The organism is Streptomyces sp. NPDC050388, from assembly GCF_040655635.1.
Lineage (GTDB): Bacteria > Actinomycetota > Actinomycetes > Streptomycetales > Streptomycetaceae > Streptomyces.
In genome coordinates this window covers 1-57,671 of sequence record NZ_JBFAKH010000020.1, presented here as the reverse complement: position 1 = coordinate 57,671, position 57,671 = coordinate 1, and the positions used below count along the sequence as shown (strand labels likewise).

44 protein-coding genes and 4 pseudogenes (1 of these 48 running past the window's edge) are annotated in these 57,671 nt (G+C 68.4%); 18 read left to right on the top strand and 30 right to left on the bottom strand.

Annotation, left to right across the window (positions count from 1 at the left end):
* The 6 genes from AB0I73_RS14135 to drmC all read left to right on the top strand — a co-directional run.
* A protein-coding gene (locus AB0I73_RS14135; protein ID WP_363037049.1) for a DUF317 domain-containing protein crosses the window boundary here: on the top strand, positions 1 to 444 show its final stretch. Its footprint begins 468 nt before the window's first position; 444 of the gene's 912 nt are visible here — the last part of the coding sequence; the start codon falls outside the window, past its left edge; the stop codon is at positions 442 to 444.
* Between the two features lie 234 nt (positions 445 to 678).
* On the top strand, positions 679 to 3,912 hold the full coding sequence (gene drmD, locus AB0I73_RS14130; RefSeq protein ID WP_363037047.1) for a DISARM system SNF2-like helicase DrmD: 3,234 nt from the start codon (positions 679 to 681) through the stop codon (positions 3,910 to 3,912).
* Entirely contained in the window at positions 3,909 to 7,937 is a 4,029-nt protein-coding gene (locus tag AB0I73_RS14125; RefSeq protein ID WP_363037045.1) for a DNA methyltransferase, read from the top strand. Before drmD ends, AB0I73_RS14125 begins: the two co-directional genes overlap by 4 nt.
* Positions 7,934 to 11,698, top strand: coding sequence for a DISARM system helicase DrmA (gene drmA / locus AB0I73_RS14120; RefSeq protein WP_363037043.1), 3,765 nt, complete (start codon positions 7,934 to 7,936; stop codon positions 11,696 to 11,698). The genes AB0I73_RS14125 and drmA overlap by 4 nt, the downstream gene beginning before the upstream one ends.
* Entirely contained in the window at positions 11,695 to 13,722 is a 2,028-nt protein-coding gene (locus AB0I73_RS14115) for a DUF1998 domain-containing protein (RefSeq protein ID WP_363037041.1), read from the top strand. The genes drmA and AB0I73_RS14115 overlap by 4 nt, the downstream gene beginning before the upstream one ends.
* A complete protein-coding gene (gene drmC, locus AB0I73_RS14110; RefSeq protein ID WP_363037039.1) occupies positions 13,715 to 14,449 on the top strand; it encodes a DISARM system phospholipase D-like protein DrmC in 735 nt (244 codons plus the stop codon). The genes AB0I73_RS14115 and drmC overlap by 8 nt, the downstream gene beginning before the upstream one ends.
* 372 nt (positions 14,450 to 14,821) lie before the next feature.
* Here drmC and AB0I73_RS14105 read toward each other — a convergent pair whose 3' ends face one another.
* From AB0I73_RS14105 to AB0I73_RS14075, 7 genes are all read right to left on the bottom strand, one after another.
* On the bottom strand, positions 14,822 to 16,774 hold the full coding sequence (locus tag AB0I73_RS14105; protein ID WP_363037037.1) for a DEAD/DEAH box helicase family protein: 1,953 nt from the start codon (positions 16,772 to 16,774) through the stop codon (positions 14,822 to 14,824).
* 243 nt (positions 16,775 to 17,017) lie between these two features.
* Positions 17,018 to 18,067, bottom strand: a complete 1,050-nt coding sequence (locus tag AB0I73_RS14100) for an IS110 family transposase (RefSeq protein ID WP_363037035.1) — start codon at positions 18,065 to 18,067, stop codon at positions 17,018 to 17,020.
* Between the two features lie 248 nt (positions 18,068 to 18,315).
* Entirely contained in the window at positions 18,316 to 19,284 is a 969-nt protein-coding gene (locus tag AB0I73_RS14095; RefSeq protein WP_363037033.1) for an S-4TM family putative pore-forming effector, read from the bottom strand.
* Entirely contained in the window at positions 19,281 to 20,147 is an 867-nt protein-coding gene (locus tag AB0I73_RS14090) for a CBASS oligonucleotide cyclase (RefSeq protein WP_363037031.1), read from the bottom strand. The genes AB0I73_RS14095 and AB0I73_RS14090 overlap by 4 nt, the downstream gene beginning before the upstream one ends.
* Before the next feature lie 24 nt (positions 20,148 to 20,171).
* Positions 20,172 to 20,675 carry a hypothetical protein gene (locus AB0I73_RS14085; RefSeq protein WP_363037029.1) on the bottom strand — a complete coding sequence of 168 codons (504 nt, stop codon included), beginning with the start codon at positions 20,673 to 20,675 and terminating at the stop codon, positions 20,172 to 20,174.
* Positions 20,672 to 21,118 (bottom strand): hypothetical protein, encoded by a 447-nt coding sequence (locus AB0I73_RS14080; RefSeq protein WP_363037027.1) that lies wholly within the window; start codon positions 21,116 to 21,118, stop codon positions 20,672 to 20,674. The genes AB0I73_RS14085 and AB0I73_RS14080 overlap by 4 nt, the downstream gene beginning before the upstream one ends.
* Positions 21,119 to 21,137: 19 nt before the next feature.
* Positions 21,138 to 22,010, bottom strand: a complete 873-nt coding sequence (locus tag AB0I73_RS14075; protein WP_363037025.1) for an AAA family ATPase — start codon at positions 22,008 to 22,010, stop codon at positions 21,138 to 21,140.
* A gap of 278 nt (positions 22,011 to 22,288) precedes the next feature.
* On the opposite strand from AB0I73_RS14075, the gene AB0I73_RS14070 reads away from it, so the two are divergent.
* The 3 genes from AB0I73_RS14070 (at position 22,289) to AB0I73_RS14060 (ending at position 27,690) form a co-directional block, all read left to right on the top strand.
* Positions 22,289 to 23,404, top strand: a complete 1,116-nt coding sequence (locus AB0I73_RS14070) for an XRE family transcriptional regulator (RefSeq protein ID WP_363037023.1) — start codon at positions 22,289 to 22,291, stop codon at positions 23,402 to 23,404.
* 691 nt (positions 23,405 to 24,095) lie between these two features.
* Complete coding sequence (locus AB0I73_RS14065) at positions 24,096 to 26,048, top strand: SMI1/KNR4 family protein (RefSeq protein ID WP_363037021.1); 1,953 nt, start codon at positions 24,096 to 24,098, stop codon at positions 26,046 to 26,048.
* Positions 26,049 to 26,298: 250 nt separating this feature from the next.
* Positions 26,299 to 27,690, top strand: coding sequence for an HNH endonuclease (locus tag AB0I73_RS14060; protein WP_363037019.1), 1,392 nt, complete (start codon positions 26,299 to 26,301; stop codon positions 27,688 to 27,690).
* Positions 27,691 to 27,738: 48 nt separating this feature from the next.
* Here AB0I73_RS14060 and AB0I73_RS14055 read toward each other — a convergent pair whose 3' ends face one another.
* From AB0I73_RS14055 to AB0I73_RS14035, 5 genes and pseudogenes are all read right to left on the bottom strand, one after another.
* Entirely contained in the window at positions 27,739 to 28,923 is a 1,185-nt protein-coding gene (locus tag AB0I73_RS14055; protein WP_363037017.1) for a Wadjet anti-phage system protein JetD domain-containing protein, read from the bottom strand.
* Between the two features lies 1 nt (position 28,924).
* Complete coding sequence (locus AB0I73_RS14050) at positions 28,925 to 32,341, bottom strand: ATP-binding protein (protein WP_363037015.1); 3,417 nt, start codon at positions 32,339 to 32,341, stop codon at positions 28,925 to 28,927.
* Entirely contained in the window at positions 32,338 to 32,964 is a 627-nt protein-coding gene (locus tag AB0I73_RS14045; protein WP_363037013.1) for a DUF4194 domain-containing protein, read from the bottom strand. Before AB0I73_RS14045 ends, AB0I73_RS14050 begins: the two co-directional genes overlap by 4 nt.
* Complete coding sequence (locus AB0I73_RS14040) at positions 32,961 to 34,442, bottom strand: DUF3375 domain-containing protein (RefSeq protein ID WP_363037012.1); 1,482 nt, start codon at positions 34,440 to 34,442, stop codon at positions 32,961 to 32,963. The genes AB0I73_RS14045 and AB0I73_RS14040 overlap by 4 nt, the downstream gene beginning before the upstream one ends.
* Before the next feature lie 680 nt (positions 34,443 to 35,122).
* Positions 35,123 to 35,482: pseudogene (locus tag AB0I73_RS14035) on the bottom strand (transposase); the annotation flags it as partial.
* A 309-nt stretch (positions 35,483 to 35,791) separates the two neighbouring features.
* On the opposite strand from AB0I73_RS14035, the pseudogene AB0I73_RS14030 reads away from it, so the two are divergent.
* From AB0I73_RS14030 to gndA (AB0I73_RS14010), 5 genes and pseudogenes are all read left to right on the top strand, one after another.
* Positions 35,792 to 35,884, top strand: a pseudogene (locus AB0I73_RS14030) (alpha-L-rhamnosidase N-terminal domain-containing protein); the annotation flags it as partial.
* A gap of 151 nt (positions 35,885 to 36,035) precedes the next feature.
* Positions 36,036 to 36,560 carry a family 78 glycoside hydrolase catalytic domain gene (locus AB0I73_RS14025; RefSeq protein ID WP_363037010.1) on the top strand — a complete coding sequence of 175 codons (525 nt, stop codon included), beginning with the start codon at positions 36,036 to 36,038 and terminating at the stop codon, positions 36,558 to 36,560.
* A 74-nt stretch (positions 36,561 to 36,634) separates the two neighbouring features.
* Complete coding sequence (locus tag AB0I73_RS14020) at positions 36,635 to 36,811, top strand: hypothetical protein (RefSeq protein ID WP_363037008.1); 177 nt, start codon at positions 36,635 to 36,637, stop codon at positions 36,809 to 36,811.
* Between the two features lie 694 nt (positions 36,812 to 37,505).
* On the top strand, positions 37,506 to 38,957 hold the full coding sequence (gene gndA / locus AB0I73_RS14015) for an NADP-dependent phosphogluconate dehydrogenase (protein ID WP_363037154.1): 1,452 nt from the start codon (positions 37,506 to 37,508) through the stop codon (positions 38,955 to 38,957).
* Positions 38,958 to 39,542: 585 nt separating this feature from the next.
* A pseudogene (gene gndA, locus AB0I73_RS14010) lies at positions 39,543 to 40,433 on the top strand (NADP-dependent phosphogluconate dehydrogenase); the annotation flags it as partial.
* Positions 40,434 to 40,968: 535 nt separating this feature from the next.
* Here the strand turns inward: gndA (AB0I73_RS14010) and AB0I73_RS14005 are convergent.
* The 3 genes and pseudogenes from AB0I73_RS14005 to panD form a co-directional block, all read right to left on the bottom strand.
* Positions 40,969 to 41,592 (bottom strand): annotated as a pseudogene (locus tag AB0I73_RS14005) (aspartate/glutamate racemase family protein); the annotation flags it as partial.
* 17 nt (positions 41,593 to 41,609) lie between these two features.
* On the bottom strand, positions 41,610 to 41,957 hold the full coding sequence (locus AB0I73_RS14000) for a GNAT family N-acetyltransferase (protein WP_363037006.1): 348 nt from the start codon (positions 41,955 to 41,957) through the stop codon (positions 41,610 to 41,612).
* A 44-nt stretch (positions 41,958 to 42,001) separates the two neighbouring features.
* A complete protein-coding gene (gene panD / locus AB0I73_RS13995) occupies positions 42,002 to 42,421 on the bottom strand; it encodes an aspartate 1-decarboxylase (RefSeq protein WP_363037004.1) in 420 nt (139 codons plus the stop codon).
* A gap of 655 nt (positions 42,422 to 43,076) precedes the next feature.
* Between panD and AB0I73_RS13990 the strand changes: the two genes are divergently transcribed.
* Positions 43,077 to 43,253 (top strand): hypothetical protein, encoded by a 177-nt coding sequence (locus AB0I73_RS13990; protein ID WP_363037002.1) that lies wholly within the window; start codon positions 43,077 to 43,079, stop codon positions 43,251 to 43,253.
* 111 nt (positions 43,254 to 43,364) lie between these two features.
* On the opposite strand, the gene AB0I73_RS13985 is transcribed toward AB0I73_RS13990, so the two are convergent.
* The 5 genes from AB0I73_RS13985 to AB0I73_RS13965 all read right to left on the bottom strand — a co-directional run bounded on the left by AB0I73_RS13985 (position 43,365) and on the right by AB0I73_RS13965 (position 45,752).
* Positions 43,365 to 43,577 carry a hypothetical protein gene (locus tag AB0I73_RS13985; RefSeq protein WP_363037000.1) on the bottom strand — a complete coding sequence of 71 codons (213 nt, stop codon included), beginning with the start codon at positions 43,575 to 43,577 and terminating at the stop codon, positions 43,365 to 43,367.
* The gene (locus AB0I73_RS13980; RefSeq protein WP_363036998.1) at positions 43,558 to 44,142 is read right to left on the bottom strand and encodes a DUF6461 domain-containing protein; all 585 of its coding nucleotides are present in this window, start codon (positions 44,140 to 44,142) and stop codon (positions 43,558 to 43,560) included. Before AB0I73_RS13980 ends, AB0I73_RS13985 begins: the two co-directional genes overlap by 20 nt.
* Before the next feature lie 395 nt (positions 44,143 to 44,537).
* Positions 44,538 to 44,921 (bottom strand): hypothetical protein, encoded by a 384-nt coding sequence (locus tag AB0I73_RS13975; protein ID WP_363036997.1) that lies wholly within the window; start codon positions 44,919 to 44,921, stop codon positions 44,538 to 44,540.
* Positions 44,922 to 44,988: 67 nt separating this feature from the next.
* Positions 44,989 to 45,378, bottom strand: a complete 390-nt coding sequence (locus AB0I73_RS13970) for a hypothetical protein (protein ID WP_363036995.1) — start codon at positions 45,376 to 45,378, stop codon at positions 44,989 to 44,991.
* On the bottom strand, positions 45,375 to 45,752 hold the full coding sequence (locus tag AB0I73_RS13965; RefSeq protein ID WP_363036993.1) for a hypothetical protein: 378 nt from the start codon (positions 45,750 to 45,752) through the stop codon (positions 45,375 to 45,377). The genes AB0I73_RS13970 and AB0I73_RS13965 overlap by 4 nt, the downstream gene beginning before the upstream one ends.
* Positions 45,753 to 45,793: 41 nt before the next feature.
* On the opposite strand from AB0I73_RS13965, the gene AB0I73_RS13960 reads away from it, so the two are divergent.
* A complete protein-coding gene (locus AB0I73_RS13960) occupies positions 45,794 to 46,069 on the top strand; it encodes a hypothetical protein (protein ID WP_363036991.1) in 276 nt (91 codons plus the stop codon).
* A gap of 91 nt (positions 46,070 to 46,160) precedes the next feature.
* Here AB0I73_RS13960 and AB0I73_RS13955 read toward each other — a convergent pair whose 3' ends face one another.
* Positions 46,161 to 46,328 carry a hypothetical protein gene (locus AB0I73_RS13955; protein ID WP_363036989.1) on the bottom strand — a complete coding sequence of 56 codons (168 nt, stop codon included), beginning with the start codon at positions 46,326 to 46,328 and terminating at the stop codon, positions 46,161 to 46,163.
* Between the two features lie 119 nt (positions 46,329 to 46,447).
* A complete protein-coding gene (gene lepB / locus AB0I73_RS13950; RefSeq protein ID WP_363036987.1) occupies positions 46,448 to 47,110 on the bottom strand; it encodes a signal peptidase I in 663 nt (220 codons plus the stop codon).
* Between the two features lie 181 nt (positions 47,111 to 47,291).
* Between lepB and AB0I73_RS13945 the strand changes: the two genes are divergently transcribed.
* Positions 47,292 to 48,272: an ankyrin repeat domain-containing protein gene (locus tag AB0I73_RS13945; RefSeq protein ID WP_363036985.1), complete on the top strand. Its 981-nt coding sequence runs from the start codon at positions 47,292 to 47,294 to the stop codon at positions 48,270 to 48,272.
* A 435-nt stretch (positions 48,273 to 48,707) separates the two neighbouring features.
* On the opposite strand, the gene AB0I73_RS13940 is transcribed toward AB0I73_RS13945, so the two are convergent.
* The 8 genes from AB0I73_RS13940 to AB0I73_RS13905 are packed head-to-tail and all read right to left on the bottom strand — an operon-like array spanning position 48,708 to position 56,706.
* Positions 48,708 to 49,349, bottom strand: coding sequence for a CoA transferase subunit B (locus tag AB0I73_RS13940; RefSeq protein ID WP_363036983.1), 642 nt, complete (start codon positions 49,347 to 49,349; stop codon positions 48,708 to 48,710).
* Positions 49,349 to 50,110 (bottom strand): CoA transferase subunit A, encoded by a 762-nt coding sequence (locus tag AB0I73_RS13935; RefSeq protein WP_363036981.1) that lies wholly within the window; start codon positions 50,108 to 50,110, stop codon positions 49,349 to 49,351. The genes AB0I73_RS13940 and AB0I73_RS13935 overlap by 1 nt, the downstream gene beginning before the upstream one ends.
* Before the next feature lie 2 nt (positions 50,111 to 50,112).
* Positions 50,113 to 51,315 carry a fumarylacetoacetase gene (gene fahA, locus AB0I73_RS13930; RefSeq protein WP_363036979.1) on the bottom strand — a complete coding sequence of 401 codons (1,203 nt, stop codon included), beginning with the start codon at positions 51,313 to 51,315 and terminating at the stop codon, positions 50,113 to 50,115.
* Positions 51,312 to 52,184: a hypothetical protein gene (locus tag AB0I73_RS13925; RefSeq protein WP_363036977.1), complete on the bottom strand. Its 873-nt coding sequence runs from the start codon at positions 52,182 to 52,184 to the stop codon at positions 51,312 to 51,314. The genes fahA and AB0I73_RS13925 overlap by 4 nt, the downstream gene beginning before the upstream one ends.
* A complete protein-coding gene (locus AB0I73_RS13920; protein ID WP_363036975.1) occupies positions 52,181 to 53,377 on the bottom strand; it encodes a homogentisate 1,2-dioxygenase in 1,197 nt (398 codons plus the stop codon). The genes AB0I73_RS13925 and AB0I73_RS13920 overlap by 4 nt, the downstream gene beginning before the upstream one ends.
* Positions 53,378 to 53,403: 26 nt before the next feature.
* On the bottom strand, positions 53,404 to 54,774 hold the full coding sequence (locus AB0I73_RS13915; protein WP_363036973.1) for an MFS transporter: 1,371 nt from the start codon (positions 54,772 to 54,774) through the stop codon (positions 53,404 to 53,406).
* Between the two features lie 58 nt (positions 54,775 to 54,832).
* Positions 54,833 to 55,066 (bottom strand): hypothetical protein, encoded by a 234-nt coding sequence (locus AB0I73_RS13910; RefSeq protein ID WP_363036971.1) that lies wholly within the window; start codon positions 55,064 to 55,066, stop codon positions 54,833 to 54,835.
* Complete coding sequence (locus tag AB0I73_RS13905) at positions 55,063 to 56,706, bottom strand: FAD-dependent monooxygenase (RefSeq protein ID WP_363036969.1); 1,644 nt, start codon at positions 56,704 to 56,706, stop codon at positions 55,063 to 55,065. The genes AB0I73_RS13910 and AB0I73_RS13905 overlap by 4 nt, the downstream gene beginning before the upstream one ends.
* Before the next feature lie 149 nt (positions 56,707 to 56,855).
* Here AB0I73_RS13905 and AB0I73_RS13900 point away from each other — a divergent pair, with 149 nt between their 5' ends.
* Entirely contained in the window at positions 56,856 to 57,536 is a 681-nt protein-coding gene (locus AB0I73_RS13900; RefSeq protein WP_363036967.1) for an IclR family transcriptional regulator, read from the top strand.
* Positions 57,537 to 57,671: the final 135 nt, after the last annotated feature.

Below are 57,671 nucleotides of genomic sequence, written 5' to 3'. Positions count from 1 at the left end.
ACGCCAGCACCCGTGCTCCAAACTCTGTTGGACAGCCTCGCCGACGGAGACGTCTGGGATACCGCCATCGGTAGCCCCGCCACCGAGAAGACTGTCACCCAGGCCACCCGCGCCCTCACCGACGCCGGCTGGCAGCACACCGTGGACGGACGCTGGATCCGCTGGGAGACCGCCCAGGGCGACGCGGGAGTCCAGTTCGACGCCTTCGCCGCCCAACAGACCGCCAGCGTCCTCTCCACCTGGACCCTGTGGGCCGGCCCCAGCATCAACCAGCCCACCTGGGCAATGAACGCCTCCGCCTGTACACCTGCCCCGTTGATCGCCAACCTCACCGGGGAACTCGCACACGGCATCGGCACACGCCAGCAGCGCCCGCAGCTCACCAGTACACCGCCCGCCGCCGCTCCAGTCCTCCCCAAAACACGGCCGAGCCCACGCCGCTGACTGGTGCTGACACGCCGGAGCCGCGCAGCTCACGATCACGCATGTGCCCCCTCGAACGGGCCCGTAAATCAGCTTGCGTACATGCGAGCGAGGCGCCGCCCCCGATCCGCACCGAAACCCTGGACATGATTCCGGATCCTTGAGTAGGCCGCATCGGAAGTCGGCGATACTGGTGCTTTGGTCATCCCTTGGCCGGGTTGCGAACGCCGTGCCGGGGACGGCCACAATCCGGCAATGACGGCGTTGGCGAAGGAGTCTGCCCAGGTGGCGACCGCTACGGAGCACCCGCAGGGATCAGCGAGCAGTACCGCGAGCGCGACAGCCCTTCCACCGATTCCGGAGCCTGGGCAGGTCGTCAAGGTGCGGGGCTCCACCTGGGCGGTGTCCGATGTCAGCAAGCAGGGTCTCCCCCGCAGCCCCGCCGACGAGGGTGTGCCGGGGCTCTCTCATGTGGTCAGCCTGCAGTCGCTGGACGAGGACCGGCTCGGGCAGGAGCTGACGGTGGTCTGGGAGCTGGAGGTCGGGCACACCGTCGCGCCGAATCAGGGACTACCGAAGACCGTACGGGCGGAGGCGTTCGACGATCCAAACACGCTCGCCGCGTTCGTGGACGCGGTCCGCTGGGGTGCGGTCACCTCGGCGGACGCGGACTCCTATCAGGCTCCCTTCCGGAGCGGCGCAAATGTGGAGGCGTACCAGCTGGTGCCGCTGAGCCGAGCCCTGCAGTCGTCGCGTACGAACCTGCTGCTCGCAGACGATGTCGGTCTGGGCAAGACCATCGAGGCCGGACTCGTCGTGCAGGAGCTGCTGCTGCGGCACCGTGCGCGATCCGTGGTGATCGTCTGCCCGCCGAGCCTGTCGTTGAAGTGGCAGGACGAGATGCGGGAGAAGTTCGGCCTCGACTTCGTCATCGTCAACAGTGAGCTGATGGCGAAAGTCCGGCGGAGCCACGGGCTAAACGCCAACCCGTTCCGGCTCTTCCCTCGCGTGATCGTGAGCATGGCATGGCTGCCGTCACTACGGGCGCAGCGTCTTCTGCGCGACGTGCTGGCCGATGTGCGCAACTCTGGGACGGCCAGGCGGTACGCGTTCGACGTATTGGTGGTCGACGAGGCGCACCATGTGGCGCCGGCCAGCCCGACGACGGCACCAGGGCAGCGCGGCTACGCAGTAGACAGTAAGCGGACCACGGCGACGATGAAGCTCGCGGAGGCATGCGAGCACCGGCTGTTCTTGAGCGCGACGCCGCACAACGGCTATTCGGAGTCGTTCACCGCCCTGTTGGAGATGATCGACGGCCGCCGGTTCACACGCGGCGCGAGCATCGACGAGCGCGCGCTCAAGGAGGTGATGGTGCGGTGGCTGAAGACCGATCTTCCGGACAAGGGGTTCAAGACCCGGAAGGTGGACACCCTCCCCTTCACACCGTCAGAGGAGGAGCAGCGGCAGTTCGCCCGGCTGGAGCGTCTGCTGACGGACAGCGCCCGGGCGAACGGCAAGGGATCGGGTGGCGACATAGTCGCGATGCTCTTGAAGAAGCGTTTCCTGTCCAGTCCGTGGTCGTTCGCCCGCACCCTTGAGCTCTACGAGGGTGCGGACGGCGGTGACCGGCAACTGCGGGTGGACGACGAAGACGAGTACTACACGGAGGTGCTGGGCAGCGGTCAGTCGGACGAAGAAGAGGGAGCGGCCGAACACCCCGAGTTCACCGCGCTGCGTCACTCCAAAGGCTCGGACCCCCTCGTCACAGCCACCCGCAGCGAGATCGCCTCGCTCATCGAGTGGGGGCGCCGGTATGAGCACAAGCCGGACTCCCGGCTCGAAGAACTGCTGACCTTCCTCGCCGCCGTCTGCCGGCCGGACGGCACCCACTGGACCAACGAACGCGTCGTGGTGTTCACGGAGTACGCGGCCACCCTCGAGTGGATCGAGCGCGTCCTGCGACAGCGCGGCTACAACGACGTACTGGAGGTCATCCAGGGCTCGACCCCGACTGAGGAGCGGGAGAAGATCCGTGCCCGGTTCACCGAAAGCCCGGACAAGCACCCGGTCCGCGTCCTGCTCGCCACCGACTCCGCGGGCGAGGGCATCGACCTGCAGACCCACTGCTACCGCCTGGTCAATTTCGACATCCCCTTCAACCCGTCCCGCCTGGAGCAGCGCATCGGCCGGATCGACCGGTACGGGCAGACGAAGCATCCGGAGATCTTCCACTTCGTGCCGGTCTCCGACTCCACGACGTACGAAGCGGACATGAAGTTCATGGGGATCATTGCGACCAAGGTCGGGCAGGCCACCGAGGACCTCGGCAAGGTCAACCAGGTCATCGACGCCGAGGTGCAGGAGCATTTCGCTCCCACCCGTATTGCGCGCAAGGCCCGGCTGACAGCGCCGGACGACGGCAACGAAGTGATCACCCGCGTGCTGGCCGGCGGGATGGAGCTGAACCGCCAGCTCACCCGGCTGTCGGAGACGTACCACGAGCGCAAGGCCGCCATGCACCTCACGCCCGCCAACGCCCGCCGGGTGGTGGACACCGCGCTCACCTTGACCTCACAGCCACCGCTCGTCGAGATCGGCGACGACCGCACCGAAGCGCAGGTCTTCGAGATCCCGAACCTCGACCGCTCCTGGCAGCCGGCCCTGCGCGGCCTGGACACCCGCCTGGAGCCGGGTGTCCCGCGTCCCATCTGCTTCGACGACCAAGCCGCTCAGAAGCGCACCGACCTGGTCCACATCCACCTCGGGCACGCCCTCATGCAGCGCGCCACCCGCACCCTGCGCTCCGCGCTGTTTAGCACGGACTCCCCGGTCCACCGGGTCACCGCCGTCGTCGCCCCCGGCCTTCCCGAGTCCTGTGTCGCCGCCGTCTCCCGGCTCGTCCTGGTCGGACGCGGCGGACTACGGCTCCACGAGGAGGTGTTCCTGACCGGCGTCCGGCTACGGGGGCAGGCCCTTGCCGAGTCCAAGGTCGAGCAGGTCCTTGACGAGACCCTCGACTCCGCAGATCTGCTCCTCGCTGATGAGAAGGTGCGTGCTCACCTCGCCGAGCAGTGGAACGACGACGGTGCCCGGTTGCGCACACGCCTGCTGACCGCAATGGAGCGCAAGAGCGCCAGCCGCCAGGAGAAGGTCACCGAGGCACTCACACAGCGCCGGGACTCCGACATCAAACGTGCCCATGAGATCTTCGGCGCCTTCCGGCTCAACCTGCGCGAGTCCCGTGACCGTCTGGAGCAGGCCATCCGCGCCGAGGAGGAGTTGCTGTTCACCGACGATCAGCAGAAACAGCGCCGCCGGGACTTGCACCACATGAACGAGCGCCTCGACAGCCTGGACGACGAGGAAGCGCGCGAGATCGCCTCGATCCAGGAGCGCTACAGCGACATCAGGCCCTATGTGTCCGCCGCTGCGGTCGTGTTCGCCCTCACCCCCGAAGACGCGAAGAACGGAATGGTCAAGGCATGAGCCGCCGCTACCCCCCGACCGCCGCCGACCTGCACCGCGCCTGGCTCGAACTCGTCGACGCGGACGGCCCGTTCCTCGCCGTCCCCGCCCTGGAGCGCGTCTACCCGCAGGGCATCCCTCAGCCCGACTCCCGCGCACTCGACGCCATCAAGGACGCCAAGCCTGCCTTCGAAAAGGCATGGGAGAACTGGGACGAGCACCCGGGCGACGACGCCGCCTTGGACCTGTACCGCGAGGCCCGCGACACCTGGGTCGACCTCGTCCTGCGCCAGGGTCTGCGCTGGGGCGCCTCCTACACCGTGCCCGCCCCGGCCGCCGCCGAGGTCCGCTCACCCGACTACGCCGTCACCGTGCGCGCCGACGGCGCCCTCGTCCACGGAGACACGACCGGGGCCCTCGTCCTGGTCACCGACCCCACGGACTCCCTGCGCGACCCGCTCACCGACGGCTGGTCGGCCAGCCCCATCGACCGCATGGAGGAGCTGCTGCGCGCCTCCGACGTCCCGATCGGCGTCGTCACCGACGGCCGCTGGTGGGCCATCGTCAGCGCCCGACCGCAGACCATGGTCGCCTCCGGCATCATCGACGCCCAGACCTGGATCGAAGAGCCTCAGACCCGCAACGCCTTCATCGAGCTCCTCCAGCGCCGCCGCCTGGTCGGCGGCAAACAGCAGGACCGGCTGACCGAACTCTTCGGCGAGTCCGTCACCGCCGCCGAGAAGATCACCGAAGCGCTCGGCACCCAGGTCCGCCGCGCCGTCGAACTCATCGTCCAGGCCCTTTCCGAAGGCGCCCTGGATGCACAGCGGCGGGGCGAGGCCGACCCGCTGCCGGCGGCGAGGGGCGAGGTCTACGAGGCCGCCGTCACCGTCATGATGCGCGTGGTCTTCCTCCTCTTCGCCGAAGAACGCGGACTGCTGCCGCAGAGCCGCCTCTTCGCGATGGGATACGGCATCAGCGACGAACTCGACCTCCTCGACGCCCGCGAGAAAGAGGAAGTCGAACTGGCCCTCGATGCCACGTTCCTGACCTGGCACCGGCTCCTGGCCACCTCTCAGGCCCTGTACCGGGGAGCGAGCTTCGAAGACCTGCGCTTGCCCGAGTACGGCGGCTCCCTCTTCGACCCGGCCCGCTTCCCCTTCCTCACCGCCTGTGACTCCCAGGACACCCTGGCCATCACAGTCAGCGACCGCGTCATGCTCGAAGTCCTGCGCGCTGTCCAGTTCGCCCAACTGCCTGGCGGAGCACGACGGATTTCCTTCCGCGACATCGACGTCGAACAGATCGGCTACATCTACGAGGGCCTGCTCGGCTACTCCTGCGAACCCGCCGAAGAGATCGTCGTCGGCCTCACCGGCAGCGCGGGATCCGAACCCGAGATCCCCCTCGCCACCCTGGAAGAACTCGCCCAGACCAAGCCGACCGAGGCCGCGCTGGCCGACGCGATCCTCGCCTGGATCAAGCAGCACCAGCCGGCCGCGAAGCCGTCCAGCAAGGCCGCCTTCACCAAGGCGCTGAAGGCGGGCGGCACCCTCGACGACACCGAGATCGCTCTGCGCGACGTCACCGATGACTCCGAACTGCGTGACCGGCTGCGTCCGTTCATCGGGATCATCCGCCGCGACCTGCGCAACCGACCGCTGGTGGTCGAGCCCGGCGGCGTGCTGCTGGTGGAGACCCCCTCGCGCGCCTCGGCCGGCGCGCACTACACCCCCCGCTCTCTGGCCGAGGAAGTCGTCCGGTACGCGCTGGAACCTCTCGTCTACTCGCCCGGACCGCACCAGACCGCGGACCAGGGCGCGTGGCGGCCCATCGACTCTGACCAGATCCTCGACCTGCGCATCGCCGACATCGCCTGCGGCTCGGGGGCATTTCTCGTAGCTGCGGCACGGTATCTCGCCAGCCGGCTTGTCGAGGCGTGGCGGCGCGAGAGGGTGGCGTACGGAAGGACCCCGCACGACCTGTACGTCCACGCGATAAGGACCGTCGTCGCAACCTGCCTGTACGGCGCCGACATCAATGGCATGGCCGTGGAGATGTGCAAACTGTCACTGTGGCTGGTGTCGCTGGACCCGAAGCTCCCGTTCTCATTCGTCGACGACAAGGTGCTCCACGGCAACGCCCTACTCGGGCTGACCGAAGCGGAGCAGCTGCGCCGCCTCCACATCGACCCTGCCGCGGCCGGTAACCAGTTCAGCATCTTCGCTCTGGACGTAGACGGCATCCTGGACCAGGCCAGCCGTCTGCGCCGTCAGCTCGCCACCGAGGTCGACGACAGGGATCCGCAGCGCTCGGCCGCCACGAAGCGCCGACAGTTCCGCCGGTACCAGGAGCTGACAACTCAGCTCACCGATGTCGCGGACGGGGTGATCGCGGCCGGACTGCGGTGGGGTGGCAAACCTGGCAAACAGTTGAAGGCAGCGTACGAGAATCTGCGCCTCGCGGTCGAGAAGGCGTACCCAGCCGATGGCGAGGATTCCGATCGCACGATGCTTGACGGCATCCAGGAGGCTGGGCTCACCCCGACGGTGACGACAGACTACGAGCGGTGGAAGCCGCTGCACTGGATCTTGGCAGTGCCGGACGTGATGGAGCGGGGTGGGTTTGACGCTGTCATTGGGAATCCGCCATTCCTGACTGGATCCGACATCTCGGGAGCCAATGGCGGAAACACCAAGGATTGGTTCGTTTACACGCTCGCTTGCGGGCAGCGAGGTAACGCCGATCTTGTCGCGTACTTCTTTCTCCGCGCCATGGAGATGATTACAGAAAGTGGATCACTCGGCCTTATCGCCACCAACAGTGTCGCTCAGGGCAAGAGTCGAGAAGTAGGTCTAGACAGGATGGTTGCTAACGGATTTACCATCACTCGCTCTATTCAGAGTCGGCCGTGGCCTGCAGTCGGCGCGAGTTTGGAGTATGCGGCAGTCTGGGGAACTCTCGATGAAGTCGCTGCAGATGCCTCCAGGGTGGCAGACGGCACCGAGGTCACGAGCATCACAACCTTGCTAGAGGCAGCAGGACGAGTGGAGGGCCCTCGCCTCAAGTTGGCGAGTAACTTGGGCATTGCATTCGAAGGGTGTAAGCCATCCGGTGCCGGATTCGTCATCACGGCAGAGGAGGCGAATGACTGGATTGCGCTCGACGAGCGAAATAAGGAGGTATTGTTTCCCTATTTTAACGGTGACGATCTTAATTCTCCTGCAGACGTTTCCACCTTCCGCTGGATCATCGATTTCAACGACCGCTCAGAGGAAGCGGCTAAGGCATTCGAGGCGCCCTATACTCACGCCCTTGGGTCAGTAAAGGTGCAGCGAGAAAAGGGTTCCACAGGGATGAGGGCAGCTCCTTGGTGGCTATTCGAGCGTTCTCGCCCGGCTATGAGGAAAGCAATTTCACGCTTTGATGAAGTGCTCGCAATGACGAAGCACTCGACCACGCTAATGCCTCGCCGAGTCCCTACTGTCAACCTATTCGGTAACGGTCTAGTCGTATTTGCGACGGATGATTTCGCGGATCAAGCCGTGCTGTCTTCAAGTCCGCATCAACTGTGGGCGATTAAATACGGGTCGGGATTGCGTAAAGACCCGCGCTATACAGCCTCTGATGTGTTTGAGACCTTCCCTCGGCCAGAGTCAACCGTCTTGCTGACTGAGATCGGTGAGACTCTAGAGACTGAGCGGCAGAGCATCATGTTGCGTCGCGATCTTGGTCTCACCAAGCTCTACAACCTAGTGAATGACCCCGGTATCAGCGATTCCGCTGACCCTGACGTGGCTCGTATTCGCGAGATTCATGTGAAGCTCGACCGGGCCGTCATGGCTGCCTACGGCTGGGACGACATTCCTTTGGAGCACGGCTTCCACACCTACCGTCAGATGCAACGCTGGACGGTGAGTCCTACCGCCCGGGTGGAGATCCTCGACCGCCTCCTCGAAGAGAACCATCGTCGCGCCGCTTCGCAGGGCGTTGTCACACTCATCGGCAACAATGAGGCCACCGAGGACGAGGAGGGCAACGAGTGAGCACCCCCCGGCGCGACGGCGCCCAGCCCGCAGCAACACCCGGCGTCCCCCAGCCCTCGGCCTACCGTCTCGCCCGCGAACCTAACGACCGTTCCTGGACCGCACGCGAGAACCTGGTCGACATCTTGGAGCGTGAGCTCCTCGGCCCGGCCAACGGTCCGGACGAGATCCTCGAAGGCGTCCCCGACTCGGCGTACCTGATCGGCCGGATCGCGCCCGTGCGGCTAACCGCCGGGCAGGACGACCCCGGCGAGGCAGGATCGGACGACGCCGCGACCGACGTGGGCGACGCCGTGGATGCCGCCGAGAGCCGGGGCGTACCGCTCACCGCCGTCGACGACAGCAGCGCCAGCTCGGATGAGGATGAGGTCGAGGATCAGCCGCAGAAGCGTGGGCTGATGATCCCGGCGTCAATGGGACTGCGCTGCCAGATCCCCGACGATCTGGACGAGTTCACGGTGACCGCCTCGTGGGGCACGTACGAGCCGGTGAAGGAGAAGCGCGGGGAGGGCACCGAAGACGGCGGGCACGAGGTCGCGGCGCCCGCTCCAGCTCTCCGTCGTTTTCAGCGCACCCCGCACGCCATCGCCAAGTCGATCAAAGTCGCCGATCTGAAGCCGTCCCGTACGACCGAGATCGTTCTCAAGGACAAGATCCTGCTCCGAGTGGATCGTTACGACGACCCCGAGCGTGGCTGCCGACTGATAGAGGTGGCGCTGTGCAACGACCGGGAGACGCCTCGCAAGATCCCGGTCGAGGCGTGGCTTTACCAGACCAAGTTGTCGGTGTCGGCCGGTGGCGCTGAAGTGTTCCTGCCGGTCAATGACGTACTTCTCGATACGCACGAGGAGTTGGACGACGAGCTGCGTCGCCTGCGGCTTCAGTACCGCAACCGTCTGGAGTTCGCCCACGGCCGGACCTGCTCGGTGGACTGGAAGGTAGCCGAGGGATCCCGCAGGGCCAGCGAGGTCTGGACGACGTGGCTGCCGGTGAGCGAGACGCCGCAGACGGCCGCCGAGGAGATCAGCTCAGCCCTTCTGGACATGCGCAAGCTCCAGGAGGCATCGACCGACGAGCTGCGGACGGGGCTTGAGCCAATCGTCGCGGGCTACACGGCCTGGCTGGACGGCGAGGAGCAGCGGGCCAAGACTCTCCCGGAGCATCTGCGGTCCGAGGGGCTGGACACGGTCTCCGATGCGCGCCGGGTGCAACACCAGCTTGAGGAGGGTCTGAAGCATCTTCTCGGGGACGAGGAGGCGTTGCGTTGCTTCCGGTTCATGAACCGGGTGATGGCTGATCAGCGTGTGCAGTCGCAGGTTGCGGAGCGGCGGGCGAGTCGGCCGGAGGAGAGCATCGACGAGGCTCGCGAGGTGATCCTCGCGGAGAAGGGGGCCTTGGCGCATTCGTGGCGTACCTTCCAGCTCGCCTTCATGCTCATGCAGTTGCCGTTGCTGTCCGATCCGGCGGCCGAGAAACGGTCGGGAAATCTAGCCAAGGCGCAGCTGCTGTTCTTCCCGACCGGTGGTGGTAAGACCGAGGCGTATCTGGGTCTTGCCGCGTACACGTTCGCGATTCGTCGCCGTCAGGGCGTCGTGGATGCCTTCGACGGTCCGCTGGACGGGCGGTCTGGGGTTGCCGTCCTGATGCGGTACACGCTGCGCCTGCTCACCGCCCAGCAGTTCCAGCGTGCCACCACCCTGGTGTGCGCGGCGGAGCTGGCGCGGCTCGATGATGTGGCGACGTGGGGGGACGAGCCGTTCCGGATCGGGCTGTGGGTCGGTACCGATGTGAGTCCGAAACGGTACGACGAGGCCGCCGAGCAGTTGCAGAAGGTCCATGGGGGCCGTGGCTATCGGCTGACGGTGCTGCAGATTCAGCGCTGCCCGTGGTGCGGGACGCGGGTCGAGGCGCGGGATGTGCGCACGGAGCCCGCGCTGCGCCGGGTGTACGTGTACTGCGGGGACGAGCTGGCCGACTGCCCGTTCGCCGACGGCCGCGAGGTCCCGGACGGGCTACCAGTGCTCACCGTCGATGAGGAGATCTACCGGCTCGCGCCGGCGTTCGTCATCGCCACCGTGGACAAGTTCGCCCGCCTGGCGCGGGAGGGCGAGGCCGCCTCGCTGTTCGGGTACGTCTCGCGGCGCTGTGAACGGCACGGCTTCGTGCATCCCGATTATCAGCAGTGCGACATCAAGGACGGCAGCAAGCATCCCAAGAAGGACGGCTGGCCGGCGGCCCCGGTTCACCCGGCCACGCGGCTGCGGCCCCCGGATCTGGTCATCCAGGACGAGTTGCACCTGATCACCGGAGCGCTCGGCACGACGGTGGGCCTGTTCGAGGTGGCCATCGATGTGATGACCGACTGGCGGACGAAGGACGGGCGTCCGGTGCGTCCGCTGCTTGTCGCCTCCACGGCCACCGCCCGTAACGCGTCGGAGCAGGTGCGTGCGCTGTACGGGCGCGACGTCACCATCTTCCCGCCACAGGTCCTGGACGCGGGGAGCACGTACTTCTCCAAGGAGATCCCGGTCTCCGAGAAGAACCCGGGGCGCCGGTACGTCGGGATCAGCACGACCGGGGTGCGCTTGACCACGGCGGAGATCCGGGTCGCTGAGGTCCTCCTGGCCGGCGGGCAGCTGCTTCTCGACCGCTCCGGCCGCGTGGCCGATCCGTACATGAGCCTGGTCGGCTACTTCAGCGCCACCCGTGAACTCGCTGGCATGGCACGGTACATGAGCGACGACATCCAGACCGCGCTCGCCAAGGGCCGCCCCTGGTCGAAGCTCCCCCGCCGCACCGGCACCGACTACGGTTCGTTGCACGTCGCCGAGCTGACCTCGCGCGTGGCCAGCGCGGACATCACCGCGACCCTGGACCAGATGGCGACGGCGTTCGATCCGGGCTTCGACTCCACCGCGGGCAAGCGCAACCGGCGCGCGCTGCGGGAGGCGAAGAAGCCGGAACCCTCGCGTGAAGTCAATCCGTACGACGTGGTCCTGGCCACCTCCATGCTCCAGGTGGGTGTGGACGTGGCTCGCCTTGGGCTGATGCTGGTGGTCGGGCAGCCGAAGAACACCGCGGAGTACATCCAGGCGTCCTCACGTGTGGGCCGTACAGCGGACCGGCCGGGTCTGGTGGTCGCGCTCGGGAACTGGGCGCGGCCGAGGGACCTCGCCCATTTCGAGCAGTTCCGTCACTACCACGAGACGTTCTACGCCCAGGTGGAGGCGCTGTCCGTGACCCCGTTCTCGGTGACCTCCCTGGAGCGCGGCCTGGACGGAGTGCTGGTCAGCGCCGCCCGCGTCCTGCAGGCCACCAAGGCCGGCCACGGCCACGGACTGTCGCCGGAGGACGGGGCGGCCCGTATCGAGGCCGAGCAGCACTTCGCCGGTGAACTCGTCGACGCCCTCGTACGTCGCGTCGCGCGGGCCGGCGACGAGGATGCCGCAGGCCGCGCCCGCCTGCGTCTGGAGAACCGGCTCGACCAATGGGGCAAGCGGCGTAAGCACCTCGTAGAGCTGCGCAAGTCCCTGGTGTACGAGAGGGTTCTGGACGACAGCCGGCACGACGCGCTGATGATGAGCGCGGAGAACGCCAAGGCGGGTATCGACACCCGGGACGCCGCGCCGTTCATCGTGGCGAACTCGATGCGCGAGGTGCAGCCGGAGATCAATCTCCTGGTGAGCCCGATCAAGGAACGACTGGTGTACCGCGCACCTGACCATGCCCCCCAGTGGAAGATGCCGGAGAACAATTCGTGAGTGACGAGACGCGCTTCGTCTACGACGTCGCCCACGCCGTCGACCCGCTGGGCGACCTGGAGCAGGAGGCGGAGAAAGCCACCAAGCACAACCGTGCCAAGGTTGGCTCGGCCCGCCCCTCCTCCCTGCTCTACACCTACGGTCCCGGCGCGATCATGGACTTGCCGCAGTTCACGATCATGCCCACCGGCCTGGACGACTGGGACCGCATCTGGCGGCGCCGCGACTCCGCGCCTCCGCAGATCCACGCCCCGCGCCTGCGTGACGTGGTCCGGATGATGCTGCGTTCGCCCGATGTCCAGCTGCGGCCGTATCCCTGGCAGCCGAAGAAGCACAGCCGGTCCGCCGAAGGCAACGACCTCGGAGTCCCGTCCCGGGTCTTCCCGCAGTGGCTGCGGTGCACGGGCTGCGACATGCTCGGACTGCTCACTCAGTTCGACTACCGCAACACGCACCCCTTCCGTACCGACCTGGCCGTCTTCGAGCACGCCAAGTGCACGGGCCGCGCGGGCGCCGGTCCACGCAAGCCGATGCGCCGCACCGCCATCCCGGCCCGGTATCTGCTGGCCTGCGTGGACGGACACCTGGACGAGTTCCCGTACGACCTGTGGGTGCACCGGGGGCAACCGTGCAGCAAGGCGGAGCTGCCCGTGCTGAAGATGGTCGACCGGACCGCCGGTAAGGGCGCCTCGGCGATCATCCACTGCGCGTCCTGCGACATGCGGCGGCCCATGAACGAGGCCCAGGGCGAGGCCGGCCGGGCGAAACTCCCACAGTGCCGCGGACGCCACCCTCACTTGGACGCCTTCGAGCCCAAGGGCTGCCGCAACGAGACCCGGCTGATGCTCGTCGGTGCCTCCAACCTGTGGTTCCCGGCCACCCAATCGATCATCGTGATGCCGGAATCCCAGGAGGAGGAGGCCAGCGACCTGGCCGACCGGGTCCGCACCGCCCTCGGCGACAAGCTCGCCAAGTACCGCGACAACCTCGACCTGATCAGGGACCTGCTGGACGACCGCGTCGACGTCACCGGCCTGTCCGACCACAACCTGGAGCAGGTCCTTCAAGCCGCCTCCGCACCCACCGACACCCCGGAGGAACAGGAGGAGAAGCTCCGCGACTGGGACCCGGTCGACCTCCTCGTCCCCGAATGGCGTTACCTGCTGCGGGACATCGTCGGCACCCGCGTCGAGGACCCCAAGAGCGGACTCACCCTCGCCACCCGCGATCGGGGCGACGCCCTGCAGCCGGAGATCACCCGTGTGCTCGCGGTCGAACGCCTCCGCAAGGTGAATGCCCTGGTCGGCTTCACCCGCATCGACGACATGGACCGCGTCGGCGACCTCCCCCGGCGCTTGGCCCCACTGACCCGTACGTCCCGGCCGGCCTGGACCGTAGCCACCGAGGACCGGGGCGAAGGCATCTTCCTCCAACTCGACGAGAACGCCGTCGCCGCATGGGAGAAGCGCGTGCTGGACACCGACCTGTGGAAGCTCCACCGCGAGGCGCACGACAGAAACTTCAGGCGCCGTTTCTCCGAGACCGCCGACCAGGTCGATCCCGAAACCCGCCTGAAGCCCCCGCGCTACTGGCTCGTCCACACCCTTGCCCACATCCTCATCCGCGAACTCGCCCTGACCTGCGGCTACTCGGCAGCCAGCCTCAGCGAACGCCTCTACGCCTGGCCTGCCGCCGAAGGCCGCGACCCCGCGGCCGGCCTCCTCATCTGCACCACCGCCTCCGACAGCGACGGCACCCTCGGCGGCCTGGTCCAGCTCAGCGAGCCAACGCGCCTCCAGCGGGTCGTCGCCAGTGCTCTGCGTAAGGCCGCGCGCTGCTCCTCCGACCCCATCTGCTCCAAGCGCACCCCGCAGGATCCCGAGGACTTCCTCCACGGCGCCGCCTGCCACTGCTGCGTCATGGCCTCGGAGACCTCCTGCGAGCGCGCCAACCGCTTCCTCGACCGCCGTTTTCTCCTCGACCTGCCCGGCAGCGACCTCGGTTTCTTCCAGATCCATGAGTGACGCGGACGCGCCACGGCAGCTCGGCCGGCTCCTGACCGGAACCGAGGCCAAGGACATAGCGGACCGCCTGGCCGACGGCGACACCTTGACCACCGCCCTCAAGGCCGTCGCGGTCGGCCAGCGGGCAGAGGTCCGGCGCCTGCTGGAGGCCGTCGGCGGCGGTCCCGGAGCGGCACCCCAACAGATCCTGGTTCTGCGGGCGATCGAGGGGGCACGAGCACTTCCGACTACCCTGTCACCGCTGTGGACCATGCCCGGACACCTCGCCCAGAGCGGACCGCTCACTACCTCCGTGACCCGCCTCGTGGACAGCGCCCGCCACGCAATCACTTGCTCGACCTTCAACTTCCAGCGCAGCTCGGCGCTCTGGACGTCACTACGGAAGGCCGCACAGCGCGAAGGCGTCGCCGTCCGCGTCTACATGGACACCCACGCCGCCGACGGCAACAGCGGCCAGCATCGGGCCCCAACGACCGCAGAAGTCGCCGCGCACCTGGCGCCGGCCGAGGTGTGGCGAACCAAGAAGTTCGACGGCGTGCACGTCCGCAACCATGCCAAGTTCCTCGCCGTCGACCGCCATCTGCTGCTTGTGACCAGCGCGAACTTCTCCTGGAGCGCCGAGAACAATAACGTCGAGTTCGGCGTTCTCATCGACAGCCCCAACCTCACCGAAGCCGTCGAACGCGAGCTGCGGGAGACGGAGAACTCTCTGTATGAGCGGCTGTGACTTGGTGCCCCGCCAGCCCAATCCCGGAAGAACAACTGACGTGAGCGCCCTTCGCTCCCCAAGACACCGGCCCTATTGCTGATCGACGTGGAGAACATGAACGGCGCGAACGCCCAGCCCACCACCGCGGTCCCACGGCTGGACCCCTGCTGCACCGCGCTGGCAGCACCGGCCGCGTGATCGCCGTCTGCGTCGCCCCCGTATCCACGACAGCGTCACGGACCCGCCACGGCAGCGCGGTGTCGACCTGTCGGCCCCGAGCCCGGGCGGTGGCCTTTCAGGAGAGCTTACTTCCAAGGCAGTTCTGTCGCCCGACCGGTGCTAATCTCCAGGCCGCGACAAGGGCCGCGTTGGCCTGCGGATTCGTAGGCATTACTCCCCCAGCCAGCCGAGCAGCGTGGTTCGCATCTTCTCCAGCTCTTCGACGGTCGCCTTCGCACGCTTCGGGTGACCCGCCCGCAGAAGATCGACGTTGATGTCCTTCGGAGGACGGCCGCGGCGAAACGAGACCTTCCGCGCAAGGCTCTCGACTTCCTGCCGGAGCAGTTTCTCTCGCCGGTAGTGCGGGATCTCCATCGCGTTAATGGGAACAGCAGTAGGCGGCTCTTGGGCGGCTGCCACCGTCTCGGCCTGTGCGGTCTGGGCGCGCAGCAGTGGCACCAGGTTGGCCGCAAATGTCCTGGGGATGCCGAGCTCTTGAGCCTTCAGTTGAGCGGCGGCCAGTTCCTCCGCTGATACTTCGTCGCCGCGGAGGATGGCGCGGTCGAACACGGACTCTGACGCCGAAAGGGGGGTGCGGAAGTCGAGCATGCCCTGGCCCGGACTCCCGCCACCTTCCTGCTGAGCCTTCTCGTCCTCCAGAGCCGCGATCTCCAACTGGTGGCGCAGCTCCTCCTCGATCTCACGTGCGTGTCGCATGAGTTCGGGAACGGCGGGGATCAGCAGCCGGGCGTTGATCTCTTCGTCCGGGCGGGTGCGGACGAAGCGACCGACGACCTGCCGGTAGAATAGCGGGGTCTGCGTCTTGGACGCGTAGACCCCTACCGCAAGTCGCGGAATGTCGACGCCTTCCGAGATCATCTTGACTGCGACGATCCATCGTCCGGTGCCCCTGCGGAACTGGTCGATCTGTGCTTTGGCGATACGGCTGCCCGGATCGCTCTTCGGGTCGGATACGACGACGGGCGGCCGAGTTCCGGTGATCTTCTCCAGTAGATCCGCGTAGCCCTTCGCGTGCCATTGCCGCTCGGCGACGACCAAGCCAGCAGCGTCGCGTACATCCTCCCGCAGCTCCCGGAGCATCTCGTCGGCCTGCGCGAGGATCGACGGCATCCAGGCGTACTTCGGTTCGTAGACGGTGTCGAGCGCAGCCGAGACGTCCTCTTCCGGCATGTTGGCGCCGAGTTTGGCGGTGAACTCGACGCTGACGTCCGACTTGCCGTTCTCTTCGAACGTTGTGCGCCTGAGCCGAGCAGGGTCCGTCCACCGCGCTTCGCCGTCGTAGGCGTGGAACTCGATGCGCCGGCAGACCCCGTCGGCGACTGCGGCGCCGTACTCGTAGGCGTAGTCAACAGCGACCGTCCCATTGTTGTCGTACCGCACGAAGGGGATGGGCGATGTCGCGTCGCGCCTCCAGGGTGTTCCGGTGAGGCAGAGCCGGTGCACAGCAGGCTCGACGGCGAGCTGGAGGGCATCACCCCACGATTTATTGTCACCGGCGTGGTGGATCTCGTCGAGGATGACGAAGGTCGGCCTCCGCATCGCATGCCGCATCAGGCTCCCGCCGGTACCGAGCAGCTGCTGGTACGTGACGACGGTGCCAACGTAGTCAGTCTTGTTGTAGCCGTCGCTGTCACCGGGCGGTACCGGGTAAAGCTTCAGCCCAGCCGCGGCGGCTTCGTCGGCCCACTGGGTCCGCAGGTTGTCCGAAGGGGCTACGACCGCCACTCGTTCGACAACGCCCTGCTGCATGAGCTCCTTGGCAAGGTGCAGGGAGAACTTTGTCTTCCCTGCGCCGGGCGTCGCCGAGACGAGGAAATTCTTGGAGTTGGCTGCGTAGAACGCGTCTACGGCGCGGCGCTGCCACTGGCGAAGCTGCATGGGCGGCTTGGAACCTTTCCCTAGATTGCACGGCGGGCAGAGGGCTTGTCCGTTGAGGACGTCGGTGGGTCCACCGGTCGAGTACGGGGTGACGTGATCCCCGTGCCATCCGGCTTCAAGAGGGACGCCGCATCTTGAGCAGTGGCCGTCCGCGGCCAGGTAGAGCGCCACGCGCTCGGACGAATTGAACCGGCGCCGAGGGGCGTCTGAGGGTACAGCAGGCATACAAGAACCGCCTCTTGGGCCAGTTGACCAGATACTCACATGATATTCACCAACTCAGACAGTCGTGGCGCAATACGGGGGAAGTTCCGACCTCGCCGGTCTTTACTGCCCAGTAGCGGACCATTCGACTAGTACTCCAGCTCCGGGGAATCGACACCGATCCGGCCGTCGTGCCTGTGAACCGCCCCAGGTCATCACCACAATCTGAGATCTCTACCGAACCCGGGGTGCCTCTGTGTCTTGTCAAGCCCCTTGCACGGGGAGTGACTTGGTCCTTCGCTCGTCGGCGATCATGACGCGCCAGACATGGTCCGCCAGTCGGCGTTTCAGGCACCGCTTCGCTTCCTTCGGCGTCTTACCCTCGGAGAGTTTCCGCTGGTAGTAGGCGTGTCCGGATGATTTCGGCATCCGTATCTGCACGACCGCGATGGTGTGGAGGACGGAGTTGAGCTGGCGGTCGCCGGAGCGGGAGAGCCGGTGGCGGGCCTTGTCCGCGCTGGCGATCTCCACCGGGGCAGCACCGGCGTAGTTCGCGAACGCCGCCGAGGTGGGGAAGCGGTGAACCCGTCGGGTGCGGCCGATCAGCCGAGCGGCCATGACCGGCCCGACACCCGGGGTGTCCATCAGTGTGCTGCTCGATGCCTCCACGAGGCTCTGCATCCGGGCGGCATTGTCCGCGAGCTGCTTGTCCAGTTTCCGGATCTCGGCGACCAGGTCCCAGGCGATGTCCTTGCGGACGGTCTCAACATCGCCGGCGGGACGGACCGACCGCAGCAGCCTGGCGGCCAGGTCCGCGGACAGCTGGGTCGGGGCGCCGCCGGGCAGCAGGTCACGCAGCAGCGCGTGGAGCTGGTTGACCGTGCGGACCCGGGCCTGGGCCAGGTTCACACGCCGTTCGTCCAGGAGAGCCAGCGCCGTGGTGTGGTCCTCGGGCTCGACGTCCCGTCCGTCTCCCTGCAGACAGGCGACGGTGGCTGCGGCCGCGGCGTCGATCTGGTCGTTCTTGCGCCGCCCACCGCGGGAGAGTTCGCGCACCCGGCTGGTCGCCGCGGCAGGGATATCGACGACGCTCTCGCCGCGGGCGATGAGCCACTGAGCAAGATGCCGGCCCAGTCCGTTGGCGTTCTCCACCGCCCACTTGCGCTGCGGCCATCGCTTGGCCCAGGCCAGCAGCCGCCGGTAATCCGTCAGGCTCGCCTCGATCCGCATCGACCCGGCCTGCAGGTTCGATTCCGGCTCGACGGCGGTGGCGGTGTGGGTGGACTTGTGTGGATCGACACCGAGCAATATCACGACAACGTTCCTCACCGTCGGACGACAGGGCAGCCGCGGCCGACACGCCGACTTCCGGAACCAGACGACCGGGACACGCCTCTGTTGAGTCAGCCCGCGGACGGACACCGGACCGGCGACATACCCCGGGAGAGCCGGCCACGAAGAGCGGCAGACGGTCCACGAGTCACCCGGCCCGGTGTCCTACGGCACGCTACGAGCGGCCAACCCGACCGCGTCCCGCTTCCCCCATATAAGTCGGCGGTTCACTATGTGGGTGAGGGTGGGTTTTGGGCGAGGCGGAGGCGGTGGCCTTCTGCTGTGTCGCCGAAGTCGCGTTCGTCGTCGTCACGGAAGCGTTTGTAGAACCACTCTGGTACTCGGGTGGTGTCCAGGCGGGTGCGGAGTATGCCGTCCTGCACGTCCCGTGCGACGTTCCGCAGGCGGTGCCATTCGTCCTCGGGGACGGGGCCGGGACGTCCTTTGTGTAGCTCGGTGTTGACGACCTTGGTGAGTCGGTCGCGTTCGTCGGCCACCTTGCGTTGGCCGGACCAGATCTCGTAAGCGATCTGGTAAGCCGCCAAGGACGGGACGAAGAAGCTGAGGAGCGTGTCGCCCAGAGTCGCGTCCGCGACCACCAGACCGGCCACAAGGCCGATGGTGGTCCACAGGATCGCGGTGGCGACGATGAGGTGGCTATAGCGGCGGCGGAGGCGGGCGTCCCAGGCGAGGTTCTGTTCCTGGGCGATGAACACGTCGTAGGGGTGGTGGACATCGTGGGTGGGGTCGTACCAGCCGTCGGTGATGCGCTTGTCCTTCGCGCCGCCGTGGGGGAGCTTGCGCGCGAGACGACGGACGTCGGGTTCAGGGATGGGATCGCCTGCAACGGTGGCGCGCCACGGCAAGTGGAACAGGGCGTTGTCGAACATCTCCTGGAGCAGGGCGCCTTGGCGTGCGGTGTTACCGGCGAGGCCCTTGAGGAGGAAAGCGGAGACGACGAACCAGAAGAATCCGATGATCGAGACGGCTGTCCGGCCGTGGCCGATCAATGTGATCAGGACACCGGCGGCGGCGAGCGCGACGGCGGCGGTGACGCGCACGGCTTCGAGAAGTTGGCCGCGTTGGTGGCTTGCCGACGCGGCGCGCTGGAGGAGCAGCATGTTGTCGTCGAGTTGCCGCTCGTGGATGGCCCGAGGCGGGATCCCGTGGACGCCGTCGGGGTCGGTGGAGAGGTTCATGGCTTGGTCATCCGGTTCCCGAACAGTTTCTTCCACTCGTCGTAGGCGGCGCGTTCCTGGTCCTCGTCCTCCAGGTCGACCGCCCGTTCTGCGATGGTGCGGGCCTGGTTGAGCGCGTTGGCCGCGGCGAGCTTCTGGGTCGCGTTCATGACGGCGTTGACGTCACCGCCCAGGCCGGCGGGGTCAGGCCATTCGTCGCCGATGCGTTCGGCGGCGGTGGCCAGGAACGACACGATTTCGTCCTGGTAGCTCCCGATCGGCGGTTTCACCAGTGACTGGGCCATGACCTCCAGCAGGAAGGAGGGCGACACGGGCTCGCCGAGTTCGCGGTTGATGCCCTTGACCATCTTGACGAAGGGTACGTACTTGCCGTCGCAGTCGGCGTTCTTGGCGATGCTCAGCTCGTGGTGGCGTTTGGGGTTGGTCGCGATCCAGTCGCCTGCCGAGGGGTCGGGGATGTAGTAACCGCCGTCGTCTCGCTTGAAGGCGGGGACCACGTCGATCGACATGACCTCGTCGTCGGGGCCGTAGGGGATGACGACGGCCATGCCGTCGCGGGCGGCGGCGCTCCACTTCTGACGGAGCAGGGTCTCCAGGGTGTTGATCACTTGGATGGGGGCCTGATCGCGGAAGCCGGCCTGGGAGCCGTCGGCGTCGAGGACCACGAAGATGTCGATGTCCTTGAGCTTCTTCGTCTTGGTGTCGCGCCGGTAGCTGCCGGTGAGGAAGTCGTCGGCGAGGTCCCAGTGCGACCGGACGAAGTCGCGGATGGCCTCGTGCCGTGCCTTCGCCAGGTTCTGCTCGGTCTGGGTGATCTCCAGGTTGTGCTTGAGCTTGGTGAAGGCGTCGTCGATGTATCCCATGGTGGTGTGTCCCTGCTCGTGGTCTCAGTTGTGGTAGTACCGCATGCCGGTCGAGGCGTGCGGGGCGGAGCCAAGGGTGCCGAAGGTGATGCCGCGCAGGCCGTCGGTGCTCGCCCGCTGGCCGGGGCCCCAACCCGGTTGCGGGGTGCGGGGCCCGTTGAAGGTGCAGAACAGCCGGTAGGTGGTGCCCGTGGGCACCCGGTCGAACTTGGCCCGGAACCGGGCGGCTCGTGCACGGGAGGCGGTGAACTCGGCGTTGCCGTCGCCGGAGGTGGTGTAGGACACCGGGAACTCGATCACCGGTGCCACGGCGCCCGAGGGCTGGTGGCACTCGAGGACGACCGTGTCGAGGGAGCTCTCCTCGATCCACGCCTTGATCGCGTTCTCGTTCTGCACCCAGTCGCGGTGCAGCCGGTCCATGTTGATCCCCAGGTCGGCGAGGATGTCGGTGATGGTGCCGAGGATGACGTCGGTCAGGTGTGTGGCGGTGTGGGTCCGGGTGTAGCTGTAGGTGTACGTGGAGGTCATCGCTGAGTCACCGCCCGTCGCAGGGCCTCACGGTCGATCAGCGGACCGGAGTGGGCAGCCTTCGTCTCCGGAGCGGGCGGGACAGCGTCGGACAACCGGGCGTGACCGTCGGCGGCTGCCTTCACCAACTCCTGGAGCGGGACCGGGGACGGCAAGTGGATCGTGAACTCGTCGGCGCCCGCCGCGCCGGGGACGGGGTTGAGGTTCTCCTCCAACCTCAGCGCCGCCGTGCCGGACACCGTCGTGATCTCGCAATGCACCTTGCCGGCCACCAGGGTGATCGGGTGCTGCTGCAGGTACCCTCCCGCGATCAGCGTCCGCCCGACCGCCTCGGCCACCGACATCGCCTGCACCGCCTCGTCGCGGGACAGCGCCGAGGACTGCGCCACGGTGTCCGCCACAAGGTCCGCGATCACCAACCAGGTTCCGCTGGCGCTGCGCACGGGAGAGGCCGCCACCTGCCTAGTGCGCCGCACGGGACACCTCCGGCTGGCCCGTCTCCGCGACGGCGTTGCGCACCGCGGCGGCCAGGTCTTCTTCGGTGAGGCGGCCGGGGTCCAGCACCGTGTCCAGCCGCTGAGCCAGGGCTTCGAAGACCACCTTGCGCGCACGGCGACCGTCCAACCCCTGAGCCCCCTCGGCGATGCGGTCCATTGCCGAGGAGCGCGCCAGCTCACCCAAGGCCGGGTACTTGCCGGCCAGCGTCAGCAGCGTGGAGGCCAGGATCTCCCGCAGCGCCTCCGGCTCGGGGAGCGGGACAAGGATGGCGGCGTCGGAGCGGGAGAGGAACGCTTCGTCCAGGGCGGTGGTGAAGTTGCTGGTCGCGACGAAGAACAGGTGCGGGTGCTCGGCGGCGTTGAAATCCAAGGCGGTGAGAACAGCGTCGGTGGCGCGGTGGACATCGGCCGGGTTGGCGGCCAACGACGCCGCCGAACGGGCGACCGCCATCGACTCGACCTCGTCGAGGATCACCACGGTCGGCACGCCATCCGACGCGAGACCCGGCACGTACTCGCCGAGCAGCTTGCTGACCCGCTGCTGCGACTGCCCATGCTCGGCGCTCATCAGCCCGTGCGGGTTGATCTCGATCCGCCGGACTGCGCCTCCGCCGACGTAGCGGGCGACCTGCGCCGGCAGACCCCGTGCCAGGGTGGTCTTGCCGGTGCCGGGAGGACCGTAGAGCGTGCACAAACCATGCAACGCCGTCACCGCGAACGGCACGTCAGGCCGCACCAGCAGCGACAACACAGCCTGGTTGCGCAGCCGCTCCTTGATCTCCTTCGGTACCACGATGGCGTCCCACAACGCGGCCTCCGCCGAGTCGGCGGTGATCACCTGGTCCGACAACACGCACTCTTGAACCTTCATCCCGTCAACTCCGTCTCCACGCACGGCAGATAGCCTCAGATTTGGACATCATCTTCTCGTTGGCGGGAACGGTACACGACAGGGCGGACGTTCGAATCAGAACACTCCGCTCGGGTGTGTCCTGCCGGAGGCTGTGTTATTGACCGCTCGGTAACCAAGGTGCGCCTAAGATGCGTGCGGAGCATCAAGATCGAAAATCGTCCGCTCTGACTCGGTGGACGTCGACTGGCGTGGAGGCGAGCGAAGTGAGCGACCCGCAACTGGACCCCGGCGACATCGCAGCCCTGTTCGATCGCGCCCGACTGCGGATGGCACGCGAACTCCGCGGGCTCACCCAGGTGCAGCTGGCCCGGGAAGTCGGCTCCGTCACCGCAGCCTCTATCAGCCAGTTCGAGAACGGACACACCAGGCCCGCCACAGCGACGCTTCGCCGGCTCGCAGTTGCGTTGCGGGTGCCCCTATCATTCTTCGCCGCTCCAGCCCGCCCCCCTGCTCGAGATCAGGTCAACGGTTTCTTCCGCAGCCTTCGATCCACCTCCCCCCGAGATCGCCAACAAGCACTCGCCTACGTGCACCTCGCGCGGGAACTCGCACTTGAGCTCGAAAAACACGTCGCGTTGCCCGACCTCAACCTGCCGCGCGTCCCAATCGACGGAGGACAGCCTCTTCAGTCCGCCGATATCGAACAAGCGGCAGCCCAGGTCCGCGAGCACTGGAACGTCCCACGCGGTCCAATTAAAGATGCTGTGCGACTGCTGGAGATGAACGGGATTATCGTCGTCCGCTTCCGAGTCAACATGGAAAAGGTCGACGCATTCTGTGTCGACTTCCCCGACAGGCCCGTCGTTACTCTCGGGGCCGACAAGGGCCTGCGTGACCGCTCCCGCTTCGACGCGGCTCACGAACTAGGCCACCTGGTCCTACATCGCGTCACTGGAAAAATTGGCGACAAGGCCACTGAGAGGCAAGCCCATGAGTTCGCCGCTGCGTTCCTCATGCCGGCCGACGACATCAAATCCGAACTTCCGGAACGGCTCGACTGGCCTGCATTTCTGCACTTGAAGGCAAAATGGCACGTCTCGCTAGCTGCCCTCCTGATGAGGGCAAAAACGCTCGGCATCATGAGCGAACACACCTTCGCACAGGGATGGAAATCCTTGTCCGTCCGAGGTTGGCGGAAAGTAGAGCCAGGCCCCTTGGGAAATCCGGAGACCCCGGTACTCCTGCAACGCGCACTAGAACTCATGGAAACAACTGGCATCTCCTTCGCCGATTTCATCAATCGTTCCGGACTACCGGAAGCCGACATTCGAACCCTGCTAAGCCGGGATATCAGCGAACGACCCCGCGTGGAGATCTGACCTACCTCAACCGGTCACCCCAGTACCCGAGGACATAAACTCACCCCGGAAGGCTGCGGCACGCGAACAGGCCCGGCACGAGAAGAAGAACGCCAAGGTCGCGGCCAAGGGCCGAAAGGCGAGCTGCAAGAGCGCCCGAAGGCCCTTGTGTACGTGTTCCTGCCGGGCAAAAACCATGGCGGAGGAGGGTGGATGACCGGCTGGTCGGTGGCCGGCGAGTTCGGGTCCATGGCCAAGGGCGCCCCCTGGCACTGGATCGTGGCCAGTACGGCTTGAAACGTGCCGGTCGGGCAGGTGGGCACCGTCATGGTGACCGTCTCGCGCACAGTCAATCTTGTCTCTTCTGCTGCCCGGCGTCCCCGGTGCCCGCCCCCTCACGTCGACCACAGCCTCCGTCGTGCACCAATACCGTCAGAACGCGCGAGAGCTGTTCGCCGCCCGGAACTCCGGCATGAGCGAGCAGCAGATGGTGCCTCGCCCGTGCACTGGGGCACACCTGTTTCCGGGACGGAGGCAGGTGTGCCCACGGCCTTGGCTCGCCTTCACCGACATGGGAGTTCGCCGTCCTCTCCATCGCCCGAGCAGGGCGCGAGCACGCCGGTACAGCCTGCCGAGCTGGTCGCGTACGTGAGGGTCCTTGGCCGCAGCATGCAACGGATCAATGTCAGTGGCGGGTGGCAGCATCGGGCGCATGACGGACACCACGACATTCGACTGGCGGCCCTTCCTGCTCAGGTGGAGCGGGGAGTGGGCTGATTCCCTGCCGGACGGTGAGACGCGGGGTCAGGACGACGAGGCCGCCCGGCAGGCGCGGTGGCTGGGGTTCCCGCCCGCGTCCGAGGAGCGGATCGCCGCCATGGAGGAGCGCCTCGGCCGACGGATGCCCCCGTCGTACCGGGAGTTCCTCAAGGTCAGCGACGGGTGGCGGCACGCGGGCGGGTTCGTGTGGCTGCTGGCGGGGGCCGAGGACGCACGCTGGCACGACGACGAGTCGGGACTCGCGGACATCTTCGAGGAGGACCTGGACGAGGACGCCGGGCCCGAGGAGTGGCGGGAGGCGGACCTCTGGCGGCGCGGGCTGCAGCTCGACGTGGAGTCCGACGCCACCTACGTCTTGATGGATCCCGAGGACGTGGACGAGGACGGTGAGTGGGCCGTGTACACGTGGGCGGGCTGGCGGGCCGCGCCACCGGAGCGGCACGCGAGCTTCCTCGAGTTCATGCGGAACATGTACCGGGGGTTCCACAGTCTGCGGGCGCGCCGGGGCGACGGGGAGCCGGTGTTCGTCAACGACACGACGCGAAAGCTGGACTCCCTGGTGGAGGAGGCCCGGCTGGAGGCGCTGCGCGGCGGCTGGGAACGGGCCGTAAAGGCGCTGGACGAGGCCAAGGGGTACGGCAGGCCGCGGGCCGCCGGGCTGGGCGACCAGATACGCCGCCTGCTCGGACAGACCTCCATGGTGTACTACGACGGCCTGGTGACGGACCCGCGGTATGCGCCCGAGTTGCTGCCGGCGCTGGTGGCCGAGCGCGCGGCGCACTCGTACTGGGACGACTCCACGCTGAGGTCCCGTCTGCGGGGCGCCGACGACGACCTGGTGGCGCTGGCTTACGCGATGTTGGATCAGGTGCGCAGCGGCACGTACCGGTACACGGCGGCCGGACCGTTCGGAGAGGCGGTGGAGCGAGCGTGGGAGCTGGCGCGGTGGGCGGACACCGACGGTGCCTGGCGGACGCTGATGAACGCTCTGCACCTGTGGGAGCCACTGGGACCGGACCACCTGGTGCCGCTGGGGTGGGTGGCCGACCCGGTGCTCGGGCCGCTGCTGACCCCCCAGCGGGGCCGCGAGCTGCTGTCCGCTCCCCGGGGCGGGCAGGCGGGTGAGGCACCGGAGCCGACGGCCGGGCTCGATCCGGGCGGCTTGGCGTGGCTCGCGGAGCCGGACCCGGGCGGCCACCGCACGTGCTACCGGTTCGTCCTGGTGGAGGGGGCGGAGCCGAAGGAACTGCCCGGACGTCTCGCGGACGGGGACGGCACCGTGCTGAACGAACCCATGACCTTCTGGGAGGCGCGCCACAGGTCGCTGCGCAACCGCAGGGAGTTCTCGTCCTACGACGACAGGGCTCTCATGGCGGTCGGCCGGGCCGGTACCGGTTGGAGCTTCGCCTTCGACGGCGACCCCGCCCCGTTCGATCGGCGGCGGTTCGTCTCCCCGGCCGCGGCCGCCGGCGCGGGCACCCGTGCGGTGGTGGTGTGGAGCGGCCTGAGGACACGGCACGAGGAACCGTTCTTCCACCTTTCGGTGGCGCGCGACGGTGCCGAGCAGTACGCGTTCACGTACGCGGACGGAGAGATCCAGAAAAGCGGGGAGATACCACGGGCACTGGACCCGAGCCGGTTCTTCGGCGCCCCGAAGGACGGCGCCGAGGTGGAACGGTCGCTGCTGGAAGCGGCGAGCGGGGAGTTCGGCGCCCACCTGCCGCGTCACGCCATCGTGAACGGGCGGCTGCACACGTTCACCACCCGCTCCTGGACACGGCCGCCGGGGGACGGCGAGACGTACACGGTGATCCGCATGCACTGGGGAACCGCGCGCCCGGCGGACCGCGAGCGGACGGAAGGCGAAGGGCCGGCAAGCAGCTAGAGACCGGCCGAACCGCGCACATCCTCGATGCGGTGAGGTCTCAGCACGGCTGGGGCCAAGTCCTGTCTGCTCGGTCCTCGCCACCAGCTCGGACGAGGAAGGCACGCCGCGTGCCCTGGCACTACCGCTGACCCCAGCGGACAGCGCAATGCTCCACAACGTGCACGGTTCACTGGATGGCACCAGCAGCTGCCCGTTGGGATAGGTTCGTCGATGGCCTACCGCACCATGTTGGAGTCAACTGACATACATGTTCGTAGATTTCGATGACGTTCCTTTCAGCCCGGTGGGAGCGCAACACTTGGTGTGCGGCGCTATCCCCGCCGGCTTTGGGGCACCGGTGTATATCGAGAGCCCGGAAGGTCATCTTCCAAGCGACCTGGCGAGGGAAGCGCTTCAGCAGTACTCACGCCTGCCGAAGGGGCTGCACACCGTCGCCCAGCTCAAAGCAGTGGGGCGGCGCCCGTCGAACCTATTCCGGCCTGACGCCTACGTGCTCGGGCCCCCACAACTGGTTGCCATTCCCGGGGTGCCCACGGGCACCGGGCGCACGACGCCGGGATGGGACGAGACCGTGTACCCGCCGTCGCCTGTCTACCGCGCAGACAAGGCCGTTCCGTTCTCGACGCGCCCTCATGCCGACGAAGCCCAAGCCGTGCGCCGTGAGGCAATCCGTTGGGCACAAGATGCCCTCGACGACCCCGGTACGGTCATTCTGGCAGTCAGCGCCATCGGTTCACCTGCTCCGTCCACCCCGCCTCTGGAGCGGGCCGTGCCCTACGAGATAGCACTCACCTCGACGAGCGGCCGCAAGAGATGGCATCAATTCATCAACCCTGACTGGGAGACGACATACCTGGAGCAGCTTCGACTCGGCAAGGGCGGCCTCGAGGTACTCGAATCCGCGCCCCGTTTCCGCGAGGTGGCTGACACGCTGCTGCGCCGGATCCAAGGCAAGCGCGTCGTCATCTACGGACGCAGCCTCCAGTACGCCGCGCTCTACACGGCGCTGGAGTACGCCTGGCTCGGGGATGGGCTCCCCTACGGGGCGCTGTGGCCGGACACGGCGGACACTCTTGCGCAGTTGGAGCGCAGCCGCTGGGAGTGTGCGCGCCTGCGCCACGGTGAGTTCGACAACGACTGGGATACGGCGGAGGGACACTTCGCGCTACCGGTCGAGGAATCGGCTGCCGACGCGCTCTCCCGATGCCGAATGACCGCTGCTCTACTGCGCCGTATGGCAGATCCGGCTCTGCGCTACGCGGAGCTGAATGCCCGGGCGGAGCGCGCCGTGCGGGACGGCAAGAGCCACCGTCCCAGGTCCCAAGGTGGTCAGCGGCTGAGCCGCATCGCAGCCTCCCGCCATGCGGTGCTCGAGCGGAGCCAGGGGGCTTGCGAGAACCCGCAATGCCCTGATCCCCGCTACACCTCGGCCCTCGGTCGCAACGGCTCCTACTTGCTGGAAGTGGATCACATAGACGATCACGCCAAGGGTGGCGACGACCTGCCCAGGGCCATGATCGCTCTGTGCCCGAACTGTCACGCGCTGAAGACCCGTGGCACGGTGGCCGACTCGTTCCGTGACCTCCTTCGCGCTACGGCGCTCGTCAGGCATCAGGAGTTGCTCACAAAGGATCGTTGAACGTACCCTTCGCTGGCACCGGCAGGCCAACTGTGTTGTGCGCAGTGCTCAGCGGAGCCCGTTGAGGGCTTCTTCGAGCAGGTGAAACCGCACGCGTTCTTGTTCGAGTCGCACGTTGGGGCCGAACTCTCCGTACACCAGGCTGTCGTAGGCATCGGCTTCGTCCGGTGTGAGCGTGCCAAGGGGCAGGTGGGTGGGAGTGTCCTCCTTCACCCACTGGCCTCGGTGCTCCAGGAGAACGTTCCGATTCATCAGGATGGACCGTGTGTGCGGGAAGGCCCGGCGCAGCCGGTCGAGGATGGTGAAGCCGTGGGTGTCCAGGTCGCCCCAGTAGACGAGGCGTGTGCCGTGCAGCCAGGTCAGAGCAGATAGTTGGGTGACGGCGTAGCCTCCGCCGTGGATCACGATGCTGTGAGGTTGGTCGGGGAAGGCGAGGTAGGTGGTCTCGTTCTCGACGACGTACACGGTCGTGATGCCGGGCGGTGGCGCGGCGAACTCGTCTGCGCGGACTGTGAGCTCGCGAAAACCGGCCACTGACGCACCGTCGAGGAGCCGAAACCGCAGGTAGGCGGGCTTGCGCAGGAAGCGGAAGCGGGCGGCGAAGTCGGTGCGTACGGCTTCGGCGTTGACGCGGTCCTCGGGAAGGCACTGCTCGAGGAGGGTGGTCAGGATGGCGCGGTGGCGTTCGATGAACTTGGTGTCCACGCCGGGTACGTCAAGCTGGCGGAGGTAGACCGCTGGGCCGTGGTAGTCGGTGATCCAGCGGATCGTGTCCTGGAGGCGGGGCCAGTCGGCTTCGCGCTGGAGGACCTGCATGGGGTGACCGGTCATCCAGTCGATGAGCTCGGGCAGCGCTTCGCGGGCAGATGTCAGCAGGGTCTGGTAACGGGTGACTGTGGGCGTGACGCCGAGCAGACGCCAGAGGTCGTCGCGGTCGTCGATCCGGACTCGGGCGGGGACGTTGTTCACACCGACCAGGCGCCCGCCGAGGCGGCGGTATCCGATGCGCAGGTGCGGGTGTGCGGTGGGCGCCCAGGATTCGGTCCAGGCGAGGACGTGGTCGTAGTGGCGGGTGATGTCGCCGGCTTTCGGTCCGCGTAGGGGAATCTCAACGGGTTCCCATGGTGTTCCGTCCGCGAGCTGGGTGAGGTAGGTGCCCGTGTTCCAGCGTTTGTGGAGGCGTTCGAGGACGGCCTTTGGCGTGGTCCAGTTGAGGTCTTGATGTGTCGTCATCTCATGCTCCCTGTGCGGCGGCGGGCTGCAGGCCGGCCAGGGTGCGAGCGAGGCGTTCTTGGCGGTACTGGGCGATGGTCAGGGTGCGCAGGCGGGAATGGTGTCCGGTGGGGTTGTCGACGAAGCCGACGGCGGACACGTAGGGCTCGATGACGTGGATCTTCTGCAGCGGGGTGACGATGAGGAGTTGGAGGCCCAGGCGTTTGAAGAGGTCCAGGGCGAAGCGGGCGGATTCCTCCGAGCCGCGGCCGAAGGCTTCGTCGATGACCACGAAGCGGAAGGTGCGGCTCCTGCTGCTGGTGGTGTCGAGCTTGAATTGGTAGGCGAGGGAGGCGGCCAGGATGGTGTAGGCGAGTTTCTCCTTCTGACCGCCTGACTTGCCGCCGGAGTCGGAGTACACCTCGTACTCGGAGTCGTCCTCGCGGCGTCGTTCACTGGCGCTGAAGACGAACCAGTATCGGACATCGGTGACACGTTTGGTCCAGGCCCGGTCGATGTCGGTGTGGTGTTCGCGGCCCTTGAAGCGTTCGATCAGGCGCTGTACCTGGTGGAACTTTTCCTCGGAGTACAGGTCGGAGTCGTCGCCGGACAAGACGTCGTCGGTGCAGGCGCGCAGTTCGGCGGTGAACTCTCGGATCTCGGTGTTGGGCGTCTGCTCGGGCTTGAGCATGATGTAGCGGCCGGGATTATAGTCGATGTCGACCAGCGACTCGTTGATGGTGTTGATGCGGTCGCCGATCTCGTCGGCCCAAATGTTCAACTGTGCGTGGAATCCGGCGATTTCGCGGATCACATTGGTTTTCAGGTAGGTGCGGAACTGGTTCTCGAAGCGCGGCAGGTCGTCGGCGACGAGCTGTTGGTGCAATGCGCGGTAGCCGGGCGCGGAGGCGACGGAGGCGTCGAGTTCGCTGGTCTCGACCTGGTAGGTGGTGTGGAAGGAGCTCATCTGGGCGGCGATCGTCTGGGCAAGGCGCGTCTGCTCCTTGGCCCAGCGGTGCTTGTTGGCTGCCAGCTTTTCGCGCAGCCGGGATTCGGTCTGCGCGCACTCCTGTGCGGTCCGGCATGCCAGGCGGGCGTCAATCAGGTGCTGGTCGAGGGCCGGGAAGTGCGCCTGCGCATCACCGGCTGCGGGTTCGTCGAGTACGGCGCGGGCCTCGTCGCGGGCGCGTTCAGCGGCGTCGCGTTCGCCGCAGACCCTGCCCCAGCTCTGATGGGCGTTCTCGTAGGCGGCTTCCTGTGCGGTGATGTCGCCGGCGATCTCGGTGAGGCGGCGGGTGAGTTCGTCCAGGTCCTTGGAGTCGGCCTGCAGACGCTGCTTCTCGCCCGTGAGCTCGGTGATGCGCCGAACCGCGGACGGCCAGTCGATCTCGCTGTAGTCCGGCATGGCTGCCAGCCGGTCGAGGACTTTGTCACGGCTGATGGCGTCCTCGTAGGCGGCGTCCAGATCTCGCTTCTTCTTCTCCATCTCGCGCTGGGCGCCATGGACCCGTCCGGCCTGGTCCAGGAGGGCATCGATCTTGGCCTGGTTCGTCCAGCCGAGCACGTACGTGCTGCGGTCGTCGATGCGGGTGGTGTCGTTCTTCTCGTGGCGGCCCCGCACCCCCTTGATCAGCCCCTGGGCACTGATGGCGAGTTCGGCGTTCCGGAAGTCCTCCATCGTCGGCACGCAGGTGTGGGAGGCACGGCGTTCGAGCTCGCCGACCAGCCACGGGGCGAACGGCGAGTCGTCGCGCACCTCAAGCTTGGTGAACAGCGCGGTGGACATGCCGGTGGGCAGGCGTCGCGGTGGGAGCTTGTCCGGGACGCGGAAGTACACCAGCTTCGTCCCCAGATGGTGGTCGTTGATCCAGTCGGAGACGCGGGTGTACTGATCGCCGGGGACCAGGAGGGACACGGCAAAACCGCGCAGCAGCCGCTCGGCGGCTCCGGCCCACGCCTGTTCCTCGTCACGAACCTGGATGAGTTCGCCGGCGAACGGCAGGATGCTCTCCTCGATGCCGAGTTCGCGGCTCAGGCGGGTGCGTACCTCCAGCTGCTTGCGGGGGATGTTGCTGCGGCGCGAGCGCAGACTGCGCAGGTCTGCGTTGAGGTCCTCGGCCCGCTCCCTCAGCTGTGCGGCCTCGACCGCGAGTGTTTCCAGAGCTGTGCGCGTCTCCTGCGTGGTCTCGGCAACGTCTTGCTGGGCCCGGGCGACCTCCTCGAACCGGTCGGTGAACTGGGCCTGATCGGTCACCGGGGCCAGCTCGGCCTGCTCCAACAGGGCGGCGTGCTGGCGGGCTCGCCTCTCCTGAGCGGCGCGCTGCTGCTCCGTCTCCTTGATCTGGCGCTCCAGCTCGCCCAGACGACCACCGCCTAGGCCCTCACGCTGCAGTTCCCACCTGCGCTCCTGGGCCCGCAGCCGCCCCAGCTCGTCCTTCGCGGTCTCCTTCTCGCTCTCCAAGCGTGTGAGCGTCCGTTCCAACTCGGCGCGCTGGGCTTCGTGCAGCACCGACGTGCGCTCGGCGATGAAGTACCGCAGGGCGGCCTGCTGTGCGTCGGCCTCGTCGATGCGTGTGGCCAGGCCCTCGTAAGCGTCGCAGTCCTCAAGCAATGGGGTGAGGGCCTCGATCTGGGCGCGGGCGCGTTGAACGGAGTTGTAGGTGGTGGTCAGCGCGTCGAAGTGGCTGACGATGTTGTCGCTCATGGCCGCCGCATCGAACGGTTCGAGCATGTGACTGCGCACGAAGTCGTCCAGGCTGCCCACCGACTTCATCGACACCGTCTGGTGGAAGAGCTCCAACGCCTGCTCGGACTCGAGGCCCATGCGGCGCCGGAAGTCCTTGCTGTAGGGCGGGAACGTCTTGTGGACGCGGACATTGCTCGCTTCGAGTCGCTTCTTCAGGGAGCGCACCTCGGTGCCGAAGTCGGCGAAGTCCCCGGCGACGGACAGCGCCTGGTCGGCGACGAGGAACAGCCGGTCGGGGCTGGTGGCGTTCGCATCCGCCAGCCAGAACACCTGCCCCAGCGTGACGGTCGCCGACAACGCCTGGTTGGTGAACACGCCCAGGATGACGGAGTAGCTGCCCGGCTTGCGCAGCGCCACCGGCTTGGTCGCCCCGGTCGTCTCGTTGCGTTCGGACTTGTAGTGTCCCAGCACGTAGGAACGCAGGCTGCGCTCGCCGCTCTCCGCGCCGGCCGCCTTGTTGTAGGCGATCTTGCGAGCAGGCATGAACAGGGTGGTGATCGCGTCCACCAGGGTGGACTTGCCGGAACCGATGTCCCCGGTCAGCAGTGCGTTGGCGCCGCCGATGCCGAACGTCCACACGTGCTTGTCGAACGTACCCCAGTTGTAGACCTCCAGACGCTCCAGCCGGAAACCGGCCGCAACCAGGTCAGTGGACGCACTCGTGTCGGCGGGGCCGGACTGGGCGGGGATCACAGCTGCTTCTCCTGAGGGTTGTGGGTGGCCGCGTACTGGGCCAGGTTCGTTTCGAAGTCGGCGAGCCACTGCCCGTCGACGAAGGCTTTGATGATCCGCTGCACCTCGAAAAGCTGCTCCTGCCCGCGGGCACGGCGCAGGAACTGGAGGTCCACCACCTTGTTGATGTGGCCGTCGATCTGGTCGACCAGCCGTGCCTCATTGCTGCCAGCGGGGAGGAACATGCGGATCATCTCCACGATCTCGTCCCGGGTGATCATCAAGCGAGTGCCGTCGGCGCCGGCGTCAAACTCGGCGAGCCGCTTGCGCAGCAGCACGACCAGCAGACTGACGGGGTAGGACAGCGAGCGGCGGGGCATCAGCCGCGGCGGCGCCATACGGGCATCGCGGACCTCGTCCTCGTCGTCCGGCTTCGATTGGAGGAAGGCGTAGCCCTCCATCTCGTCGATCACCACGCGCAGCCCCATGACGTCGACGTAGTCCTTCACACCGGCACTGTGATGCAGCAGAGCGTCCCAGGCCCGCTCGTGCTGGTCGCGGAAGACCGGGCCCTTCAGCAGCTGGTTGACCGGCAGGGAGAGGGGGGATAGCTGGCGTGGGGTGGGGGTGGCGGGCGTGGTCATCGCCCCTCCTTCGGGCTGGATGCCCAGGCGATGCCGGGGCTGGTGCGGGCAAAGGTGACCACGGGCACCGTGGCGACCTGCTGGACGTCGTCCTCGCCGGTCCACGCGATCTCTTCTTGTCGGTGGTCGTCGAACACGGTGGTGAACCCGTCGTCCGGCAACGCGAAGTAGGCGACCAGCTCGGCAAGCCCCTGCTCCAAGGGGTGCTCGCGCAGCGTCTCGGCCAACGACACCTGAGTGCGGGAGCCCAGTGCCTGGTGCACCGCGGCGGTGAGCCGAGCCGGATCCACATACACCGCCTCGAACAGAGCGTCGGCCGTGAACTCCTCGTCCCCCGCCTCGATGCCGGTGCTGTCGATCGGCGCCTTGACCAGCGGCGTGTACAGGGGCCGCTCCATCGGCAGGGCGATGGCCGGCGCGGCCGCAGCGATCCCGGCAACCAGATCCACTCCCGGCATATCGCGCAGCGCCAGGGCCTGCGCCTCGATCCCGCGCACGAGCTGCAGGACACGGCGATCCTCCGAGCGCACTTGGTCGTCCAAAAACCGGCGCAGCTGACCCGACAGCTGCCTCACCGTGGTCTGCGTACGTTCGGCTGCCTCCAGCCAGTCCCGGGCCATGCGCCGCATCCTCGGGTCGGGCTCGTCGATGGCCTCCATTGCCTCGACCTCGGCCAAAAGCGTCTTGAGCTCCTCCTGGCGGCTCGGGGCAAGCAGGAAGTCGTAGAACGCCTGGAAGGTACGGCCCTGGTCCGATTCCGCGATGCTCTCGCGGCTGCCCAGTACCTCGTCCAGGAGTTCACCCTTGGCCCCGTCCCACGCTGCGATCTTGCTCCGCAGGTCACGGTCCAGGTCCCGGAAATTCGCCTCGACCTCTCGGAAGTCGGCCAGCAGCCCATGCGCCGTGTCGGTCACCTGCTGATAGCGGTCCCGCAGCGCCGCGCTGTCCAGGACATCCACCTCGCCGGCCTCGACACGCTCGATCTCCAGGTCGATTTCGTGCCGCCGCCGAATGAGTTCCGCCAGTCGCGCCTCGGGATCGGTTTCGGTCCCGAACGTCATCTGCCGGAGCAGATCGAAGATCGTGTTCAGCCGCGACTCCGTACCGACGAACGAACGCTCCTCCAGCGACCTCACCCACGCGACGGCTTTCTCGACCGCGGCCGTGGCGTCATAGTGCGGCTCGTCCGAATCCGGCGGGTAGTACTTGCGCAGCCAGCCGTTCTCCGGTGCCGACCAGCCATCCAGATACGCCTTCGCGGTCTTGGGAAACGTGCCCTGCCCCAGCCGCTCATTGAGGGCGAACAACTCGTCGTCCAGCCGTTCAACAAGCTCCACACCGGCAATCGAGCGCACTCCCTGCTCGACGAACACCTTGTTGAAGAAGCTCAGCATCAGCACAGCGTTGTCGGCCTTCAGCAGCCGCCAAGCAGCGCTCTGCTTTCGCAGGGCGACCAGACGGTCGTAGTCCAGCTCCATGTGTCCTCCCCTCTCACTGCCCCAGCAGGTTCGACCGCGTTCCCCGAACGGATAAAAACCACGCCCTAGCTGGCCTGCACCCATGCACGCACAGGGGTGCACAGGCATTCCGCGTCGGCCACAAAGAACCGTAAAGGCCACCACTGACAACGGGACTCGGCAAAGCCGACGCCTCGGTAGGCCCCGGCAGCCACGGAGAAGGGAAACAGCAGGCAGGAGGGCAGAGGCATCCAGACTCCGGATCATTTCCGATGCTCGGCCCGACAGTCATTTACGAACACAATTTCGAGTGCAGGCCGGATGGCTTTAGCTCGTCTACCGGTGGCACCCTCTCACGTCTGGGCAGACGTGAGGCCGTGCCATCGCATCTGGTTCACGGGCGGTGAGGGGCGGATAGAGGCGCCGTCGACAGACCGGACCACCGGGCAGCGCGAGCAAGTACGCGCAAGATCAAAAAGATCCATGATCCGGTTGAGTCTTCTGCCTGGAACCCAGTCGTTGTTTCCCTGCTCTGGCCACGACAGAGTAGACGCAGGCAGGGCCTCACTGACAAACAGGCGGATAGATCAACGTGCTGTTTTATTCATGCTCGTTGACTGCGACACCGTGTACTTCGCATGCGAGCGCCCGTCGTTCGGCACCAGGCCCTCGACGGCCACCCCTCAGCCGGGCTCGTCCCCCTACGCAGAGACCTCCGCCGGGTCACGCCGACGGGGTCCGCACGGGTCACAGACGCCCCTATAACGCGGGGTGCGGGAAACCGGTCTGACCAGGTTGAAGACCTCGCGGGCTGCGTATCGCTTGAGGCATCGGATGATCTCACGTCGGGTCTTGCCCTCCTGGGTGCGGCGGTCGTAGTACGCCTGGGTGCGGGGATCGAAGCGCAGCCGGGTGAACACGATGCGGTGCAGGGCGGCGTTGGCCTGCCGGTCGCCGCCGTAGTTGAGCCGACGCGAGCGCCCCCGGCCTGAGGAGTACTCGACGGGGCTGACTCCGCACAAAGCGGCGAAGGACGCCTCGGAGTTCAGCCGCTCGGGGGAGTGTTCAATGAACTAGACACACCCGACGCAGCTGGTACGCCCGCCGCCCCAATCAGGACCAAGACCGCTACCGCTACCAGTCCTTCGACGTCACCGCCCTGGCCTGCGAGGGCCACAACGCCTAGGGCAGCCATCTCGCCGACGGCTGGTACCGGGGCCTACGGATTCAACGGCGGCACATGGGACATCTACGGCTGGCGCACCGGGCTCCTCGCCGAACTGCACCTCGAGTACGCCGACGGTTCGACCGACACCGTCGGCACCGGGGGCGGCTGGCGCTGAAGCCCCGGGTCCGTCCTCGCTGCCGGCCTGTACGAGGGCGAGGAGTACGACGTCCGCCGTGAGCTCGCCGACTTCAGCGAAGCCGGCTTCGACGACCCGGCATGGCTGCCCGCCGAGGTCCTGGCGTTCGACACCGGCGTTCTCTTCCCGACCGACAGCCCGCCTGTGCGCCGCACCGAACACCTCGCGCCCGTCGCGGTGACCACCTCCCCCCACCAGCCGCACGATCCTCGACTTCGGCCAGAACCTCGTCGGGCGGCTGCGCATCCGCGTGCGCGGCGAAACCGGCCGCACGGTCACGCTCCGCCATGCCGAGGTCCCGGAGGGCGGCGACCTGTGCACGCGTCCGCTGCGGCACGCCACCGCCACCGACCGCTACGTCCTGCGCGACGACCCGGCGGGTGAGGAGCGGGAACCGCGCTTCACCTTCCACGGCTTCCGCTACGCCGACGCCGAGAGCTGGCCCAGCCCGCTCGACCCCGCCGACGTCACCGCCGTGGTGCTCCACAGCGACCTGCCCCGCACGGGCTGGTTCTCCTGCTCGGACGCCTCCCTGAACCGCCTGCACGAGAACGTGGTGTGGGGTATGCGCGGCAACTTCGTCGACGTCCCCACCGACTGCCCGCAGCGCGACGAGCGTCTCGGCTGGACCGGTGACGTCCAGGTCTTCGCCCCCACCGCGGCCTTCCTCTATGACGTGCGCGCCTTCCTGCGCTCCTGGGTGCGCAACCTCGCCGCCGACCAGGCCGACGACGATCGGGGCGTCTCCCGGTGTTCAGCCCCGACATCCCGGTGATCACCCCTGTTCCCCTCCCGCCCGGCAACCCGCCGATGACCGGTTGGTGCGACGCGGCCGTCATCGTCCCCTGAGTGCTGTACGAGCGCTACGGCGACGCCCAGGTGTTGCGCGACCAGTACCCCTCGATGCGCGCCTGGGTCGACGCCGTAGACCGCCTCACCGGGCCGGGGCGGATCTGGGGCGAGGCATTCCAGTTCGGCGACTGGCTGGACCCAACAGCCCGGCCGACGATCCTGGCCGCGCGATGACCTCGCCCCCGCTGGTCGCCACGGCATACTTCGCGCACTCCGCGCGGCCGCCGGCCCAGGCCGCCGACATCGTGCGGAGCCACCGGGGTCTGCTCGCCGACAGCCGGAACTGACGCGCTGTCCGGCCGTACCGGCGCCCTGCCGTCTCGAAGGGCTCCGACGGTACGGGTGGCAGCCTCAGTCGCTGCGCACGAGCCGTCGAGCCTCGGGTCCAACGACCGCGGCCGGGGCCTCCTCGGGAGAGGCGTCCACCAGCGGCGCGCCCACCCAGGCAACGATCTCCCCTTCCCAGTGCCAGGCCCTCCTCGTCGGCGGGCACGGAGAGCCGTCCTGCACCACGGAGCTCATGGTCAGTGAACGAGTGACACGCGCGATCCGCCACGACAAGCACCTCATCCAGCTGCGTCTGATCCCGCAGCCCACGCTCAGCTGCGATGTCTTCGACGCCAGCGACACCGCGCCCGCGCCTTCGACCAAGGCGGCCGCTGACTACTCGTCGCGCAACTCGCCGAGCACTGGATCACAACCGCACAAGCGCGACGGAAAGGTCGTCCGGGCCGAACGGTCCCCAGCGATCCATACAGCACCGTTTCACCCCATTCCCCCACGTCACTCGAGCATTTCCTACCCCGCCCCCGGTCGGCCTACTAGGGTCGGAACCACGGGGCGCAACAACCGATCGAAAGAGGTCCAGATGAAGACCAGTGGAGCCGCCAACATCGGCGTCGTCGGACTGGCGGTGATGGGATCGAACCTGGCTCGCAACCTCGCCTCCCGCGAGGGCAACAGCGTCGCCGTCTACAACCGCACTTATGCCCGCACCGAGAGCCTCGTCGCCGAGCATCCGGAGGCAGGCTTCATCGCCGGTAAGTCGATCGACGATTTTGTCGCATCGCTGGCCAAGCCCCGAACGGCCATCATCATGGTGCAGGCCGGAGCGGGCACGGACGCCGTGATCGATCAGCTCGCCGAGCGGTTCGAGCCGGGCGACATCATCGTCGACGGCGGCAACGCCAACTTCCAGGACACCATCGCCCGGGAGAAGCGGATCGCCCCCACCGGCATCCACTTCGTCGGTGTCGGCATCTCCGGTGGTGAGGAAGGCGCGCTCAAGGGGCCGTCGATCATGCCGGGTGGTTCGGAGGAGTCCTACCGGACCCTCGGCCCCATCCTTGCTTCGATCGCCGCAGTCGTCGCGGGCGAGCCCTGCGTCACGCACGTGGGCACCGACGGCGCCGGGCACTTCGTCAAGATGATCCACAACGGCATCGAGTACGCCGACATGCAGTTGATCGGGGAAGCCTACGATCTGCTGCGGACGGTAGGGGGCCTCCAGCCGCACGCTGTCGCCGACATCTTCGCCCGGTGGAACGAGGGCCCGCTGGAGTCCTACCTCGTGGAGATCACCGCTGACATCCTGCGCCACGTCGACCAGGCCACAGGTCAGCCGTTCGTGGACGTCGTGCTGGACCGAGCCGGTTCGAAGGGCACCGGCGTGTGGACCGTGCAGAACGCCCTCGACCTGGGCGTGCCAGTGGGAGGGATCGCGGAAGCCGTGTTCGCGCGCGCCGTTTCCGGAAAGGCTGAGCAGCGCGCCGCGGTGCGCCGGCTGGTCACCTCCCGGCCGGAAGTGCAGAAGGCTTCCTCCTCATTCGCGGAGGACGTGGCCGCAGCTCTCTACGCCTCGAAGATCGTCGCATACGCGCAAGGCTTCGACGCCATCACCGCGGGCGCGGAGAAGTACGGCTGGAACATCCGCAAGGACCAAATCGCCAAGATCTGGCGCGGGGGCTGCATCATCCGGGCGCGGTTCCTCGACCGCATCACTCAGGCGTACACCGAGAACCCGGACATCACCACGCTGCTCGAAGCGCCGTACTTCGCGCAGGCCGTCGCCGATGGGGAGGCCGCCTGGCGGCGTGTGGTCGCCACCGCCGCCCTGTCCGGCGTACCCGTACCGGGCTTCAGTTCCGCACTCAGCTACTACGACTCACTGGCCGCCGAGCGCCTGCCTGCCGCGCTCGTCCAGGGGCAGCGGGACTTCTTCGGCGCCCACACCTACCGGCGCACCGACAGAAGCGGCGTCTTCCACACCCTGTGGTCCCGCGATCGTACGGAGATCCAAGTCGATGGGGACGGCCACTAGTCTTCCGGGCCAGGCATGCTGTTCGGATGTGCAGGGTTGCGGGGCGGCCGAAGGCCGAGTTGATCCTGGCGGACGCGGAACGGGCTGCGCTGAGAGGTTGGGTGCGGCGCCGTTCCACGCCGTCGGCATGGGCCCAGCGGTGCCGGATCATCCTGGCCTGTGCAAGTAGGGCGTCGAACAAGGACGCGGCCGCCACCGGCCCACCGCTGCGGTGGGCCGGTGGCGGCCCGGTTCATCTTCATCGAGCACTGGATCGCCGCCTGGGCGACATGCCGCGGTCCAGCGGGCCCAGGACGGTCACCGACGAACAGCCCGCCACCGTAGTCAAGGATCCCTGCTCCTGCACATCGCCTTCGCAACCGCAAGGCCGATGCTGCCGCCAGCAGCACCTCAGGCGTCTCCTTTCCGACCTTTCCCAGCGAACTGACGGGCCATCACCGAAGTCAGCATCGGGTCAGCAAAAGCACCGCCGACACCTGCCCCTGAGCGCCATGGACCGCCAAGATCTATTAGTCGGCCCCAACTTCTCTGACCTGCTGAAACACAGGTCACGGGCCTGTCTGCTAACCTCAGCGGAAGGTACCCGTGAGGATGGTGCACAACGGCATCGAGTACGCCGACATGCAGCTGATCGGTGAGGCGTACCAGTTGCTGCGCGATGTCGCCGGGTACACGCCCGCGCAGATCGCGGACATCTTCCGCACCTGGAACACCGGCCGGCTGGACTCGTACCTGATCGAGATCACCGCCGAGGTGCTCTCCCACGTGGACGCCGCCACGGGCAAGCCGTTCGTCGACGTGGTGGTCGACCAGGCGGAGCAGAAGGGCACGGGGCGCTGGACCGTGCAGATCGCGCTCGACCTGGGTGTGCCGGTGTCGGGCATCGCGGAGGCGGTGTTCGCGCGCTCGCTGTCCGGTCACGCGGCGCTGCGGGAGGCCTCGCGCGGACTGGAGGGCCCGAAGGCCACGCCGCTCGACGAGGCGGAGGCGGCGGCGTTCGCGGACCGGGTGGAGCAGGCGCTGTACGCGTCGAAGATCGTGTCGTACACGCAGGGCTTCCACGAGATCGCCGCGGGCAGCGAGGAGTACGGCTGGGACATCGACCTCGGCGCGGTCTCCGCGATCTGGCGCGGCGGCTGCATCATCCGGGCGGCTTTCCTGGACCGCATCCGTGCCGCCTACGACGCCCGCGCCGACCTGCCGAGCCTGCTGTCCGACGAGACGTTCGCCCGGGAGATCGCCGACGCGCAGGACGACTGGCGCGAGGTGCTGATCGCCGCGACCCGCCAGGGCGTGCCGACCCCCGGCTTCGCCGCGGCCCTCGCCTACTACGACGCCCTGCGCGCGGAGCGCCTGCCGGCCGCGCTCACCCAGGGGCAGCGCGACTACTTCGGCGCGCACACCTACCGGCGTACGGACCGCGAGGGGTCGTTCCACACGCTGTGGGGCGGCGACCGCTCGGAGGTCTCGGCGTAAGCGGAGGACAGGTGACGGGCGCCCGCCGACGTGGTCGGCGGGCGCCCGCGTGTTGTGCCGGCCGTCAGGTGAGCGGCGGGCCCGGCTCCGGGTTGGGAACGGGTTCGGGACCGGGCGGAATGGGCGAGGGTGACGGTCCGGGCGGCACCGGCGGGGGTGGCGGCGGCCCGGGGACGGGCGGGGTCGGCCCCGGAGCGGGCGGCCCGGGAGGGGGCGGCACCGGAACGGGGGGCGGGGGCGTCGGTCCCGGGCCGGGGGGCGGCTCGGGGGGCGGGACCGGCTCGGGGTGGGGCTGCGGAGGCGTGGGGTCCGGGCCCGGGGTGGGCCCCGGGGGGACGGGGTCCGGGGCGGGCCCGGGGGTGCCGGGGTCCGGGGTGGGGCTCGGTGGGACGGGGTCCGGGTGCGGTTGCGTCATGGCGGGTGTCCTCCGGCCAGTCGGTCGACGTCGGCTCTGGACTACTCCCCCGCCTACCCGACGGCCGCGTGCCCAGTCACTCCCCCGTATGACGGCGGGAGCCCGGGTGGCGCTACCGCACGCCGCCGCGCCCGCCGCGAGTCCGGGGCGGGGGCTGGACAGCACCGGGGCGGCGGTCGTCGTGAGCCGCTCCGCCGGGGCCATCGATGCCTGGGCGAGCACGATCACATCGGCGCCGGTGACCGCGTCGGCCGCGTCGGCGACCTGATGGACGTACGCCGCCGTGTCGCCCGCCTCGAAGCGGGCCCAGGCGCCCTCGACCAGCAGGGTGCGCACCTCGACGGGGCGACCGGCCCGGCGGGCCTCCTCCTCGACCAGCGACACCGTCGGCCCGACGGTGCCCTCGTAGGCGGCGAGGACGACGATCCGCGGCCCGGCGGCCACAGCGGCGCGTGCCATCGGCCGGTCGACCCGCAGCACGGGAACACCGACCTCGGCGGCCGCCTCCTCCGCGACTCCACCGATGGTCGAGCAGGTGCACAGCACCGCCCGGGCACCCCCGGCGACGGCCTCCCGCACCCTCGCCCGCACCTCGTCGACGACCGCCGTAAGACCCTCGGCGCGGACCCGGTGCAGCAGCCCCTCGACGACGAGGTGCCGCAGTTCCAGGCCCGGATGGGCGTCATCACGCAGGGCGTCGAAGACGGGGACGTGGACGGGCGAGGTGTGCAGAAGGGCCAGCACGGGGGCGTCCGGCGAGGTCAGAAGCGTCCGGGGTACGCCGCCAGCCACGCCTTCGCCGCCCGGAGGAGCTCCGGGGAGGCCGCCGGGGCCTGGTCGGGGTGGCGTTCGGCCCACTTGACGACGTACGGGCAGAGCGGAGCGACCGCGGTGCCCTCCCGGGCGGCCGTGGCGTACAGCTCGCGGGCCAGGGAGCCGGCGATGCCCTTGCCCTCGTGGGCGGGTTCCACGACGGTGTGCACCGGAACGATCGCGCGCGCGGGGGACTCGAGCACGAAGTACTCGATCCGCCCGACGACCCCGCCCTCGCCCGCCACCGCTTCCAGACGGCCCGCAGCCCGGTCGTCGCGGATCTCGGTGTCGCTCATGGACGCATCACGCTCCTGTCTCTGCCTGCCACCGTCCGCGCCGGTCAGGCCGTGACGGCCTGCGGGCTGCGCTGCTGGTCCGACCCCGGCACCGGCTCGGACGGGTCGGCCCCCAGGGCGACGATGCGGTTGTCGCGGTCCACATGCACCACCCGGGGTTCCAGCGCCCGCGCCTCGGCGTCGGTCACCTGAGCGTAACTGATGATGATCACCAGGTCACCGGGGTGGACGAGATGCGCCGCGGCCCCGTTGATCCCGACGACACCCGAGCCCCGCTCCCCCTCGATGACGTACGTCTCCAGCCGGGCCCCGTTGGTGATGTCGACGATGTGCACGAGCTCCCCGGGCAACAGATCGGCGGCGTCGAGCAGGTCGGCGTCGATCGTCACGGATCCCACGTAGTGCAGGTCGGCCTGGGTGACGGTGGCGCGATGGATCTTGGACTTGAACAGAGTACGCAGCACTTTGGACTCCTGGAGGACGGCTCCCTGCCGGCTTTCTGCAGGTCAAGGGCGTTCTTCACTGTACACGGGCACGCGTCGGACTCGAAGATTGTGAGGAACATCGTTCCACTCCAACGAAAAGGCTCCCCACCTGCGCTTCCGTGCGAACCTGGCTGTGGTGACGCCGCTAATCTGGCGCCTGTTCGGGCAGCCATTTCGGAAAGGCCGGGGATTGATGCTGATCAGATGCTGACTTACCTGACGACACATCAGGTACATGAGGGGGCACAGGACGACTCGTTTCCCTCAGGAGCACCCAAGGCTTCCTCGCCGTGATCAAGTAGCTGGCCCCCTTGGGGACGGGCTGCACTCGGTTGCGTCCTGGGAAGTGGTGTACGGGCTCCCACCTGACCCGGGCGTTTGGCCCGGCGTCGGAGTGAGTGTCCGGATACAAGAACGGCCACCGGCCGATCGAGTCAGGAACCGACGACACCTCCCTGCCCACCGGACTCACCGCATAGCCTCAAAGACGAGATCACCGAGTGGCCGTCGATACACCACCTCAGCGCCCTTGACCGCCTGCGGGCACTGGCGTCGAGCTCCTGCGCACAGGCCAGCAGAGCAGATCCAGGACAGTTGCGGCTGACAACAGGTCAGCGCGTCCCCGCTGCGAGGCGTGGACGGCTCAGCCTCGACGGGCCGCGTCGTGGAGCCGGTGCAGCAGGCGGAAACGGGCACGGCGGTCGGCGTCGCCAGCCATGGCCGTGCCGAGTCGACCGAACTGATCTCCGTCGCCGACGACATAGTCCGCAAGCGCCCAGAACACGATCGCCTGCTGGAAAGCTACCTGTGAGGGGCGCTCCCACGCAGGCCCGTTGTCCGCTTCCGTCCCAGCCTGCGACTCGCGGGCGCGCAGCTCGTAGGACCGAGCCAGAGCTGCCTGATGCGCGGCCTCCAGGTCGGCCTATGGCCGATCACGACCATAGGCCGGACCGCCGACGCCAGCGGACAGGGCGGCAACGGCCAGTGGGTCCTCTGCGAGGCCTGCCTGGGTGACGGCGAGCGTCATGGCGTACCGCTGCATCTCCGGGAGCAGGTGCGGGCCGAGCCCGGCCAGATAGCGGTCGAACGGCGCCTGCGCCAGCAGCGGCGAGTCTTCAAGGCCCTGCGGCAGCACGGGCCTGGGGCACCGGTTCAATCTCGAGGACGAGGTGTGGGCCGGCCGCCCAGCTTGCGTCGAGCCTTGCGGCGGTCGCCCGCTCGAGGGCGGTGAGGCCGGCGCCCCAGGTGCGCTCGGGTCCGAAGCCCAGCCCGTCGAGGTACGGCCGCCATGCGTGCGGAGCGGCGCCGTGCGGCTGGTCGGGGCGGTACAGGTCGAAGGCGGACTGGACCAGACCGTCCTCGGCCAGGCTGAGTCGTGAATTGGCGTTGACGTTCCAGAAGGCGCTCGCGGCCCGACCGAGCCGGGACAGCGGGCGCAGCACTTCCTCGCGCGAGCCCTGGAACTGGTTGCCCTCCACGACCACCACGGTGGTGCCGCTGCGCGAGACCGCGATGCGCTGCTTCTCACCGTCCCAGCCGTCCTTGGTGTCCGACAAGGTGCCGGGGCGGGCCTGGGCGGGGTCGCCGCCGAAGCAGCCGATCACGTCATCTTCGTCGTCCGTGCAGATGGCCGTGAAGGTCGCGGCGGTGGACAGGCCGAGGTCGGCGAGGAGACGGTCATAGTGGGCGGCGGAGTTCATGCCGCCCACTATGACCGTCGGCACTGACACGCCGAGGGAGCCCTGGGCGCCTGCCGCCACGAGGCCTCCGGCGATGTACGCGGCACGGTTGAGCTTCTTTCGAGAAACCGGCTCAGCGACGACGGCGCATGCAGCAACATCAGCGAGTACGGCGGCGAGCGTCTGGGGGGCTCGGTCGCGGCCCCCATCCGTGGGGATGACGGCCTGCAGCGCATGGGAGGGGGCCGGACGCGGGGCTGGGGCCTTCGGGGCGGGAAGGTGCCCGGTCTGCAGCGGCGGCGCCCGGCGCCGACCGAGCGCCGTTCCGCACAGTCACTCACGGTGACCGTGAGCCCTCACCGGCCACGGAATACGCGACTTCCGATTACGAGAGGTCGCCAGTTCCGAGGGCCTGGTCAGCCCCAGTCACCGTTGATCCACGCGAGCAGGCGGGCGCGCTTCTTGTAGGAGCAGGGAGCGTAGACAGCGCCGGACGTGACGTACGTTTCGGGCCCGCCCCGCAGGTCGTGCCCGTAGTGGCTGGGGCCGTACTCGCCGTCACGGCGGCCGTCCAGGTCGTCGGCCCAGTCGAGGAGACCGAAGTCGAGGTCGAGGTTCTCGAGGTACCGGGCGGGGTCGGCCGGTTCTACCGGTGCGGGACGACCGTTTGCCCCGGCGGTGAGCCGGTCTTCGAGGCAGCCGTCGGAGCGCACCGGCTGGCCCAGCCACCACCCGGCCAGGAACACAGCGTACACAGTGGTGGCGGCGCCGAGGCGGCGCAGGGTGATCCAGGCAGGCATCCGGGGAGTGTCGCACGATATGAGGCCGGCGCCCGCGTTGGCCAACACCCCGGGCCACACCTCCTCCCTACCGCCAGTGACCCTGGAACCACGCGCGCAGGCGGGGGCGTTCGCTCGTGTCGTTGGTGCAGGCGACGGCGTAGGTGGTGATCGTCTGGGACCACCTGTCGCTGACGACCCCAGGCGGGTGGTAGGGGGTTTTGTGGGCCGGATCCGGCGTCGGGTCGAGCGGGAGGGGGGACTTCGAGGCGTACCGTGACGGGGACGCCGTCGGCGTGGGGGTGGGGGTGGGGGATGGTTCGGTTTCGTACTCCTCGGCGATCCGGTCGCGGGCGGCCTGGTCGACGTGGCATTCGGGGGTGACGGGCTGACCCAGGTACCAGCCCGCAACGAACACGCCGTAGAGCGCGGCGGTGGCGCCGAGGCGGCGCGGGGTGACCCAGCGGGGGGTGTTCACCGGCGGCCCCGTTCCAGAACACGGGCGGCGTCCCGTAGCGCCCGGGCAGCGGCTTCGGCGTCCGTGGCCCGACTGTCCCGGAGGAACCGGCAGGCGGTCGAGAGCGCCTCCTCCCGCAGGGCGGCCTCATTGCCCAGGGTCGCGTAATCGCCGGTGCACACGCCGGGCGACGGGTCCCCGGTCCTGGGCTGGTTCCCGGTGCCGTGGCGGGGGCAGGCCGAGTGCTTGACGACGATGTGGTCCGGGTGCGCGCTGCCGCTTGGGCCGGCGGGGCGGGTGAACCCGGCGCCGAACGCGGCGGCGGTGCAGGCCGCCCCGGTTCCGGGGGCGGCGCGGAGGCCAACCCGGCGCAGGTCGGGCGGTGTTGTGCTCATGCCGAAGAACCCTACCCGCAGGTGCAGACCTCTCTGCAGGTATGTGTGTCCCCCGACGCGCGGCCGGCGCGGGTGTCGCGGGGCACGGGCCGCGCGAGGCCGAACGGCAGGCGTTCGCGCTGCGCACGATGACGGAGGCGAGGGCAGGCGCGGGCCGAGTCGAGGAAGCCGTGGCTCCACTGGATCGGACCGTGGAACTGGCCCGCACCATCACCGACCCCGAGCAGCAGGTGTCCACTATTGGCAGCGGCTGCCAAGAGGAAAGGAGCTACGGAAGAAGGGCGATCGCCGCTTGCTGCAGCGCTCTCTTCCGCTGATGTGCTCGCTCTTGTGAGGACCTCCTCATCGGTTGCGACCGAAGCCTTGGATGAAGCCGTGCGATGTTTTCGTCAGGATGCGTGAACCTGCCTACAGCTCGATGTCGATCTGCTCCACGTCGGTGAACTCCACGCCGAGGCCGTGCGCGCGGCGGCCGCCCCCCAACACGTCCGCCGCCGACCTCACCTGCCCAGTGGTGAGCTTCCCCTCCCGCCGCAGGGCCAGCAGACGGCGCACCGTCGGCCCCCGCGTCGACATGGACTCACGCTACCCAGGACACGAATCTTTCGGAGGCCGATTGCTGGGGGGCTGCTGTACGGCTGGCCCGGGGTGGGCACTCGGTGGTGGGAGAGGTTTCTCCGGCTGGGGCGAGGCGCTCAGGCCACGGGCCATGGTGCGGCGGGCTGAAGCGATCTCTGGGCGCGCCGTCTGGCTATGTGCCCTCCGATGCCGAGCAGGGTCAGCACCATCCCGAGGCTTCCGATTGCCACCAGCACCGTTGGCGCGGCGGAGTTCTCCACTACTCGCCCCTGCACTCCGGAGGCCGCGAGGCTGCCTGACTGCTCGCTGAGGTGGTAACGCGAGTCGTTGGAGTTCGCACGGTGATCGCCGAGCACGAACAACCGCCCCTCCGGGACCTTCACGTCGTACGGGACGACCCCCAGGTCCTCGTGGACATCCGTCACATACGGCTCGTCGAGTGGCCTTCCGTTCACCGTGACCCGATTCCCAGCCCCCGCCACGTGATCGCCGCCTGTCCCGATGACCCGCCGCAACGCCGGTCCTCCCGTTTGATAGTGCTCGGGTGCATCGATGAGTACGACATCACCTCGACGTATCTCGGTCGCGTCGATCTGCTCGATCAGCGGTCGATCACCCGGGCGGAATGTGGGCCTCATCGAGTCGCCCATGATCGTGACCGTCTTGTAGTTCGCGAGGGTGTACACGATGGCCCCTACCAGGAGGGCCAACCCGAAGGGTGCCAACACCCAGGCCACATCTCTCAACCTGGCGATCGTTCTTCGCTGCCACATGAGCATCCCTCCCCTTGAACCGCCCGACGGCTGTGCGGGCCAGCAGAGGCTATGTGACCTCGGTACAGAAACGCACCCAGCTCCTGCCCCCGCTGATCACCCGCGGTCGGCTCCCAAGGCCAATGGAGGCTCTGCGAGTTCCGGCGTTGCTGTCGTTGCTGTCAGTGCTGTTTGCGATGATCACGAAATGAGTACGAGAGACTTCTGGCATCTCCAGGACTGGAACGATCTGGCATCTGTCCGGGCGCGGCTTGCGGGAGGGGAGTCTCCGACTGCCCGCTACGGGTCATTTGAGGAGACGCCCCTGCATCTGGCGGCAGCGGCGGGCGCCGCTGAGGCGGTGACCGCGATGCTCGCCTATACGCGGGAGGTGGATATCCCTGATGAACGGGGGCGTACGCCTTTGTGGTGGGCGGTCGAGCACCTGCAGGGGCAGACCGTGCAGCTACTGTTGGAGTCGGGAGCCGATGCGTGGCGGCCGTGCGTGGATGAGTGGACACCGGGGCGGCTCGCCCTGACCACGGGCCTTGCGCCCTTGGTGGCGGGCACGCCCGGGGCAGTGCCGTTGACGGTTGCGCAACGGGCCGAGCAGGCACGGGCGGACCGGCTGATCAGCGTCTTCTCGGCAGAGAAGATCCATACCGAAGGCCTGGGAGTGACCTTCACCGATGTCCTCGGTGAGGATGAGGTCATCCGTCGACTCGGTGCCGATCCTGCAAAGTGCCCCGTATTCCAGCAGGATTCCGAGATGGACCAGAGGGACCTGTTCGACGCCGGCGGGAACTATGCGGTTGGCGTCACCGGTACCGCACTGGGCTGTATCGTCAGCCAGCCCTTTTCGAATGAGCTGGACGACGATGAACTGGCCCGCAGGCTGGCGCCGGCCACCACCTACAGCCTCTTCTTCAACCCCAAGGGCGGCACCTGTGGCACGCTCTACCGCGACGGCACCGAAGTACGGCATGAGGAGATAGGTTCCCTGACGCCGTTCGCGGATGCTCCGCCGGAGCACTGGCTTTACCGCTTCTGGCAGCGCCCCGGCATCACCTTCCCCTACGACGCCAACCTCCTCGCGTATGCCTGCGCGATGGGAGGCATCACCAAGGCAACCGGCAGGGACTGCTGGGCGTTGAGCCGTGGACCGCGCCGGATCGTGCGGTGCCGTTGAGGCCTTACTGAGCGTTTCGGCCAAGCGTTGTTCTCCGCCCAGCCAGTGAGCTCTTTCCGTGTGCCCAGTACCCCTCCGGCCTGCAGCCCCGGACCGCCAGCCATGACGGAACCGGCAGCAGGTCCCGCACTACTGCCCACTCCGCATCGCTCATGTCCGAGGCGTACCGGGGCCTGCGCTCCGGCCGGTCGGCCGCGTTGCCGAACCGATGGGCGAGGCAGTCACACCCAAGAGGGACGAACTGGACTCCGCGACTGCGACCACGCGACACTTCGACACCAGGGCCTCTTGCTTCTCGCTGAACTCGACAACCGCGAGCTGCCAGGAGGCCTTTCTTCCATTGGCCCCAATCGACCCATCAGCAACGTAGGACTCACTGCCGAACGGGCCACTCCGATCTCTCGGGGCGGCCCGTTCGGTGGCTGCGGACGCGGGTCAGACGGCGGCGGGGGTGAGCACCGGCGCGCCCGTCCTGTCGCGGAGTTCCTGCTCGGTGACCCCTGGGGCGAGTTCGACGAGCCGGAAGCCCTCATCGGTGACGTCGAGGACGCCGAGGTCGGTGACCACGCGGTGGACGCAGCCCCGGCCGGTGAGCGGCAACGTGCAGGACTCGACCAGCTTGGCGCTGCCGTCCTTCGCCACGTGCTCCATCAGGACGATGACGCGGCGGGCACCGTGCACGAGGTCCATCGCCCCGCCCATGCCCTTGATCATTTTCCCGGGGACCGCCCAGTTGGCGAGGTCTCCGCGCGCAGAGACCTGCATGCCGCCCAGGACGGCGACGTCCAGGTGGCGGCCGCGGATCATGGCGAAGGACAGCGCCGAGTCGAAGAAGGCGGCGCCGGCGACGACGGTCACGGTCTCCTTGCCCGCGTTGATGAGGTCGGGGTCGACGGCGTTCGGGGTGGGGTAAGGGCCGGTGCCGAGGATCCCGTTCTCCGAGTGGAGGACGACATGGACGTCATCGGGCAGGTGATCGGGGACGAGGGTGGGCAGGCCGATGCCCAGGTTCACGTACTGGCCGTCGGCCAGCTCGCGGGCGGCGCGGGCCGCCATCTCGGTGCGGGTCCAGGCCATCAGACGGCGCTCCCTTCGCGGACGGTTCGCTTCTCGACGGGCTTGGCGCCCCGCTTTCGCACCTCGACCACGCGCTGCACGAAGATGCCGGGCAGGTGGACGTGTTCGGGGGCGATCTCACCGGGCTCGACGAGTTCCTCGACCTCGGCGACGGTCACCCGGCCGGCCGTCGCGCACAGCGGATTGAAGTTGGCCGTGGTCTTGTCGAAGACGAGGTTGCCGTGCCGGTCGCCCTTCGAGGCCCGCACCAGGGCGAAGTCCGTGGTGATGGACCGCTCCAGAACATACGTCTCGCCGTCGAGGACACGGGTCTCCCTCGCCGGGGACTCGACCGCGACCGAGCCGTCGGCCGCGTACCTCCACGGCACGCCGCCCTCGGCGACGGCGGTGCCCACACCGGCCGGGGTGTAGAAGGCCGGGATGCCGGCGCCGCCCGCGCGCAGCCGTTCGGCGAGCGTGCCCTGCGGGACGAGTTCCAACTCCAGTTCGCCGGCCAGGTACTGGCGGGCGAACTCCTTGTTCTCGCCGACGTAGGAGCCGGTGACCCGGCTGATCCGCCCGGCCCGGAGCAGGATGCCGAGGCCGTGGTCGTCGGTGCCGCAGTTGTTGGAGACCACCCTCAGGTCGCCGGCACCCTGCTCGTGGAGGGCGTCGATCAGCTCCTGCGGCACGCCGCAGACGCCGAAACCGCCGACGGCGAGGGTGGCGCCGGAGGGGATGTCCGCGATCGCCTCGGCCGCGGAGGCCACTGTCTTGTCCATATTCACGCCTCCACGGCCGGCTCGATGCGGCCGGTCACGGCGCCGAATCCGATGGTGGTGCCGTCGGCGCCCGGAGCGGTGGCGGTAATGGTGATCTCGTCGCCGTCCTCGAGGAAGGTGCGGATCGAGCCGTCGGGCAGTTTCACCGGGGTCTCGCCGCCCCAGGCGAGCTCCATGAGGGAGCCCCGCTGGTTCTCCTCGGGGCCCGAGACGGTCCCGGAGGCGTAGAAGTCGCCGGTGCGCAGCGAGGCGCCGTTGACCGTCATATGGGCGAGCATCTGGGCGGGTGTCCAGTACATGGCGGAGAACGGCGGGGTGGCCACCAGGTGGCCGTTGAGGCGGACCTCGAGGGTGAGGTCGAGGCCCCAGTCCTCCTTCTCGGCCAGGTACGGGCGGAGCTCGTGCTCACGCGCCGGCGGGGCGACCCGTGCGGCCTCCAGGGCGTCGAGCGGAACCACCCAGCAGCTGACGGAGGTGGCGAAGGACTTGCCGAGGAACGGGCCGAGCGGCACGTACTCCCAGGCCTGGACGTCGCGCGCGGACCAGTCGTTGACCAGCGTCACGCCGAAGACGTGCTCGCGGAAGGCATCGACGGCGACGGGCCTGCCCAGCTCCGAGGGGGCGCCGACGACGAAACCGACCTCGGCCTCGATGTCGAGGCGCGAGGACGGGCCGAAGCCGGGCAGTCCGCCGTCGGCGGGCCGCTTCTGCCCGTTGGGGCGCACCACCGGTGTCCCGGACGGCACGACGGTGCCGGCCCGGCCGTGGTAGCCGATGGGGAGGTGCTTCCACTGCGGGGTCAGCGGGTCGCTGCCCGGCCGGAACATGCGGCCGATGTTGGCGGCGTGGTGCTCGGAGGCGTAGAAATCGACGTAGTCGGCGACCTCGAACGGCATGCCGAGACCGACGTCGGTGAGCGCGTGCAGGTGTGGCTCGACGGCGGGGCGGGCCGTGGCGTCGGTCAGCAGCCGGGTGATGTCGGCACGGACCTGTTGCCAGCGGGCACGGCCCTGGGCCATGAAGGCGTTCAGGGAGCCCCGCGCGAAAGTGTCGTCGCCGAGGGCTGCGGCCAGGTCGAGGACCTGCTCGCCGATGGCGACGCCCACGCGTGCCCCACCGCCGGACTTCGGGGTGAAGACGCCGTAGGGGAGGTTCTGGATCGGGAAGGGTGAGCCGTCGGGGACGGTGACCCAGGTGGTGGTCATTCGTGTTCCTTCACAGGGGTGTTGAGCAGGGCCCGCGCCTCGCTGACGGGACGGGCGGTGGAGCAGGAGCCGTACGAGACGAGCGCGTGGCGCGCCGCGACGGCCTGTTCCCCGGTCAGCGTGTCGGCGCGGCGGGCGAGTTCGCCGCCGTCCTCGATCTCCAGGACGGCTCGTACGGCAGCCTCGTCCCCACCGTCGGCAGCGGTGGCCATGGCGAGGAGCAGGTTGAGGTAGCCGTGGTGGGTGAAACCCGTCTCCGGCGCGGTGTGGCGGACCGCCTCGTGCAGTCCGGCGGTCGCCTTGAACGGCACCTCGGCCGCGACGCAGGCGCACACGAACGCGGCGACCTGCTCCACCGACGGGAACAGTTCGGCGCGGACCCCGCCGCAGCGGAGCTTGGCGCCGAAGGGACGGGTTCCGGCGTGCGCGGCGAGCGCGGTGAGCAGTGGCTCGGGGTGTGCCTGCACAACCGGCTCCGCGTACAGGGGCACCTCGCTGGGCACGTCCTGCAACGTGGCCGACACCGCGTCCAGGGCAGTGTGCTCGTCCTCGCCGAAGGCCTTGAGGGGCACTTCGAGAAGGGCGAGCCGCAGCCGTGGGTCGGCGAGGATCTGCGCGCAGGCCGCGGCGAGGGTCTCGGCGTCCTGGTCCGCGATCAGACCGAGCTCGAAGACCTCGCCGTCGCGCAGCAGGGAGCGCAGCTCGCCGAGCCGGGACGCGGGAACGAGGAAGCGGTGGGTGTGCATCGCCTCCCCGGCCGCCGCGTCTGCGCGGTGCCGCTCGACCGCCCGGTCCATGGGCAGCGCGGTGGGCGGGAACAGGCCCGCGTCGTCGACCAGCGCGTCCAGTAGTGCGTGCGGGACCGTCATGCTCGCCGCCCCGCCCAGCTCCAGGCGTAGGCGCCGTCGTCGCAGGCCCGGCCGCCCTCGCCGATCTCCAGGGGGCGGAACGTGTCGACCATGACGGCGAGTTCGTCGAAGAACTCGGCGCCGATGGAGCGCTCGTAGGCGCCGGGCTGCGGGCCGTGGCTGTGGCCTCCCGGGTGCAGCGAGACGGAGCCCTGGCCGATGCCGGAGCCCTTGCGTGCCTCGTAGTCGCCGCCGACGTAGAACATGACCTCGTCGCTGTCGACGTTGGAGTGGTAGTACGGCACCGGGACGGCCAGCGGGTGGTAGTCCACCTTGCGTGGCACGAAGTTGCAGATGACGAAGTTGTCGCCCTCGAAGACCTGGTGGACAGGCGGCGGCTGGTGGACCCGCCCGGTGATCGGCTCGAAGTCCTCGATGTTGAAGGTGTACGGGTACAGGCACCCGTCCCAGCCGATCACGTCGAACGGGTGGTGGGCCTGCAGGAACCGGGTGCCGACGATCTCGCCGCCCGCACCGCGGTGCTTGACCAGGACCTCGACGTCGGTGCCTGTGCCCTCGACCAGCTCGGTCGGCCCGTGCAGGTCGCGCTCGCAGTACGGGGCGTGCTCGAGGAGCTGGCCGTAGCGGGACAGGTAGCGCTTGGGCGGGGCGATGTGGCTGTTGGCCTCCATGCAGTAGGTGCGCAGCGGTTCGTCCCCCTGGGGGATCCAGCGGTGGGTGGTGGCGCGCGGGATCACCACGTAGTCCCCGGCGCGGGCGTTCAGAACGCCGAAGACCGTCTCGACGCGGGCGGCGCCGGACTCGACGTACACGCACTCGTCCCCGACGCCGTTGCGGTACAGCGGCGAGGCCCGGCCGGACACTGCGTAGGAGATGCGCACGTCACCGTTGCCGAGCACCAGACGACGCCCCGTGACCACATCGGTGTCCTGCCAGGCGTCGTCCTTGAACAGCTCGTGCAGCCTCAAGTGACGTGGCTTCATGGGGTGATTGGGGACCGTCGCCGTGTCGGGAAGCTCCCAGACGGTGGAGTCGGTGATCGCGGACGGGATGTGCCGGTGGTAGAGCAGCGACGAGTCGGCGGAGAAGCCCTCCTCTCCCATCAGCTCCTCGAAGGCGAGGGTGTCGCCGTCGTAACGGAACTGGGTGTGCCGTTTCGGGGGGATGGTGCCGAGGCTGCGGTAGTGGGCCATGAGCCGGCCTCCTTTCGTAGGGGGTGTCAGAGCGCACCGGCGACCGGCACGGGTGCCGCGTCGGGGGTGGGTGCCGCGTCGGGGTCGCGGTCCTTCGTCTCACCGGCCCAAAGGAAGGCCGAGATGGTGCACAGCTGGGCAGCGACGAGGAAGACACCGACCGGCCAGGTGGAGCCGGTCTGCCGCATCAGGGCGACACCGAGCAGCGGGGCGGCGGAACCGCCGAGAACGGTGGCGATCTGGTAGCCGAGCGAGGCGCCGGTGTATCGGACGGCGCTCGGGAACAGCTCGGAGAAGAACGCGGCCTGGGAGCCGCACATCAGGCCGTGCAGGGCGAGACCGACCGAGACGGCGAGGACGATCAGGCCCATCTCTTTGGTGTCCACCAGCGGGAGACCGACCAGTCCCCAGACGAGTAGCAGGGCCGCGACCGTCAGATTGACCTTCTTCCGGCCGAGCCGGTCGGAGAGGTGGCCGCCGACCAGCATCGCAGCGACCTGGAAGACGGAGCCGATCGCGACAGCGATCAGGCCGGTGCTCTTCGGCAGGCCCAGCTGTTCGCTGAAGTAGGAGAGCAGGAAGATGCTGAAGGAGTAGTAGGCGGCCTTCTCGCCCAGGTTGGCGAGGGCGGCGATGGTGACCTGACGCTTGTGGTCCCGCAGGACGGTCTTGAGCGGGGCGTGCCCCTCGTGGGAACGGCCATTGTCCTGCAGCGCCAGCCACTGCGGGGACTCCTCGACGGCCCGGCGCAGCCAGAGACCGATCAAAACCAGGACCGCCGAGAGCAGGAAGGCGATGCGCCAGCCCCAGGACTCGAACTCGGCGTCGGTCATCGACATGCCGAGGACGGCGAGCACCGCGGTGGCCACCATGTTGCCGAGCGGGCCACCGGTCTGCGGCCAGGCGCCCCAGAAGCCGCGCCGGTGCTTCGGGGAGTGCTCGGTGACGAGCAGGATGGCGCCGCCCCACTCGCCTCCGAGCGCGACGCCCTGCACCAGGCGGAGCAGGGTCAGCAGGATCGGCGCCACGACGCCGATCGAGTCGTACGACGGGACGAGACCCATCAGGACGGTGGCGCCACCCATCAGGGCGAGGGAGAGCGAGAGCGTCTTCTTGCGGCCGATGCGGTCCCCGAGGTGACCGAAGAGGATCCCGCCGACCGGGCGGGCCAGGAAGCCCACCGCGTAGGTGGCCAGGGCCAGGAGGATGCCGATGACCGGGTCGCCGGCCGGGAAGAAGACCTTGTGAAAGACGAGCGCGGCGGCCGATCCGTAGAGGAAGAAGTCGTAGAACTCGATGGTGGTGCCGGCCAGGGCGGCGCCGACGACGCGGGCGAAGCCGCGTCCCGTGGCGCCGGTCGGCGCCTTCGCCGACGCGGGGGCAGTGGGTTCGGACAAGGAGGACTCCGTTGTCGTCCGTAGGAGGGTGGGGTCGTCCGTAGACGTGGGCGTGCGGTTACGCGGTCCTCTCTGCCTCGGCCACCAGGGCGGCGAACCGCTCCGGGGTGAGGTGGTCGAGCGCGGTGAGCATGGTGAGGCGGACGAGGAACGGCACTCGGCCCGCTTCGCCGACCCGGTCGATGGCCTCGCTGAGCGTGCGCCAGGTGGCCTCGGCGTGCGCGATGGCGCGGTCCTCGTCGTCCTGGACGGCGGCGACGGTGGTCGGAGCGGGTTTGGTGGTGGCGGTCATCGCGCTCCTCCTGCGGTGAGCTGGTCGGTGAGGTGTCGGGTGAGCGGGCCGAGCGGTTCGCCGGTACGGATCCGGGCGAGAACCAGACCGTCGGGTCGGACGAGGAGCGCTTCGCCATCGGCCAGACCGAGGCGGGCAGCTGCCTCATGGCCCAGAACCGGCACGCCGGGGGCGGGTTCGCCCTCGGTGGCGAGGGCGGTGACGGGCAGGAAGGCGGAGAGTTCGGACGCCACGCGGGCGGCGTCGGCGGCGGTGGCCGCGGCGATCAGCGAGAAGGTGGCGCCGCGCAGGGCGTGCAGGCCGGTCTCCTCGCCGCCCACCGGGATGACCTTGAGGTCGGGCAGTGGGTCGCCGGGGAGCGGGCCGCTCGCCGCCGGGGCGGCTGTGTGGGTGAGCGGCGAGGTCCGGCTGTGGGTGGCGCTGGACTGACGCGGGTTGACGAGGTGGGTGAGCACCGGCCGCGCCAACGCGAGTTGCAGGACGGCGTCCCGGGTGAGGCGGTAGCCGTCGGTGCCGGGCGTCATGAACAGGGTGGACTTCTCGGCCTGTTCGGCGTTCTGCCGCCAGGCGTCCCGCCGTTCGTCGGCGACGGTACGCAGAATCCGCTCGTCGGCTTCTCCGTTCACCACGGCGGCCAGCGCCCAGGCGTAGACGTCGGCGTCCTCCAGACCGGAGTTGAGGCCGCGCACGCCGAAGATCGGCACCAGGTGGGCGGCATCGCCGGCGAACAGGACACGGCCGTGCAGGAAGGAACCCAGGGCCCGGGCGTGAGCGCGGTACAGGCTGGACCACTCCAGGGTCCACGGCTTCCTGGTGCCGAGCCACTCGAGGTGACGGGTGATCACGGCGCGGACATTCTCCTCGCGGATCGCCTCCTCGGGGTCCTCATCGGTGTCGATCTGGTAGTCAATGCGCCAGATGTCGTCGGGCTGGCGGTGCAGCAGGATCGTCTGGCCCGGGTTGGACGGTGGGTTGAACCAGGCCTGCCGTTCGGTGGGCAGTTCGCTTTCCCAGTGGATGTCCGCGATGACGTACCGGCCCTCGTAGCTGGTGCCCTCGAGGTGGACGTCGAACGCCTTGCGGACCGCGCTGTGCGCGCCGTCGCAGGCGACGAGGTGGCGGGCGCGCAGGACGCGCGGGCCGGCCGGGGTCTCAGCCTCGACGGTGACCTGGCCCTCGTCCTGGGTGACGCCGGTGACCCTGCTCTTCCAGCGCAGCTTGATCCGCGGCTCGGCGAGGGCGGCGTCGAGCAGGATCTGCTCGGCGACCGATTGGGAGATGTTCACCATCGGCGCCCGGACGTCCGCCTCGCCGTGCGGCATGGCGAAGGCGAGCACCTCGGTGTCGCGGTAGTGGCTGCGGCCCGTGGTCCACGGCAGGGACAGCCGGGCGAACTCCCCGCCCACGCCGATGCGGTCCAGGACCTCCATGGAGTGGCGGGAAAGGCAGATGGCCCTGCTGCCGTGGCAGACCGAGTCACCGGCCTCCAGCACGGTGACGGCGACCCCGCGGCGAGCCAGGCCCAGGGCGACGGCCAGGCCCACGGGTCCCGCTCCGGCCACCACGACCTGCTCGGGGTCGGCGCCGGGCGCCGTAGAGGCGAAGTCCACGAAGTCGTGATGGTGCGGTTCGAAGTACACGAGGACACACTCCCCAGCTGTTGCAAATATCGAAACAACGCGTTACGAATGTTGCAACACCTTCGTCGCGATAATGTCCTCACGTCAAGAGGCCAAGGGGAAAAAGTTCCTTCATTGCGGAGAGAAGGACCTGAGGGAAGGGGCGCGAGGTGGCCGCTGGAGGTTCGCAGACGCTGGAGCGGGGGCTCATGGCGCTGCGCATGATCGCCGAGGAGCCGCAGGGGCTGACGGCCAGTGAGATCGCGGCCCGGCTGGGTGTTCACCGGTCCATCGCGTACCGACTGTTGACGGCACTGGTGCGGCAGGACTTCGCATCCAAGGACGAGGCCAACCGGTACCGCATCGGCGTCGCCTTCTTCACCCTGGCCCAGCAGTCCCGCCCCCCCATGCTCGACACGGCGCAGCCCGTGCTGCGTGACCTCGCCGCGGAACTGGGCGCCACCGCCTGCCTCGTTGTCCGTGACGGCATGGAGGCGGTGGCCGTCGCGGTCGTCGAGCCGCCCGGCTCCGGCGCCCGGCTTTCGTACCGCATCGGGAACCGGGACCCCCTCGACCGGGGCGCCGGCGGCCTCGCCCTGCTGGCCGCCGCGGACCCCACGCCCGACGAGCCCGAGCGGATCGCCGACGTCCGCGTCCGCGGGTACGCGGTCACCAGCGAGGAAGTCCTGCCCGGTATCTTCGGCGTCGCCTCACCCGTGGGCGCCCGGTCTGACGAGCAGCCCGCCGCGGTGACCGTCCTGACTCACCATCAGGACTTGGCGGAGGCCGCTGCCCCCGCCGTCGTCGCCGCCGCGGAGCGCCTCACCACGGCGCTGAGTCCGTCCGTCTGACCGGCCAGGGATCCGCCTCCCGGGCGCTTGTCCTCCTGCCGGGCCTTGACCCCTGATCTTGGACACACGAGACACTGGATCCTGAGGATCTGAGAACGGACATCTCGTGGTCATGAAGCACTATCCGCCGGAGTT

Bases quoted from the DNA above. Each gene is read 5' to 3' on its own strand.
- AB0I73_RS14065 (WP_363037021.1), top strand. From the start codon at position 24,096: ATGACGGACACCACGACATTCGACTGGCGGCCCTTCCTGCTCAGGTGG.
- drmC (WP_363037039.1), top strand. From the start codon at position 13,715: ATGAGTGACGCGGACGCGCCACGGCAGCTCGGCCGGCTCCTGACCGGA.
- AB0I73_RS13955 (WP_363036989.1), bottom strand. From the start codon at position 46,328: ATGTCGACGCGGGGGCCGACGGTGCGCCGTCTGCTGGCCCTGCGGCGG.
- AB0I73_RS13920 (WP_363036975.1), bottom strand. From the start codon at position 53,377: ATGGCCCACTACCGCAGCCTCGGCACCATCCCCCCGAAACGGCACACC.
- AB0I73_RS14090 (WP_363037031.1), bottom strand. From the start codon at position 20,147: ATGGGATACATCGACGACGCCTTCACCAAGCTCAAGCACAACCTGGAG.
- AB0I73_RS14095 (WP_363037033.1), bottom strand. From the start codon at position 19,284: ATGAACCTCTCCACCGACCCCGACGGCGTCCACGGGATCCCGCCTCGG.
- AB0I73_RS14060 (WP_363037019.1), top strand. From the start codon at position 26,299: ATGTTCGTAGATTTCGATGACGTTCCTTTCAGCCCGGTGGGAGCGCAA.
- AB0I73_RS13925 (WP_363036977.1), bottom strand. From the start codon at position 52,184: ATGACGGTCCCGCACGCACTACTGGACGCGCTGGTCGACGACGCGGGC.
- AB0I73_RS14125 (WP_363037045.1), top strand. From the start codon at position 3,909: ATGAGCCGCCGCTACCCCCCGACCGCCGCCGACCTGCACCGCGCCTGG.
- AB0I73_RS13960 (WP_363036991.1), top strand. From the start codon at position 45,794: ATGTGTGTCCCCCGACGCGCGGCCGGCGCGGGTGTCGCGGGGCACGGG.
- AB0I73_RS13975 (WP_363036997.1), bottom strand. From the start codon at position 44,921: ATGCCTGCCTGGATCACCCTGCGCCGCCTCGGCGCCGCCACCACTGTG.
- AB0I73_RS13935 (WP_363036981.1), bottom strand. From the start codon at position 50,110: ATGGACAAGACAGTGGCCTCCGCGGCCGAGGCGATCGCGGACATCCCC.
- AB0I73_RS14055 (WP_363037017.1), bottom strand. From the start codon at position 28,923: ATGACGACACATCAAGACCTCAACTGGACCACGCCAAAGGCCGTCCTC.
- drmD (WP_363037047.1), top strand. From the start codon at position 679: ATGACGGCGTTGGCGAAGGAGTCTGCCCAGGTGGCGACCGCTACGGAG.
- AB0I73_RS13980 (WP_363036998.1), bottom strand. From the start codon at position 44,142: ATGAACTCCGCCGCCCACTATGACCGTCTCCTCGCCGACCTCGGCCTG.
- fahA (WP_363036979.1), bottom strand. From the start codon at position 51,315: ATGACCACCACCTGGGTCACCGTCCCCGACGGCTCACCCTTCCCGATC.
- AB0I73_RS13965 (WP_363036993.1), bottom strand. From the start codon at position 45,752: ATGAGCACAACACCGCCCGACCTGCGCCGGGTTGGCCTCCGCGCCGCC.
- lepB (WP_363036987.1), bottom strand. From the start codon at position 47,110: ATGCTCATGTGGCAGCGAAGAACGATCGCCAGGTTGAGAGATGTGGCC.
- AB0I73_RS13945 (WP_363036985.1), top strand. From the start codon at position 47,292: ATGAGTACGAGAGACTTCTGGCATCTCCAGGACTGGAACGATCTGGCA.
- AB0I73_RS13940 (WP_363036983.1), bottom strand. From the start codon at position 49,349: ATGGCCTGGACCCGCACCGAGATGGCGGCCCGCGCCGCCCGCGAGCTG.
- AB0I73_RS14105 (WP_363037037.1), bottom strand. From the start codon at position 16,774: ATGCCTGCTGTACCCTCAGACGCCCCTCGGCGCCGGTTCAATTCGTCC.
- AB0I73_RS14085 (WP_363037029.1), bottom strand. From the start codon at position 20,675: ATGACCTCCACGTACACCTACAGCTACACCCGGACCCACACCGCCACA.
- AB0I73_RS14045 (WP_363037013.1), bottom strand. From the start codon at position 32,964: ATGACCACGCCCGCCACCCCCACCCCACGCCAGCTATCCCCCCTCTCC.
- AB0I73_RS14040 (WP_363037012.1), bottom strand. From the start codon at position 34,442: ATGGAGCTGGACTACGACCGTCTGGTCGCCCTGCGAAAGCAGAGCGCT.
- gndA (WP_363037154.1), top strand. From the start codon at position 37,506: ATGAAGACCAGTGGAGCCGCCAACATCGGCGTCGTCGGACTGGCGGTG.
- AB0I73_RS13910 (WP_363036971.1), bottom strand. From the start codon at position 55,066: ATGACCGCCACCACCAAACCCGCTCCGACCACCGTCGCCGCCGTCCAG.
- AB0I73_RS14000 (WP_363037006.1), bottom strand. From the start codon at position 41,957: ATGAGCGACACCGAGATCCGCGACGACCGGGCTGCGGGCCGTCTGGAA.